Raw genomic sequence first — 49,633 nt, forward strand, 5'->3', positions numbered from 1 at the left:
AGACGACCGGGCCGTTGAGCGACAGCACGATGATGCCGAACACGGCCGCCGCGCCCGCCCCCGCCGAGATGCCGATGATGTCGGGCGAGGCGAGCGGGTTGCGCAGCAGGGTCTGGAAGCTCACGCCTGCGATGCCGAATCCGAAACCGGTGAGGATCGCGAGCACCGCGCGCGGCAGACGCAGGTCGCCGACCGTGAACGAGGCCCCGGGCACGGTCTCGCCGAGGATCACGCGGATGACCTCGTCGGGCGTGTAGAACGTGTTGCCGACCATGAGCGCCACGGCGAACAGCGCGAAGACGAGGATGCCGAGCACGATCGTCGCGCTGGCGTGACGGCGGTGGCGCGCACGGCGCCCGGCGACGATGGCGGCGACGCGGGCGGATGCCGTCTGCTCCGGGCGGTCGAGCGTGTGTTCGGGGGCACCGGCGGGGCCGGTGCTTCCCGACGAGTTCGTGCGGTCGGTCGTGGTCACAGCTCACGCACCTTCTGACGGCGGACGATCCAGATGAAGAACGGGGCGCCGATGATCGCGGTGATGATGCCGACCTGGATCTCTTCGGACGACGGCGAGATCACACGGCCGACGATGTCGCTCGCGGTCAGCAGCGCGGCGCCGGCGACCGCCGAGAACGGCAGCAGCCAGCGGTGGTCGGTGCCGATCAGCATGCGGCAGACGTGGGGGATGACGAGGCCGACGAATCCGATCGGTCCGGCGATGGCCGTCGCGGCACCGGCGAGGATCACGGCGCCCAGGGCCGACAGCATCCGGGTGCGGAAGACATGCTCGCCCAGCCCCTTGGCCATGTCGTCGCCCAGCGCGAGCGAGTTCATGCCGCGCGAGCTGGCGAAGCAGATGAGGGCACCGACGAGGAGCACGGGGGCGGTGAGAGCGATGCGGGGCCACTCGGCGCCGCCGACGCCACCGACCTGCCACGACTGGAACGTCTGCAGCAGATCGACGCGTGGCAGCATGATGGCACTGATGAGCGAGGCGAACGCGGCCGAGGTGGCGGCGCCCGCCAGGGCGAGTTTGAGGGGGGTCGCGCCGCCGCGGCCGAGCGACCCGACGGTGTAGACGAAGGTCGCCGCGGCGGCGGCACCGACGATCGCGAAGGCCATCTGCCCGTAGGGGTTGGCCAGTCCGAAGAAGGCGATGCCGATGACGACGGCGAGCGACGCGCCGTTCGAGACGCCCAGGATGCCGGGGTCGGCGATCGGGTTGCGGGTGACGGCCTGCATCGTGGCACCCGAGAGAGCGAGCGCGGCACCGACGAGCAGAGCGAGCACCGTGCGCGGGATGCGCTTGACGATGGCGGCCTGCTCGATCGTGTCGCTGTGCCCGCTGAACGCCGCGACGATGTCGTCGAACGACACGGCGCGCACGCCGAACGACACCGACAGGATGCTGAGGACCAGCAGGAGTGCGACTCCGGCGAGAAGCCAGAGCGTGCGCACCAGCACCGGGCGCCGCAGGTCTGCGGCGCCCGGCGCGATGGTGGTGGTGGCGGTCACTGAGGTGTCACTCCGCGCGAGCGGACTGATCGATTACTGAGCGAGCGGCGCGGCCAGCAGGGCGAGGTAGTCGCTGAGACCCCACGGGATCGACAGCGGCGACGGGTTGGCGGATGCCGCGATCGGGGTGGCGTCGGGGAGGATCGCGATGCGTCCCTCGGCGATGGCCGGGATCTTCGACAGCAGCGGGTCGGCCTGCAGGGTCGCGATGAGCGACTCGTCGCCGTAGGTGGCGATCACGTCGACGTCGTCGAACTTCGCGGCGTCCTCGGCGCTCACCGACAGGTAGAACTCCTTGCTGTCGGCGGACTCCTCGACGATCGAGGGGAACGGCAGACCGAGGTCGTCGTGCAGGTAGCCGGGGCGCGTGTCGACGGCCGTGTAGTACCCGATCTGGCTCAGGTCGGTGGGGTCGAAGAAGGCGAAGAGCACCTTCTTGTCCTTGAGGACGCTGTTCTCCTCGAGCGCTGCATCGGCGTCGGTGTGGAGGTCGTCGATGAGGGCCTGACCCTCCTCCTGGAGGCCGAGGGCCTTCGAGTTCATCTCGATCATCTCGTCGACCGGGGTGCCCCAGGCGATCTCGGGGTAGGCGACGACCGGAGCGATCTTGGAGAGGGTGTCGTACTCCTCCTGCGTCAGGCCGGAGTACGAGGCGAGGATGACATCGGGGTTCGTGTCGGCGACGGCCTCGTAGTCGATGCCGTCGGCCTCGTCGAAGAGCACCGGCTCTTCGCCGCCGAGCTCGTCGAGCTTCTCCTCGACCCAGGGCAGGATGCCGTTGTCGTCGTCGTCGCCCCAGCTGGCCTTGCTGAAACCGACCGGCACGATGCCGAGCGCCAGCGGCACCTCGTGGTTCGCCCAGGCGACCGTCGCCACGCGCTCGGGCTTGGACTCGATCGTGGTCTCGCCGTAGACGTGCTCGATCGTCACGGGGAAGGCGTCGTCGGAGGCCGGGTTGGCGCCGGCATCCGAACCGCTCTCGGAGGCGGACGTCGCGCAGGCCGTGAGGCTCAGCGCGAGTGCCGCGGCGGCACCGACGGCGAGGAGACGAGAAGTGCGCACAGCAGATCCCTTCGGGTTGAGGAGGGGTGAGGCGCAGAGTCGCGCCGGTTTGGTAAGGCTGACCTAATGTAACCCGAAGTAAGGCGAACCTCAATTCGGGTGGCCGCATCGTTACCCGTATTCCAGTGGTCCCCGAGCCGGTTCCTGAGCGAGCGGAGCTTGATCCGGTTCCTGAGCGAGCGGAGCGAGACGAAGGGCCTCACCCCGGAAACGAAGAAGCCGGCCGGCTCCCGAAGGAGCCGACCGGCCTCATACGATCACGAGGGATCAGAGGGGGCGAATGTTCGCAGCCTGCATGCCCTTGGGGCCGCGCTCAGCGTCGAATTCGACCTTCTGGTTCTCGCGCAGCTCCTTGAAGCCGCTTCCGGTGATCGCCGAGTAGTGGGCGAACAGGTCGTCGGTGCCGTCATCGGGAGCGATGAAGCCGAAGCCCTTTTCCGCGTTGAACCATTTCACAGTGCCAGTGGCCATGTGTTTTCTTCTTTCTTTTTTGATGTGGCCGCTGTTGTACACGGCCGCAGCACCGCACCGGAGCATCCGATGGGTACAGGGTGACGCTCTCCGGCGAGGAGGCGTGAGATGAAGGTTTTTCGGAATCCGTGCCGAACCGATCGGCGCAGAAGTCGGATCCGTGTAGAGGGCCGCACACGTCTCGTGGAGATTCGCGGGCCGGTGATGAACGATCCCCCGGAAGGAGGAGCAAGGTCACCGTATCACGCCCGGTCGGGAGTTCACCTGGGCGGGCGTGCGCGCACCCGCCGCGATGGCCGCCTCGGTACGGGTGCTGACACCGAGCTTGCGCAGCACGGCCGAGACGTGCACGCTCACCGTCTTGACGCTGATGAAGAGCTGCTCGCCGATCTGGCGGTTGCTCAGCCCCTCGGCCAGGAGGTCGAGCACCTGCCGTTCGCGGGCGGTGAGCGCGTCGGGATCGGACGCGGATGCCGTCGCCGCGCTGTCACCGCGCACCGGATCGAGCGAGAGCCCCGCCGCGTGCGCGAACGTCGTGACCGTGGTCATGAGGCGGGCGTGGCCGAGGGCCCGCGCGATCGTCGCGGCTTCGGCCAGCAGCATCCCCGCCGCCGTTCGATCGCCCGTGCGCAGCAGCAGTCGCGCTCGCTCGAGACGGGTGATGACGCGGAACACGACGGGCACGTCGTCTCCCTCGGCCAGGTCGATCGCTCGCTGTAACGCGGGGTCGGACGGCGACAGCAGCGCTTCGACGATCGGCGACCACGAGTCGGCGAGCAGCTGAGCGGGCTGCGCCGCCCAGGCATCCGCCACCCGTTCCGACACCGCAGCGGTGTCGTCGCCCTCGGCGCGCAGATCGGCGATGATCGCCGCCGCCTGCAGCAGCAGTCGCCTCTGGTGCAGCAGTACGGGGCCGTCGTCGTCGAGCATCACGACGATCTCGGCGAGCGCACCGCGCAGGTCGCCCGCGCTCTCGGCCACGGCGACGGTCATCGTGATGAGGTCGTACCAGATCTGCCGCTCGGTCTGCCCGGTCTCGACGAAGGCCGGGCGCCACTCGCGCAGCATGTCGGCGGCCTCGGTCGACCGCCCGCGCCAGGCGAGTGCGCGCACCCGCGTCATGCTCGAGTACATGCGGAAGACCCGCAGCGCTCCCTGCCGGTGATCGCGCGACATCATCTCGTCGACCCGCTCGATCTCGCCGCGTTCGAACAGCGCGACCGACATGTTCTGCATCATGATCGAGCCCGAGCTGCGACCGACACCGAGCGATCGCGCGAGGGCGAGGCCTTCTTCGGCGATGAGCACCGCCTCGCCGTAGCGACCGAGCAGGGTGAGGGCATCGGAGTAGTTGACGCGGTAGCGCAGGTCGGCATTGGAGCTGCGGGCGAGGTCACGCGCGCGGTCGAACTCCAGGATGCCGCCCGTGATGTCGCCGAGGTGTGCGAGTGAGACACCGTGCACGTTCGCCGCGATCGACATCTGATCGCGGTCGCCCGCACGGCTCGCGATCTGCTCGGCCTCGTCGGCGACGCGGAGCGCATCGCGCAGTCGCCCGGCGACCATGTAGCGACTGGCGAGCTGATTGAGAACGGTGGCGTGCAGCGCGTCGTCGCCGACCCGCGCCGCGAGGTCGAGTGCCTGCTCGGTGAGCGGGATCGCGCCGGGACGGCCGAGGTTGGCAAGGTACTGGGCCTTGTCTCGCAGCAGACGGGCATGGAGCCTCGGCGCGACGGTCTCGGGGTCGATCTCGTCGAGTGCGGCGCTGATCACGGCGAGTGCGCGTTCGCCGTCACCGGCATTGCGGAGCACCGATCCGAGCGTCTGCAACAGGTCGACGTGCGAGAGTCCGGCGACGGTCGCGGCGTCGGGCACGCTCGGCCAGATCTCGAGCGCGAGCTCGCCGAAGCGCGCGGCGGCCGCGAACGCGAAGCGTCCCTTCGCGTCGCGCATCGCGTCGATCGAGGCGAGGAGCGCGCGCGGTTCGTCCTGCGCGAGATGCCAGTGATGTGCGAGCGAGGCGGTGTCGACACCGTCGGTTCCGTCGCGCTGCGCCTCGAGCGCCTCGGCGTAGGCGCGGTGCAGCCGAGACCGCTCACCGGGTAGGAGGTCGTCGTGCACGGCCTCGCGCAGCAGCGCATGCCGGAACCGGTAGAGGTCGGAATCGATCACCAGGATGCCGCCGCGCGCCGCCTCACGGATCGCCTCGTCGAGCCGATCCTCGGGCAGCCCCGCCAGCGTCGACAGCAGCGGGTGCGAGAGGGGGCGCTCGGCTCCCGAGGCGACCTGCACCACCCGCTGCGCGTCGTCGCCGAGGCGATCGAAGCGGGTGAGGAGCACGTCGCGCAGGCCGTCGGGCAGCGGACCCGTCGTGCAGTCGGCGATCTCCTCGACGAAGAACGGCACTCCCTCTGCCCGCTCCTGCATGCGGGCGAGAGCGCCGTCGGAGACCGAGCGACCGGTGAGCTGCTCGGCCAGGGCGCGCACGGCGTCGCCGTCGAGCCGGGGCAGAGTCACCCGTTCGATCAGGCGGGACCGCGTCGCCTCGACGATGAACCGGCTCACGGCATCGCCCCGGCGCACGTCGTCGCTGCGGCAGCTGAGCAGCAGGAGCACCCGCCCCCGCGCGAGGGTGCGCAGCAGGAAGGAGAGGAGCGCGAGCGTCGACTCGTCGGCCCAGTGCAGGTCTTCGATCACGAGCACCTGCGGGGCCGCCTCGGCCGCGGTCTCGATGAGCGTGGCGATCGCGTCGCGCAGGCGGTCGGGGCTCGTGCGCGCCCGGTCGGCGGGCTCGTCGACGAGTTCGGGCAGCAGCATGCCGAGCGCCTCGGCACCGACGCCGACGGCCTCGCGCACGCGTTCGGCACCCAGATGCCCCACGATCGAGCGCAGGATCGCCGTGAGGGGCCCGTAGGCGGTGCGGGCCGCGCCGAGATCGAGGCACCAGCCCACGTGCACGTCGGCGCGCGTCGAGACCTCGGTCGCGAACTCGCGCAGCAGCCGCGACTTGCCGATACCGGCTTCGCCGTCGATCAGCACACCGACCGGGACGCCCTCGGCCGCACTCTCGAAGAGCCGGCGCACGAGGCCGATCTCGGCTTCGCGCCCGACCATCGCGGAGCTCGGCGCGAAGGAGGACATGCCTTCATCGTGCCACTCCCCTCCGACATCCGCCGGGCTCGCCCGATCGCCGACGCCGGGCCGGTCTCGGCGCAGTGCGACGGCCGGATTCACCGGGCCGCGACCGGCTCGCGCGGCACACCGGCGGCGCGGCTGCGTGCGGGCGCTGCATCCGTCGTCGAGCCCTGCGGGGCGGGCGCCCGACGCCGGCCTCGCACCACAGGAAGTGCACTCGCCCGACGCCCCAGCATCCGCCCGATCACTCCCACCGGCCGCGGCACGATCTGGTCGGCGTGCTCGCGGATCGACCGGCGCCGTTCGATCCCCCGCTCCCGCTGCTGCTGCTCGAATGCGGTGACCACCTGGTGCGAATAGGTCTGCTCGTACATGACGCCTCCTCGTTGTCGATATCCCTAGACAACGCTCTGAGGCCCCCTCCCGACATCGGGCGGATTCCCTATCTTCGGCCGACCCACCCCCTTACACGCGAGCCACCCCCTCCTGCACGGGGCAGAAGGGGGTGGCTGGACTGCAGAGGGGTGGCTCGGCGATCGAGCCCGCGTACGTCAGGCGTCGACGTCGCCCCGCCATTCGCCGGTCTCGGCGCCGCGCGTCTCGATGAACTCCTTGAAGTTCTCGAGGTCCTTCTTCACGGCGTGCGATCCGGCTCCCACGAGAGAGCCGACCTTCTCGACGAAGCCCTCGGGCTCCCAGTCGATCTGAACGGTGAGCCGTGTCTTGATGTCGGAGAGCTTATGGAAGGTCACGACACCCGCGTGCTCGGTGTCGCCGCCGATGCTGTTCCACGCGACGCGCTCGTCGGGGTGCTGCTCGGTGATCTCGGCGTCGAACTCGCGCTCGACACCGCCGACCTTGACCTTCCAGCGGTTGTGGGTGTCGTCGATCTGGGTGATCGACTCGACCTCCGACAGGAACTGCGGGAAGCTCTCGAACTGGGTCCACTGGTTGTAGGCGGTGGCGACGGGGACGTCCACGTCGATGGTCTCGATGATCTGCGCCATGGTGATTCCTCCTTGTAAGTCGGATTCCTATTCAGCACGGCATCGCCGATCGAGACGACGGGGTTGACAGCACCCGTTCGAAGGCGGATGCTCGGCGCCCGGGTCAGGCGTGCAGCAGGTGCGCGCGCGCCGACGGACGCGGCACGTCGGGCGAGAGGATCGCGAGCACGCGCACGAGGGTCGTCATCCAGAGCAGCCCGAGACCGACCGCCATCGCCTCGAGCGCGGTCATCGTGATGAGACCGAAGACCGCGAACAGCACGAACGCGACCGTGACCAGCGCCCCCACCCCGATCGTGGTGATGCTCAGTGCGCGCGGTGCCCCGGGCACGACGATCGCCGTCACGGTCATCGACGCCGCGAAGAACAGGAGCGTGATGGGCGCCACGATGTTGTGCGCCTCGGGGAAGCGGTGCAGCGGCAGCAGGCCCACCCCGGCGAGCGCGAACCCGGTGACGATCCACAGTCCCGAGGTGACCGCGATGCGTCCGAGCGCCGGGTCTCCGAGGATGCGGTGCAGGTCGCGGCCGATGTACGCGCCGACCGTGCCGACCAGCGCACCGGCGACGACCAGGGTGCCGTTGAACGCCCAGGCGTCGTCGCCCATGCCGAGCTGCGAGAAGTTGATCTCCCACCATCGGGGGTCGGCGGCGGTCACCATCGCGAAGAGGGTGCCGATCACCAAATAGCCGAACAGGATGCTCGACAGGTCGGCCGTGCGCAGCCCGATGCCCGCGGCGAAGGCGAAGCGTCCACCCACGGCCGCGGCGAACCCGGTGACCAGTGCGCCGCCGACGAGCGTCAGCTCGAGGCCCTGCAGCCCGATCGCCAGCACCTGGGTGCCGAGGAGCACGCCCATCCCCGCGACACCGGCGAAGGCGACGGTGAGGGCGATCGCCGAGATATCGGTGATGATGCGCTGCCAGCGCGGCATCGGCGCGGTCTCGTTCCGGCGATGCCGGAGAGTGCTCACGACGAAGGCGCCGCCGGCGATGACACCGGCGGCGGAGGCGGCGGGAAGCGCCAGGGAGCCGGAGCCGATGAGCATCCGAGGCTCGGGGCCCAGCAGCAGGAAGCCGGCGGAGGTGCCGAGCACGAAGCAGACGACCGTGGCCCAGACCGCGACGGTCTCGCCGCGCAGCCGTTGTCCCTGGTCCATGGGTACATCGAACCACTAACTGGTTACGCCGGTATATCAGCAATTGGTCGAAGCATCCACCCGTTCCCGCGCACACCCCGAGATGCGGCGCTCCGGGACTACCGTGGGGACATGCGCATTCCCGCCGCGATCCGCGCCAGCCAGCGATCCCCGCTGCTGCAGGTCGTGAAATCCGCGGCGGCGACCATCGCCGCCTGGCTCATCGCCGGATGGGTCTTCCCCTCGCAGTTGCCCGTGTTCGCCGCGATCGCCGCCCTCCTCGTCGTGCAGCCGAGCGTCAACCAGTCGCTCTCGAAAGCCCTCGAGCGCAGCATCGGGGTGATCGCGGGCGTCGTGATCGCGATGGGCCTGGGGCTGCTCCTCGGGTCGCCGAGCTGGATCGTGCTGCTCGCGATCGTCGTCGCGATGCTCGTGGCCTGGATCTTCCGCGCCTCCCCCGGCACCGGCAACCAGGTCGCGATCTCGGCCATGCTCGTGCTCGCCCTGGGCTCGTCGAGCCCCGAGTACGCGTTCGCCCGCATCATCGAGACGCTCATCGGCGTCGCGATCGGCATCGTCGTGAACGCCCTGATCGTGCCGCCCGTGCTGGTGGCCCCCGCGCGTCACCACCTCGGCCTGCTCGGTGCCGAGCTCGCGGCGAGCCTCGACCGGCTGGCCGACGCGCTCCCGAACCCGCAACCTCCGGCACGGATGCAGGAGCTGATGCTCGAGGCCCGCCTGCTGCGCCCGATGAAGGATGCCGCGGATGCCGCGATCGCCGCGGGCGAGGAATCGCTCACCCTCAATCCCCGACGGTCCACGCACCGTGCGGATCTGCGGGAGATGCGCGTGCTGCTCGAACGGCTGTCGCCGATCGTCACACAGGTGATCGGGATGACCCGCGCCTACGCCGACCACTACGACGACTCGATCGGCGAGGAACCCGCGGTGATCGCCATCGCCGAGCAACTTCGTCGAGCCGGGCACGACGTGCGCCTCGCCGTGCAGATCGCCGATGTCGCCCCCGAACCCGAGACGCTGACCTCCGCCATCCCGGCCCTCACCGCGCCGCTCGTGATCCGGCCGCCGTCGAGCCAGCACTGGATCCTCATCGGATCGCTCATGGAGGATCTCCGCCGTATCCGCGGCGAGCTCGTCGACGACGAGTGATCCGACGGCGGCATCCGGACGTCGGAATGTCCGCCGTGCGGCCTACTCTGGTCCCATGAGCGACGTCACCCTCGACCGGGCGCTCGCCGAACTCGCCGCCCTCGAAGATCCGAAGATGCGCGCGGCCAACGAGAAGCGCGGCGACGACCACGGCATGAACCTGAGCCGCCTGCGCGCGCTGGCGAAGACCATCAAGATCGACCACCCGCTCGCGCAGGAGCTGTGGGCGACGGGCGAGACGCCCGCCCGCCTGCTCGCCCTCCTCGTCTGCCGCCCGAAGGACTTCAGCGCCGATGAACTCGACGCCATGCTGCGCGAGACCGATCCGCCGAAGGTGAACGACTGGTTCGTGAACTACGTCGCCAAGAAGAGCCCGCTCGCCGAGGAGATGCGCCTGCGCTGGTTCGACGACGCCGATCCGACGGTCGCTGCGGCGGCCTGGTCGCTCACCTCGGTGCGGGTCGTCAAGGACCCCGACGGCATCGACCTCGACCGTCTGCTCGATCTGATCGAGGCGCAGATGAAGGATGCCCCGGCACGGCCGCAATGGTCGATGAACGAGACGCTCGCGCAGATCGGCATCCATCATCCGGATCTGCGCGAGCGCGCCCTCGCGATCGGCGACCGCCTGCAGGTGCTCGCCGACTACCCGACGGCACCCGGCTGCACCTCTCCGTTCGCCCCGATCTGGATCGGCGAGATGGTGCGGCGGGCCGGCTGATCCGATGCCGCGCTTCTGCGCCCTCTGATTACGCTGGAGGAATGAGCACCCACATCGCGGCGGAGCCCGGTCAGATCGCCCCCATCGTCCTCTTCCCCGGCGACCCGCTGCGGGCCAAGTGGATCGCCGAGACCTTCCTCGATGACGCCGAGCTCTACTCCGAGACCCGCGGGATGCTCGGTTTCACCGGTACCTGGCAGGGCCACCGCGTCTCGGTGCAGGGTTCGGGCATGGGTCAGCCCTCGATGGCGATCTACGCGAACGAGCTGTTCGACTCCTACGACGTGCAGACGATCGTGCGCGTGGGTTCGTGCGGTGCGCTGACCGAGAAGCTCAAGGTGCGCGACATCATCATCGCGAACGCCGCGAGCACCGACTCGGGCATCAACCGGGTGCGCTTCCACGGGCTCGACTACGCCCCCGTCGCCGACTTCGCCCTGCTGCGCGCGGCGGTCGAGGCGAGCGAGAGCGAAGAACTCGATTCGGCCGTGCACGTGGGCCAGCTGTTCTCGAGCGACCAGTTCTACAGCACGCGTCCCGAACTCACAGAGCCCTTCGTGAAGCACGGCATCCTCGGCGTCGAGATGGAGGCCGCGGGCCTCTACACGCTCGCCGCCTTCCACGGCCGCCGCGCGCTCGCGATCTGCACGGTCTCCGACCACATCGTCACGGGCGAGGAGACCACGGCGCAGGACCGCGAGCAGACCTTCGGCGACATGATCCGCATCGCGCTGCGCGCCGCGACCTCGGTCTGAGACATCGACCGCCCGCGCCGGATGGGATGATCGAAGCACCATGGCATCCCTCCTCGACCCGGCCACCCTTCCCGACGGATCCGATGCGGATGCCGTCTACACGGCGTTCGTCGAATGGGCCGAGTCGACCGGCCTGACCCTCTACCCCGCGCAGGACGAGGCGATCATCGAGATCGTGTCGGGCAACAACCTGATCCTGTCGACCCCGACCGGCACCGGGAAGTCACTCGTCGCGATCGGCGCGCACTTCGCCGCCCTGCTCGACGGACGCCGCAGTTACTACACCGCGCCGATCAAAGCCCTGGTGAGCGAGAAGTTCTTCGCACTGGTCGAGGTGTTCGGCGCCGAGAACGTCGGCATGGTCACGGGTGATTCCTCGGTCAACGCGGATGCTCCGATCATCTGCTGCACCGCCGAGATCCTGGCGAACCTCTCGCTGCGGCAGGGGACGGATGCCGAGGTCGGCCAGGTCGTGATGGACGAGTTCCACTTCTACGGCGACCCCGACCGCGGATGGGCGTGGCAGGTGCCGCTGCTCGAGCTGCCGCAGGCGCAGTTCATCCTGATGTCGGCCACGCTCGGTGACGTGACCGCGCTCGCGTCCGACCTGACCCGCCGCACGGGCCGCGACACGGCGACGGTGACCGGTGTCGAGCGCCCGGTGCCCCTGCACTTCTTCTACGAGCAGACCCCGATCCACGAGACGATCGAGGAACTGCTGAACACCCACCAGGCACCGGTGTACATCGTGCACTTCTCGCAGGCCGCGGCGATGGAGCGGGCACAGGCGCTGTCGAGCACGAAGGTCGCCACCCGCGAGCAGCGCGACGCGATCGCGGATCTGATCGGTGCGTTCCGCTTCACGACGGCGTTCGGCAAGACGCTCTCGCGCTTCCTGCGGGCGGGGATCGGCGTGCACCACGCGGGGATGCTGCCCAAATACCGTCGTCTCGTCGAGCAGCTCGCGCAGCGCGGTCTGCTGCGCGTGATCTGCGGCACCGACACGCTCGGCGTCGGGATCAACGTGCCGATCCGCACCGTGCTGCTCACCGCACTGACCAAGTTCGACGGCACGAGGATGCGGCAGCTCAACGCCCGCGAGTTCCATCAGATCGCCGGCCGTGCGGGTCGTGCGGGCTACGACACCGCCGGAACCGTGGTCGCGCAGGCGCCCGAACACGAGAGCGAGAACCTCGCCGCCATCCGCAAGGCGGGTGACGACCCGAAGAAGAAGCGCAAGATCATCCGCAAGAAGGCGCCCGACGGCTTCGTGTCGTGGGGCGAGCCCTCGTTCCGCAAGCTCATCGATGCGACACCCGAGACGCTCACCTCGCACATGCAGATCACCAGCGCGATGATGCTCAACGTCATCGGCCGCGGGGGCGACGTGTTCGGCAATATGCACGCGCTGGTATACGACAATCACGAGCCGCGCGCACGCCAGCGCGAACTCGCCCTGCGCGCGATCGGCATCTACCGCACCCTGCTCGAATCGGGAGTGGTGGAGCAGACGGATGCCGGGGAGATCCGACTCACGGTCGACCTGCAGCCGAACTTCGCCCTCAACCAGCCGCTGTCTCCGTTCGCCCTCGCGGCGTTCGAGCTCTTGGGCGACGAGTCCCCCAGCTACGCACTCGACATGATCTCGATCGTCGAGGCCACTCTCGACGATCCGCGCGCCGTGCTGAGCCAGCAGGAGTTCCAGGCTCGCGGCGAGGCGGTCGCGGCGATGAAGTCCGAGGGCATCGAGTACGACGAGCGCATGGAGCTGCTCGAGCAGGTCACCTACCCGAAGCCGCTCGACGAGCTGCTGACCGCCGCGTTCGAGACCTTCAGCGCCGCGCAGCCGTGGATCCGCGACTTCGAACTGCACCCCAAGTCGGTCGTGCGCGACATGTACGAGCGCGCCATGTCGTTCGGGGAATATGTCGCCTTCTACAAGATCGCCCGCTCGGAGGGCGTGGTGCTGCGCTACCTGTCGGATGCCTATCGCGCGGCGTCCCAGACCATCCCCGAAGAGCTCAAGACCGAAGACCTCCGCGACCTGATCGAGTGGCTGGGTGAACTCGTGCGCCAGGTCGACTCGAGCCTGCTCGACGAGTGGGAGGAGCTGCGGGCCGGCATCGACAACGGACGCGTCGATTCCCCCGACGAGATCGTCCCGCCCGCGCCGAAGCGCCTGACGAGCAACGTGCGCGCGTTCCGCACCCTCGTGCGCAACGAACTGTTCCGCCGGGTGCAGCTCGCCGCACGCGAAGACGCCGGCGCCCTCGCCGAACTCGATCCCGCCTTCGGAGCGGATGCCTGGAACGACGCCCTCGACGGCTACTTCGCCGAGCACGACCAGATCCTCACCGGGGCGGATGCGCGCAGTTCCGCGCTGCTGATCCTGACCCCCGGCGAGACGACGTGGACGGCGCGCCAGATCTTCGATGATCCCGCCGGCGACCACGACTGGGGCATCTCGGCGACGGTCGACCTCGCGGCATCCGATGACGCCGGGGAAGCGGTCGTGACGGTCACGGCGGTCGACCGGCTCTAGCCGGCCCAGGGCGGGAACGGTCAGCGCGGCACCCGAGCCCCCTTCACGAGCCGCGCCACCAGGTCGGGATACGCCACCCCGGCGGCGGCGAACATGCGCGGCGCCTGCGAGGCGGCGGTGAGCCCGGGCATGGTGTTGACCTCGTTGAGCACCGGCCCGTCGTCGGTGAGGAAGAAGTCCATGCGGGCCAGGCACCCGCATCCGAGCGCGTCGAACATCGCCAGCGCGGCTCGCTTGAGGCCCGCCGACTCGTCGGACGCGAGCTGCGCCGGCACCGTGAAGCGCGCGGTTCCGTCGTACTTCGTCGCCGTGTCGAACAGCCCCTCGGCGTGGATCTCGAGCGGCGGTGCCGCCCAGCGGATGCCGCCCGCCTCGCACAGCACGGCGACGTCGATCTCGCGCCCGCGCACGACCTCCTCCACGAGGATGCGCCGGTCGAGTCGCGCCGCCGCGCGCAGCGCGGGAAGCAGTTCGGCCTCCTCGCGCACGAGCGCGACCCCGTGACTCGATCCGGCCGAGACCGGCTTGACGGCGACGGCACCCTCGAACTCCACGTCGCCGATATCGTCGGCCGGGATCACGCGTCCCCGCGCCGTCCGGATGCCGACGGCATCGGCCACCAGCTTCGTCGCCCACTTGTCCATCCCGAGCGCGCTGGCGCGTACCCCCGAGCCGACCACGCGTACCCCGGCGAGCGCGCAGAGCGCCGCGAGTGCGCCGTCCTCGCCCGGCGCTCCGTGCACCGCAGGGAACACGACGTCGGCCTGCGCGATCAGCGGCATCGCGAGAGCCAGCGACTCCGCCGCCGACGCTCCCGCCCGGATGCCGTCGGCCCGCCAGATCCCCTCCCGGTCGATCGTGACGCCGGTCACCGTGTGGTCCCCCATCCGCAGGGCCGCCGCGACCGCGGCCGCCGAGGCGAGCGACACGTCGTGCTCGACGTTCCGCCCTCCCCCGATCACCAGCACGTGCACGGTCATGCGATGCTCCTCTGCACGCGGGGGCCGATGCCCGTGAGGATGGTGTGCGGGATCGTTCCGGCCCAGCGCGCCCAGTCCTGCAGCGACGGCACCGCACCGCCCTCCGGCCCGAGCAGCACCGCCTCCGCACCGCGCGGAACCGCGGTGTCTCCCGTGTCGACGACGATCTGATCCATCGACACCCGTCCGACGATCGGATGCCGCGCCCCCTCGATCGCGACACCCGCCGCCGGCGACAGCTCGCGGGGCACCCCATCGGCGTATCCGACGCCGATCACGCTCAAGTGCGTCGCGCGCTCCGCGACGTGGTCTCCGCCGTAGCCGACCGCGGTTCCGGCCGGCACGCGCGCGCTGTGCACGACGGATGCCGTCCACCGTGCGGCCCCGGCGAGCGCCGTGGTCTCGGAGGGATCGATCCCCACGAGGCCGGCTCCGATCCGCACGAGGTCGAAATGAGTGGCGGGGTCGGTGAGCGCCCCGGCGGTCGCGGCGAGGTGCACGGTCAGCGGCCCGAAGCCGGCGCGCAGCACGGCATCCCTCCCCTGGCGCAACCGCTGCACCGCCGCCGCGTTCGCGCACGGGTCGCCGGCGTCGGCCCGCGGCAGGTGGCCCATGACACCGGTGACCTCGATCCGTCCGCGCGCCGACCGTGCGACCCGCAGCAGTTCGGCCCAGTCCTCGACCGGGCATCCGCCGCGGGCCATCCCGGTGTCGAGGTGCAGGTGCACGCGCACGGGAGCGGCGGCATCCGCGGCCAGCTGTCGCAGCTCCTCGACCGATCCCACCGCGATGTCGACGCGATGTTCGTGCGCGAGCCGCGCATCGACGCCCGAGGGATTCAGCCACGCGAGGATCGGCTCCGTGAGTCCGGCCTCACGCAGCTCGACGGCGTCGGCGGCATCCGTCACTCCCAGCCAGCTCGCCCCGGCGGCGACCGCGGCGCGCGCGACCGGCACGGCCCCGAGGCCGTAGCCGTCGGCCTTGACGACCGCCATGACGGCGGCGCGCGTCGAGGCGCGCACCCGCGCGACGTTCGCGGCGACGGCCGTCGGCAGGGTGGTGAGCGTCGGTGCGTGCAGCCGCGAGAGCGCGACCCCCTCGATGACGGCGCTCATCGCTGCATCCGCGGGTCTTCGGTCGGGTCGGCGTACATCTCGGGGCAGCCCTGAGTGACGGCATCCGGCCGGAGTTCGTAGTGCCACGACTCGTTCGCGTAGATCTGGCAGAGGCCGTAGCCCGCGCCGTGCTGGGCGAGCCAGTCGAGGGTCGGAAGACCGCCGAGGTCGACAGCCTCGCCCGACACGTGCAGCGAGGTCTCGGGCGTCGCGACCCAGCGCGCCGCCTCCTCGGCCGATCCGTAGCTGATCACGGCCTGGTCGAGCATGTGCTGCTGCAGGGCCGCCGAGCGCCAGCCGCTGTTGACGAGGAAGGGGACGTCGGCGTCGGATGCCGCGCGCTGCAGCGCGTCGAGCAGCGCCGGGTCGAGGTTGCCGACGCCCACGCGATCGGTGTCGAAGACCGTCGGCTGGTCGCCGTCACGGATCACACCGTCGGCGTCGCTCGGGGCGAGTACCGATCCTCCCGGCGGGATCGAGGCGGCACCCGTCGAGGTCTCGGCGGCGCTGTCGTCGGTGGAGGCGTCGGGCCCGGGGCCGGCGGTGAAGCTGTGCGAGAGCACGGCATCCGCTGCGGCGAGCGACTGCTGCACGGCGAAGGCGGCGATGACGGCGACGATCAGTGCGATCGCCGACCAGACGATCCGCCGCGCTCGGCGGGTGGTGGAGGTGGTGCTGTTCATAACCCCCAGTGCAGTCGCCAGGCTGTTGCCGGGGCGTATGCGGTTCTGCATATGCTCCCGATATGCGCGGGTGCGTAGGATCGCAGCCATGCGTGTGCTGATCGTCGAGGACGAGCCCTACCTCGCCGAGGCCGTCCGCGACGGGCTACGGCTCGAGGCGATCGCCGCCGACATCGCGGGCGACGGGCACGTCGCGTTGGAGCTGCTCGACATAAACTCCTACGACATCACGGTGCTCGACCGCGACATCCCCGGCCCGTCGGGCGACGACATCGCCCGCGCGATCGTCGCGTCGGGCAGCGGCATCCCGATCATCATGCTCACCGCCGCCGACCGCCTCGACGACAAGGCCTCGGGGTTCGAGCTCGGCGCCGACGACTACCTCACCAAGCCCTTCGAACTGCGCGAACTCGTGCTGCGCCTGCGTGCGCTGGGGCGGCGCCGCGAGCGCGCCCGGCCGCCGGTGCTCGAGGTCGCGGGGCTGCGGCTCGACCCGTTCCGCCGCGAGGTCTTCCGCGATGAGCGGTACGTCGCCCTCACCCGCAAGCAGTTCGCGGTGCTCGAGGTGCTCGTCGACGCGGCGGGCGGGGTCGTGAGCGCCGAGGAGCTGCTGGAGCGCGCCTGGGACGAGAACGCCGACCCCTTCACCAACGCCGTGCGCATCACCGTGTCATCACTGCGCAAGCGGCTCGGGGAACCCTGGGTGATTGTGACGGTGCCGGGCGTCGGGTATCGGATCGCGACGGATGCCGGGGCGGATGCCGGGGGTGCGGCGGCGGATGCCGGGGGTGCGGCTGCGGATCGCGGGGCGGATGCTGGGGCGGATGCCGATGCTTAGACATCGCGGGATGAGCGCACGTCTGCGACTCGCCATCAGCTACGCCGGGGTCGTCGCGCTGGCGGGTTTCGTGCTGCTGGCGGTCGTGTGGTTGTGGCTGCTGCGGTACGTGCCGGATCAGAACATCGATGCGGGATTCTTCGTACCGAATCGCTCCGACCTCATCCGCGCGTTCACCCCGTTCGCGACCTGGGCGATGATCGGATTGATCGCCGTCGGGCTCGCCGGCGGATGGCTGCTGGCCGGACGGATGCTCGCGCCGCTGTCACGCATCGGCGCCGCCGCTCAGCTCGCCGCCCAGGGGTCGCTGTCGCATCGGGTGCGGTTGGAGGGTCCGGCCGACGAGTTCCGCGACCTGGCCGACGTGTTCGACGCGATGCTCGAACGGATCGAGGCCCATGTCGAGGAGGAGCGCCGATTCGCCGCGAACGCCTCGCACGAACTGCGCACCCCTCTGGCGATCTCGCAGACGCTGCTCGAAGTCGCCCGCACCGATCCCGATCGCGACGTCGACGCCCTGATCTCGCGGCTGGACGAGGTCAACGTCCGGGCGATCGAACTGACCGAGGCGCTGCTGCTGCTGAGCCGTGCCGACCGGCGATCGTTCACGCACGAACCCGTCGACCTGTCGCTCGTGTCGGAAGAGGCGGTCGAGGCCCTGCTGCCGTTGGCCGACCGCCGCGGGGTCACGGTCGAGGTCGGTGGGGTTCCCGCGGTCGTCTCGGGGTCGGCGGCGCTGCTGCAGCAACTGGTGACGAACCTCGTGCACAACGCGATCGTGCACAACCTCGACTTCGACGGACGCGTCGCCGTGCGCACCCATGACCTCCCCGCGGGGCTCGCGGTCGTGGTCGAGAACACCGGGGCGGTCGTCGCCGCCGATCGCGTGGAGGTGCTCGTCGAACCGTTCCAGCGCGGTGCCGAGCGCGCCCGCGGCGACGACCACGTCGGAGTCGGTCTCGGCCTCGCGATCGCCGAGCGGATCGCCCAGGCCCACGACGGGAGTCTCGTGCTCACCCCGCGCCCCGACGGCGGGCTCATCGTGACGGTGTGGCTGCCCCGGCCCGCCGGCCCCTGAGCGAGTCGGACGGTCCTGCCCCGCTCGGTCCCTGAGCGAGCGCAGCGAGACGAAGGGCCCACGCCGCCGGAACTGGGTCCCTGAGCCTGTCGAAGGGTCCCACCCCGTGATACCCAACGGCGGCCTGTGGATAACTCCCGCGGGTGCGCTCAGATTCGGGCTACTTTGTGGCGGTGATGTCGACTCGATACCCCGCTGCCACCCTCGCTCTCGCCGTGGTCGCCGCCGCCCTCAGCGGCTGCGCACCCGCCCCGGAGCCTTCGCCCACCCCGACGCCGGCGTTCGCCAGCGAAGAGGAGGCGTTCGCCGCGGCGGAGGAGGTGTACCGGGAGTACAACGAGGCGGTGACTGCCCGTATAGCTGGAGCCTCGGCCCCGGACCCCCAGGAGTATCTGATCGGCTCAGCCTTGGAGGCGGATATTGACACTCTGAACCTCTTCAGTACACAGAAGATTCACCTCGAAGGAACCTCCGTCGTTGCTTCGTTCTCGGGCGAATCGGCAGATCTGAACACCGCCGCCACTACAGTCGTCGCCGCAGTCTGTCTCGATGCGACGCGCACACGAGTGGTGAGCGACGAAGGCGCAGACGTCACGCCGAAGGATCGCCCGGAGACCACCTTGTTGCGAGTGACTTTCGTTTCTGTAGATGGGAGATATCAGATCTCGAACTCTGAACTTCCCGAGGATCCGACGTGTTGACCTCAAGGCTTGCCATGCTCGTTGCCATTTCAGGACTCGTTACGAGCGTCGCCACGGGCGTCTCGACGCAGAACACGTGCACCGCTGAGGCGACATATGCCGGAGTCTGCGGCTCCACCAACGGCACCTCAGTAACCGTCACCGGTACCCAGCCCGCCGCGCAGTCCCCCGGCTCCCCGTCTTCCTCCTGGTCCCCCTCCAGCTCCGGCACTCCGGGAACCTCGGGCGCCCCGGTCGACACCGGCCCGAGTGAGCTGGAACGCTGCCGTGCCGACGCCGGCCGCGCACGCGTCTGCCTCGAGCCCCGGCGCCGCACCGAACCCTCGGCTCCGGCCCCGGCATCCGCCCCCGCCGCCCCGACGATCTCCATCAGCGACCTCGTCACCCTCACCCCGGCGACCGCGACCCCGACCGCCGACCCCTTCAATGTCGGAATCGCCGGGCTCCCCACGAACTTCGTCACGACCGCATCCGTGCACACCCGCGCAGGCACCCTCTTCGGCGCACCCGTCACCGCGCGATTCACCCCGGTCGGCTACGACTTCATCTACGGCGACGGGACCACCGCCCACACCACCACTCCCGGCGCCACCTGGGACACCCTCGGCCAGCCCCAGTTCACCCCCACCGCCACGAGCCACACCTACACCGACCGCGGCACCTACGACACCACCGTCACCATCCACTACACCGCCGAGATCGACCTCGGCACCGGGTGGATCCCCCTCACCGGCACCCTCACCATCCCCGGACCCGCCCAACAGATCCGCATCTACGAAGCCCACACCGCCCTCGTCGCCCACACCTGCACCGAACAACCCACCGCCCCCGGCTGCTGAACACGCACCTGCAGGTGCGATGCACACGTGCAGGGAGAATCCCCCCGGTCCTCCCTGCACGTGTGCATCCTCCCTGCACGTGCACAACACGGCGGGCCCTTCGACGACCTCAGGGCCCCAGGTACCGAGCCTCCCGCCGTCTCATCTGCACGGATCGATCACACCCGCACGACGAAACCACCGGATGCTCCGTGCAGACGTGACATCTCCGTGCAGACGAGCGCGCGGCCGCCCCGCCCCACCTCAGTTCAGGCGACGTTGCCGCGCAGTGCCGCGATCTCGCGCCCGTAGGTGCGGGCATCCGTCTCGGCGTTCTCCTTGAGTTCGCGCGCGGTGTCGGCGAAAGCGTCGAGCGCGGGATTCACACCGACGAGCGTGAACGGACGCTCCACGACGCGCAGGTCGAGGCCCCACACGTCTTCGAGCACGCGACGCAGCCAGCCGGTCGAGTGGTCCCAGCCCTCCTTGGGGGTGCCGGGCGCGTAGTTGCCGCCGAGCACCGTGACGAGAGTGGCGGGCTTGCCGCGCAGCGCGGTGCCGGTCGGGTCGATGCGCGGGTCGGTGTAGGCCACGTCGAACCAGGTCTTGAAGTGCTGCGAGACGCCGTAGTTGTACAGCGGCACCGCGAAGAGCAACGCGTCGGCGCCGATCAGCTCGTCGGCGAACGAGGTCGCGAGGGCGCGGGCCTCGACCTGGCCGGGGGTGCGCTGCGCCTCGTCGACGAAGCCGCCGGTGACGGCATCCGCCCACGCGGTCGCGGGCACGGGGTCGGCGGCGAGGTCGCGCCGGGTGACGGGGGAATCGGGGTGCGACGCGGTCCACTCGGCTTCGACGAGGTCGGCGAGCGACCGGCTGGCGGACGACGCGGGAAGGATGCTCGCATCGAGGCGGAACAGGGACATGGATGACACCTCTCGTTTTCGTAGTCGCTCGGTTTTTCTTAGCGACATCGGTTAACGTAGCACGCTAGAATGAGGGCATGGCCGAGATCGAGCACGATCTGCACCGGTGCGACGCCGCCGTCACACTCGCCTTCAGCGTGCTCGGAAAGCGCTGGAACGGCATGATCGTGTCGTCGCTCGGCGGCGGCCCCTCCACGTTCGTCGCTCTGCGCCGCGCGGTCGCGGGCATCAGCGACACCGTGCTCTCCGACCGCCTCGCCGAACTCGCCGATGCGGGTCTCGTCGCACGCACGGTCGACGCCGGCCCGCCGGTCACCGTCTCCTACGCACTCACACCCGGCGGTGAGGGACTGCTGCCGATCCTCGACGACCTCGGCACCTGGGCATCCGCCAACCTCGTACGCCGCTGACGACGGCATCCGCCCGTCCAGGGGCATCCGCTGCGCCAGAGTGCCCGCACTGCTCGGCGACGGATCTCCGCAGTCGGCGCGCGACTCAGATGGGTCTCGAGCCGCGACTCACCAGAGCCTGGGCGCGCGACTCACCAGGGGCTGGGCTCGTAGTCCTTCAGGAAGACGCCGTGGATGTCGTCGCCCGCCTCGCCGCGCACGATCGGGTCGTACACGCGGGCGGCGCCGTCGACCAGGTCGAGCGGGGCGTGGAATCCCTCCTCCGCGAGGCGCACCTTCGTGTAGTGCGGGCGCTCGTCGGTGATCCAGCCGGTGTCGACCGCGGTCATCAGGATGCCGTCCTTCTCGAGCATCTCGCCCGCACTGGTGCGCGTGAGCATGTTGAGCGCGGCCTTGGCCATGTTGGTGTGCGGATGCCCCGGACCCTTGTACCGGCGTGAGAACTGCCCCTCCATCGCCGACACGTTCACCACGTACTTGCGGTGCGCCGAGGACGCCGCCATCGACGCGCGCAGGCGGCTGATGAGCAGGAACGGCGCGGTCGTGTTGGCGAGCTGCACCTCGAGCATCTCGAGCGGATCGACCTGGTCGACCGACTGCACCCAACTGTTGACGGTGTTGACGTCGGGCACGAGCCCGCCGGCGTCGATCGCGGTGCCGTCGGCGTGCTTCTCGAGCGACGACGAACCGGGCGCCATCGCGACGCGGGCGAGGTCCTCGGCGGTCAGCGCCTGGCCGCCCTGCTCGGCGACGGTTCCGCCGAGAGCCGCGACCGACAGCAGCGGGTGGGCATCGACGGATGCCTGCAGCGCCTGCGGGTGCGGATCGGCGGTGTGCCCGAAGGTCTCCATCTCGGGGAGCGGGCCGTCGGGAAGCGGGTGGAGTTCGGCATCCGCCAGCAGCGAGTACGAACCCGGCGAGCGGCGCACGGTCTGCGCGGCGTTGTTGATGAGGATGTCGAGGGGCCCCTGCGCGGCGACGGAGTCGGCGAGGCCGATCACCTGGGCGGGGTCGCGCAGGTCGATGCCGACCACGCGCAGGCGGTGCAGCCAGTCGGCAGAGTCGGGCAGCGCGGTGAACCGGCGCACCGCATCGCGCGGGAAGCGCGTGGTGATCGTGGTGTGCGCGCCGTCGCGCAGCAGCCGGAGCGCGATGTGCATGCCGATCTTCGCGCGGCCGCCCGTGAGCAGAGCACGCTTGCCGGTGAGGTCGGTGCGGGCGTTGCGCTTGCCGTGGCTGAAGCGGGCGCAGTCCGGGCACAGCTGGTGATAGAACGCGTCGACCAACGTGTACGGCTGCTTGCAGATGTAGCAGTTGCGGGGCTTGAGCAGCTCGCCGGCGATGGGGGCGTCGACGACGCTCGTGGCGAGGTCGTTGCCGCGCGTCTCGTCGTCGATGCGGTCGGGGGCACCGGTCGCCGTGCGGGCGACGACGGCCTTGTCGGCCTCGGCGATGGCGTCGCGGATCTCCTTGCGGCGCACGCGCTTGACGGCCTTGAACATCGCGGCGGTCGCGTGGCGCACAGCCACGAAGTCGGGGTGCTCGTTGTCGATCTCGTGCAGCTCGCTGAGCACGCGCAGGGTCGTGGCGAGATCGTCGGGATCGATGCCGGGGCCGAGGTCGCCGGAATCGCTGAGGTCGTCGCGGGGCGCATCGGTCATTGTGCCGATTTTACGCGAGAAACCCGGGCGTGCCCTGCGGACGGGAGCAGCCCTCGACCCGAGCCACCCGTCGGGGGCACAATGTCTGCATGCCCACTGATGCGCATGTCCTCGGCCCCGGCCTGCTGCCGACGCCGTTCACGGCCGACGAGATCCGCGAGGCGACCGGCGCCGGGAAGACCATCCGCCTGTTCGTCGAGTCGCCCGACGGATCTCAGCACGAGCGGTTCAACCGATTCGAGCAGACGGATGCCGAGGGCGCCACCCTCCGCGCCTGGTTCGCCGAGAACCCCGCCGACGTCGTGACGAGCCGGGTCACCTGGACCGATCTGCAGCACCACGCGGCGTTCCCCGCCGACCACACCACCGTCACGACCGAGGCGATCGACATCCCCCTCGGCCGCGTCGAGTGCACGCGCTACGACACGTCCGACGGCCCGGATGCGCCGGTGGAGACGTACTGGTTCTCGCCCGCCCACCCCGGCATGCCGGTGCGCTACGAGGTGCCGCTCGACGGCGGGGTACTGCGCACGACGGTGATGAGCATCGAACCGGCGTGACGGGCGCGAGACTCTGCCGCAGTGTCGGAGACCCGGCGTAGGGTCGCTGCATGAGCGCACAGATCGAAAGCCACGGAGTCGTCCCGTCTTATCTGCTCGCCCGGCTGGCTGCATCGGGGCGGTTCCCGCGTGCGGCCGCCGCCGCGCGGCAGACCCTCACCGCGGGCCGGCCGCCGTTCCGCGCCCGCATCGACCTCTCGATCGACGAGAACGGCGACCTGGTCGCGCAGCTGTCGGATGCCCCGAACCGCACGATCAGCGACGCGGCGAACACGCAAGACCTTCCGGGCGCGGTCGTGCGCTCCGAAGACGACCCGCCCGTCGCCGATGCGCCGGTCAACGAGGCCTACGACGGGCTCGGGGCGACGTTCGAACTGCTGCTCTCGGCGTTCGGCCGCAACTCGCTCGACGATGCCGGCGCACCTCTCGACGCGACGGCGCACTACGGCGTCGACTACGACAACGCCTTCTGGGACGGCGAGCGCATGGTGTTCGGCGACGGCGACGGCGAGGTGTTCCGCGGGTTCACCGGATCGCTCACGGTGATCGGCCACGAACTCGCCCACGGAGTCGTGCAGCACACCGCCAACCTCGAGTACCAGGGGCAGCCCGGCGCGCTCAACGAATCGATCGCCGATGTGTTCGGTGCCCTCACCGAGCAGTACGCGCAGGGGCAGAGCGCCGCCGACGCCACCTGGCTCATCGGCGCCGAGATCTTCACCGAGGCGGTGGAAGGCGTGGCGCTGCGGTCGATGATCGCGCCCGGAACGGCCTACGACGACGACGAGCTCGGCAAGGACCCACAGCCCGACCACATGAGCGGCTTCGTGCGCACGACCGAAGACAACGGCGGTGTGCACATCAACTCCGGCATCCCCAACCGCGCCTTCGCCCTCTTCGCCACCGACCTCGGGGGCAACGCGTGGGAGACCGCCGGCACCGTCTGGTACCGCGCGCTCACCGGAGGGCTGTCGAGCACGGCGACGTTCACGGCCTTCGCCGACGCGACGGTCGCCGCGGCATCCGAGGTCGATGAGGCCACCGCGACAGCCGCTCGACGCGCCTGGACGACCGTGGGAGTCTATGAGGATGAGCGAGTCCCCGCAGCCGACTGACGCCGAGCCGTCGGCTGCGCCCGAATCCTCGCGCGACGGCGGGCGGTCACCCGACCCCGGGTTGGTCATCGCCGTGGTGCGCACGGGCGGGATCGCGGGGATCAGCCGACGATGGCGCGTAGAGATCGCGGCATCCGACTCTCCCGACGCCGAACCGTGGATCGCGCTCATCGAACGCTGCCCGTGGAGCGCCGACCCCGAGAGCTCCGCCGGCGCCGACCGCTTCGTCTGGAGCATCCGCGCTCGCACCCCCACCGAGCACCTCGAACGCGAGCTCCCCGATGGCGCCGTCGCCGGGCCCTGGCGCGACCTGGTCGATGCCGTGCGCGCCGCCTCGGCCTGACGCCCGTTCGCGTCGGCCTGAGGCCCGTTCTCGCCGCGAGGGGTCGCCACACGCCGCTCGCGATGCCAGAGACACGGCATGTCCCGACCGCTCGCGACTCGGCCCCGCCCGCGCGCCCCGTGGATCCGGTGTGAATCAGCGCCGCCCGGCCGCGACGGAGAGACAATGGGCGAATGGGACTGTTCCAGCACCGCCCGGAAGAAGAAGAGAACCAGTGGGCCGGGCTTCCGTCCGAGCCGCTCGAACGTGACGGTGTCGACGCGCTCGCCACGACGCCCGCCGTCGATCCGCTGTCGATCGGCCTCGGCACCGAGCTCGGGTCGATCGTGTTCCCCGTCGCACCCCCGGCACCGTCCGCGGTGTCGACCGAGAATCGCGAACCGGACGAGGACTGACATGACCTCCCCCGCATCCGACGGCATCGAGGTCCGCCGTGTGACGGCCGACGAATGGATGCTGTGGCGCGCCGCGCGCCTCGAAGCCCTACGCGAATCACCCGCCGCCTTCGGCTCGCAGCTCACCGACTGGATCGAGGCGCCCGAGTCGCGGTGGCGCGAGCGGCTGTCGGTTCCCGGGGCGCACGACCTGCTCGCGATCGACGGCGAGCACGTCGTCGGGATGATCACCGGCATGCCGGTCACCGACGACCCCTCCCGCACCGAACTGATCTCGATGTGGGTCGCTCCGTCGGCGCGCGGCACGGGACTCGCCGCCGATCTGATCGATCGCATCGTCGATTGGGCGACGGAAGCCGGGGCATCCGTCCTCGATCTCTCGGTCATGCCCGACAACCCGTCGGCGCACCGCGCCTACGAGCGCGCGGGTTTCACACCCCTCGACGAGCCCGGCGACCTGCTCCCCGACGGTCGCCGCGAGATCCGGATGCGCCGCACCCTGCGCTGACGCGCCCTCTTTCCTCGTGAGGGGTCGAGACACGCCGCGCCACCGGCATCCGACAGGGCGTGTTGTGACCCCTCGTGAGACGCGACCCGCCGGGTGACGTCGGCGGCCCGGGCTACGGTGGAGGGATGACGATCACCGCCGCCGCAGACGGCTCCGCCCTGGGCAACCCCGGCCCCAACGGCTGGGCCTGGTACATCGACGACGACAACTGGGCGGCGGGCGGGTCTCCTCACGGCACCAACAACCAGGGCGAGCTGCAGGCGGTGCTCGAACTGCTGCGCGCGACGGCCGGCACCGACGAGAAGCTGCTCATCCGCTGCGACAGCCGGTACGTGATCGACTCGGTGACGAAGTGGATGCCGGGCTGGAAGCGCAAGGGCTGGCGCAAGTCCGACGGCGGCCCCGTGCTCAACCGCGACATCCTCGAGGGCATCGACGAGGCGATCCGCGGGCGCGACGTGGAGTTCTCGTGGGTCAAGGGGCATGCCGGCGACCGGCTGAACGAGGCCGCCGACGAGCGGGCGAATGCCGCGGCGAAGGCCTATCAGGCGAAGCAGGAACCGCGCCGCGGCCCCGGGTTCACGCTCGCGTCCGGCGCTGGCGCCGCCGTCGCGGCCTCCGCCCCGGTCGCGGCATCTGCGCAGCACGCCCCGTCTGCGGCATCCGCTCCGGTCACGACCGCCCCCTCGGATGCCCCGCTCTGGGCCGAGACGTCGTCGCTGTTCGACGACTTCGACACTCCCTCGGCCGACCCGATCGAGCTGCGCCTGAGCCTCACCGGCGATGAGCACGCCCGCCTGCGCGACCGCGCCGAGGCGCAGGGCATCTCGCTCGAAGCGGCCCTGCGCCGTCTGATCTGACGCGCGTACACTCGCCTCATGTCGACAACCGCGCGCACGATCGGCCGCATCTTCCTCGGATCCTCCCTCGTCTTCGCCGGCGTCTCGCACCTGACGTTCGCCCGCCGCGAGTTCCAAGCCCAGGTACCCGAATCGCTGCCGCTCGACCCCGACGTCACCGTGCTCGCCTCGGGCGTCGTCGAGGTCGGTTTCGGCTCGGCGCTGCTGCTCGCCCGCAAGCGACGCCGTCGGGTCGGCACGATCGCCGCGCTGTTCTTCATCGCGGTGTTCCCCGGCAACGTCTCGCAGTGGATGCACCAGCGTGACGGCTTCGGCCTCGACACCGACATGAAGCGCTTCGTGCGACTGTTCTTCCAGCCGGCGCTGGTCGCACTGGCTCTGTGGTCGACCCGCACGCGCCGCTGAGGCGCGTTCCCACGACCCGCGGAGCCGACCAAAAGTAGACTCGGCGGATGAGTGGACGGCGGGTGACGCAGCGGTGAAGACGCGTACCGTCTTCGGCCTGCTCCGACTCGGCGCCGCCGCGCTGTGCCTGGTCGCCCTCATCCACCGTCTCGCGTGGGGGCTCGCCTCGCACACGATCGCCAGCCAGAACTTCTTCGCCTACCTGACCAACCAGTCGAACGTCGCTTTCGTGGTGCTGCTCACGATCGCCGGCATCATCGCGCTCCGCAAGGCCCGCGATCCGCGCTGGCTCACCGTCACCCTCGCCCTCGTGCTCACCTGGACGATCACGGCCGGGATCGTGTTCGCCATCCTCGTCTGGCAGGCGGGGCTGCGCGGCATCCGCATCGACGTGCCCTGGTCCGATCAGGTGCTGCACTTCTACCTGCCGGCCTGCGCCGCACTCGCCTGGGCGCTCGCGCCCGGCCATCGCGCGGTGCCGTGGCGGGTCATCCCGGCGACGCTGATCTACCCGCTCGTGTGGGGCGGGTTCACGATGATCCGCGGCCCGATCATCGGCTGGTATCCGTACTACTTCCTCGACCCGCGGCAGATCAGCGGACCGGCCGAGTTCCTGGTGTCGTCGGGCATCGCCCTCGCGACGTTCGCGACCGTCGCGACCGCGCTCGTGCTCATCAGTCGGATGCCGCTGCCCCGTCGCCTGCGGCAGGATCAGGCCGGGTAGCAACGTGCCACCGCGTGCCGCGGCGTGAGGCGGCGCGGGCTCGCGTCAGGCGGCGTAGGGCCCGAGCGCCTCCAGCGCCAGGGTGACCGCCTCGTCCTTGCCGAGTTCCGAGAATCTCGCCGCGGCGTCGCCGCCGACGATCCCCACCAGCACGTTCTCGCCGGTCGCGGGGAGCAGGTTGATCCAGGTGCGGATGCCGACATCGTCGCCGACCGTGTGCCACACCGCCTCCTCGGCATTCCAGAACGGCTCGTCCCAGCGCAGCCACACGGTCTCGATCGACCCCATCGCGAGCGCCGAGATCGCGCCGCGGTTGGCGAACGGCAGCGGCGGGTCGAACTCGATGCCCTGCTCCTGCAGCACTCCGAGCGGCACCGTCACGACGACGCGGTCGAACGACAGCGCCTCACCGGTGCCCATGCGCACGCTCACGCCGGTGTCGTCGTAGGCGAGGCGGGTGACCGGCTGGTTGAGACCGACCTGCACGCCGTCGAGCGTGTGCTCGATGAACGGCAGCAGGCTGTCGCGGGCGGCGCGGGGCTCGGCCGGAGGGAGCGGTGGGGCGAACCAGCTCGACAGCTTCGCGGCCTCGGCACCCGAGGTGGTAGCGAGAAGCGCCAGCAGGGCGAGGACCGTGGGGTCGGCCGTGTCGACGCCGGCCGCGACGAGAGCATCCGCGACCGAGCTGTCGACGGGGGCGGCCTGAGCGGTGGCGATCGCTGCAGTGAGGGACTCGGTGGCGACGGCATCCGTGTCTCCGTCGGGCGAGCGCCAGAGAGAGCCCGCGAGGTCGACGACGGAGATGTCCTCGGCCTCGAGGGTCTGCACGAGGTCGGCATCCGCCTCGCCGAACAGCCATGCGCCGAGCTGCGGAGGAAGTGGCCAGGCGTCGTCGACCCGTGAGTACACGCGTCCGCCGACGCGGTCGCGCGCTTCGAGAACGGTGACCTCGAAGCCCGCGTCGTTCAGCCGCGCGGCTGCCGTGGCGCCCGCGAGACCCGCGCCGATCACGGCGATGCGCTCGCCGTCGCCCGCGGCATCCCGCAGTTCATCGGCGGCGCGCTCACCCGAGGCGATCGCGCCGCGCATCGTGGCCGGGGCCTCCTCATCGGTGGCCTCGCCGGCGAAGAACAGGCGGTCGTCGACCGGACGCGCGAGGGCACTGCGGGTCTCGGCCCCCACGCCGGCGGGCACGAAGCTGACGGCACCGAACGCGTACTGGTCGCTCGTCCAGGTCGAGCGGATGCTGGCGGCCGGAAGCGGCACGCCGTTCGTGGGCTGCGGCTCGGGCGAACGCGTCGGGGTGCGCGTGGGCGTGGGCTCGGGCTCCGGGGTGCACGAGGCGAGCAGCACCGAAAGGGCTCCGGCCCCGGCGCCCAGAAGCAGAGTGCGGCGCGTGATCCTCATCGTGTCGCCACTTTATCCCGCCCGGGTGGACGGTGGCTGCTCGGGAGGGCGTACCCAACTCAGGAAGAGTGCGGCCGTCGGGCACGGAGACCCCCGGATTCGGGCCCGGATCGTCGATTCTTCCTGAGTTGGTGCCACGGGCGAGTGCCGAACATCACTCCGCAGGCTGACGCGGCGGCGACGGCATTGACCGTAACGTCGAATGCGATGGACAATCCCTTCGGCGAAGTGCCGGTGCTGCCGGTCGTCATTCCCCTCGCGCTCGTGGTCTTCCTGCTCATGCTGTGGCGACTGCAGATCCGCCGTGCGTTCTCGTGGCCCCGCGCCGCGGTGGCCGCGGCCTTCGCCGTGTACGCGGCGGGGATCGTCGGCAACACGATCTTCCCGATCTTCTTGAACAAGCCGAGCAGTAGGGAGCCCTGGTCTCCGGCACTCGCGCTCGTGCCCTTCGCCGACTACGAGATCGCCGACGCTCTCACGAACGTTCTCGTCTTCGTGCCGCTCGGCATCCTCGTCGCGCTCGTGCTCGCACGTCCGACGTGGCCGCGAGTCGTCGCGATCAGCGCCGGGGTGAGCCTCGCGGTCGAGCTCTCGCAGCTCGCGGCGCAGCGGTTCTTCGCGGGTGGTCACGTCGCCGACATCAACGACTTCCTCTCGAACGTCACCGGCGGCGCTCTGGGCTACGGCATCCTGCTCCTCCTCGTGCGGATGCCTCGACTGGGCCGGTTCGTCGACAGGTTCCGCTGGGCACCGGCAACCGTTCACGACTCCGGAGATCAGCGCCCGCAACGCGAAGAAACCGACCGATCCGTGCGGAATCGGCCGGCTTCTCCGGAGTTGTGAACGGTCAGACCGCGAGCAGCTCCCGCTCGAGACGGGCGTACGAGGTCTCCATGCCGTCGGCCATGCCGGTGGCGAGGATCATGTCGCGCGTCTCCTTGTCGGGGTACTCGATGTACAGCGTGATGAGGGTCGCGCCGTCCTCCTCGTAGAGGTTGAGGTCGTTGAGCGTCTCGACCGGCATCCCGATCATCCGCTCGGTCTGCACCGACCGCTTCGGGGCGTCGATCAGCAGCGCCTCGCCCTCGAAGCCGAACGCCTCGCCCTCCGTGTCGCCGGTCGGTGCCCACGAGTTGCGGTACGTCTGCCCGACCTCGGTAGCGACGACGCACTCGGTCATCTCCCACCCGTCGGGTCCGAGCAGCCACTGCTTCATGAGCTCGGGTTCGTTGTGCGCACGCCAGACCAGCTCACGCGGCCCCTCGACGAGGCGCGTGATGCGCACGTGGGTGTCGTCGAGCAATTCGACCCGCGTGCCCTTGCCCTGCGCGTAGTCGCGGAGGTCCTGCAGCACGGCGTCGAGCTGGCTCATCGCGAGCGTCGTCCCCTCGACGGCGCCCATCGCCACGACCTGCTCGAGCGCCTCGGCGGAGGCGAAATAGCTCGTGTTGACCATGCGCGTGCCCTCGGCGGTCGGCCTGAACGTGAACGTCATGCGCATCGACGGCAGGTTGGGGTCGGGGGTACCGCCTTCGTCGGCGAAGGCGTCGATGACCTCGAACCCGTTCGGGCCGTCGATGTTGAGGAACTCCCAGGTGCCGGAGGCCTTCTCGCCGCGCGGTCCGTTCATCGTGTAGTTCGCCGTGCCACCCACGGTGTGGTCCCAGTGGGTGAAGGTGGCGGGCCATCCGGGAGGACCCCAGAAGCGCTCGAGCTGCCGCGGGTCGCTGTAGGCGTCCCACACCCGCTCGACCGGGGCCGCCAGATCGGCGATGACCGTCATGGTGAGGTTCTCGGCATCCGTGATCACATCGGTGACAGGCATTGTCAGTCTCCTTGTTCGTGTTCGGTGTGTTCGGTGTTCTTCGTGGTGTTGTCGGTGGTCGGGGTGGGCGCGGCCAGCAGATCGTCGAGGCGGGCGATGCGCGATCGCCACAGCGCCTCGTAGCGGGCGAGCAGCGCCTTGGCGCGGGCGATCATCTCGGGATTCGCGCGCACGAGGCGCTCGCGTCCTTCGGCGCGCTTGACGATGAGGTTCGCGGCCTCCAGCACGGCGACGTGCTTCTGCACCGCGGCGAACGACATCTCGTACTCGGCGGCGAGGGTCGAGACCGACTGCTCGTTCTCGATCGTCCGGCGCAGGATGTCGCGCCGGGTCGACGTGGCCAGTGCGTGGAAGACACGGTCGACCTCCGCTTCGGTGAGTTCTCTTTGTGCAACCATTTGGTTGTACGTTAGACCCGGGCGGGGGACGTGTCAAGAGGTTTCCTGTCGGAATCGCGTCTTGGTGACACAGGCCACAGGGCGGTGACATACGGGCGACTCGATGACACTAGATGTCGCGACTCGCTGGAGTACAGCGACTGGTTGACCACCCGCTCCGGCAAGCTGAGTAAGGCCAGTTTTATCGTGCTGCCCTCCAATACGACCGGGAAAGCCATGAGTCGGCCTCTGAGCCGGGATCGCTATATGGGCATACCGCTGAGTCGCCGATCTGCTTCGGAGATCACGTTGTAGTAATGCGTCCCTTTACCGTTGACGTACTCGGTCAGAACTTCGGTGATCCGCGCGTCATCCGCGCCGTCGACAAGCTGCGAGAAAGCGTGCATTCGAACCTCCGGTAGCGGACTGCGAAGTAGCTTTTTCAGCGCCGCGTCGGAGAGCCTGCGGTCCCGATGTCGTAGTTCTTCAAGCGCGGCCACCGCAGTTGGCTCGTCCGCCGACGCCGCGAGAGTGCGAAGTCGCTTCAGAGTTGCTGCCCGCATGAGATTCGGTATCAAATCGCTAGCGTTGCGGAGCCACCACGACTCTGCAAGCAGGGGCTCCACATCGCTGTCGCTTGGAATCGAAGCAAGCAGATTCTTCGCGTTCCGTTGAGACAATGACTCATCGTCGTACGCGATGCGTCGAACCCCTCGGGCGAGTACTTCGTCATGCGCCGCATCGTCGAGTCCCAGAAGGTATTCGAGTGCGTGCGTTTCGATGCGCTCCTGTACGAACTTGATGGTGCGCGGCGCCCATCCCGCGCTTCTCAGCCCGTCCAAGTACGCCACGAAGTGCTCGTTATCGCCCCGCACCAGCGAATGCGCGAAAGTGCGATCCGTGGGGTCGCCAGCGTGCAGCACGAACCGCCACCTCACGGCATCTTCATCGAACTGCGGAGCGCGGTCGATGATCGCCTGCACCGCGGACGACACCGAGTCGTTGCTTCCCGCGATCACCGCAAGGAGCTCGCCCGCTCGTCGGCGACCATCAGTATCATCGGAGCCTTCGAGGAGTTCGCCGAGAAGGCCCACGGTGTCCCGAACCAGTTGCGCACCGGTGGCGATCGTTTCGGCCTCGCGGAGTGTCCGTGCCCACGTGGAGTCGTCGCTTGAGACCACGAGCTTGCGAAGCGCCTTGGCGGGGAGCGCATCTCGGGCGAGAATCTCGCGGATCGCCGCAGCACGGATCTCTACCCCGAGATAGCTTTGACTGACGAGGCCGGCGAGAGCCTCATCGGCCAGCGTTGACTCAGGTGGAACGCCGCCGAAGAGTTGTCGGACCAGAGGGTCTACGAGAAGGGTCTTGTCCACCTCAAGCAGCGAGCTCGCGTCGCGGTCAGAGGCGAATAGGCCCGCCAGCGCCCGCCCGACAACTCCGAGGTCGCCGCTCTGCTTCGCCAGGGCCCGGGCCCGACTGAGGTCGCCACGGCGATGAACAGCGAGCCAATAGCGCACCATTTCGGCTTTCGTCGCAGAACCGGCCGCGGCCCTCCACACATCGCCAAGGTGTCCGTCGCGTCCCTTGGTGGCGCGGGGCCAGATATTCTTCGGCCGCAACCTCAAGGCGCTCAGCAGCCGCAATGCTCCAAGGCGGACTCGGCTGTCATCGCTGGCCAGAAAGCTCTCGCTTTCCTCTTCCAAGCGATCTGAGATCCACCCCCTATCGACAAGTGCCGCGAACGGGATGACTCTATCCGCTGGTCCTGTCACTGAACCCTGGTCCTGGACGTAGCGCCGCAACCATGCACGAAGCTCCGCCCCGATGAGACTTAGCTCGTCACGCCGACGGAACAGCCGGTTGGCTAGATGCACCGGCACGTCGTCGTCGTCCCGTGAGATGGACACTGCAAAGATCTCGAGGCGGTCAAAGTCCAGCCTTGCTTCAGTTTCCCGCCCTGCAAGAACATCACCGAACGCTTCGACGACAACTGCAAGCTCCACCGACAGCGGTTCACCCGCGGCTGGCTTTGGCGGCGGAGTAGCGGAATCGAACTCTGCTGTGGCGCCCGCACCGGCCGATGGCTCTGGCGCGCTACTGAGCCGTGCGAGCTCTTCGGCAAGGAGCCTGGTTACAAGCGTTTCCAACTCCGCTGTCGTCGAGAACCGATTGTAAAAGGCTGTGTGCTCCTGCTCGATGAGCTTCTGAAAATCGAGCACCTTGCTCAGCTGCGCCCCAGGATCCTTGATACTATCCGCATCCACCTCTTTGAAGAAAAGCGCGATGCGAGGGCGCCCGGTCTGCTTCCACCGGCCCAGAGCCCTCGAGAACTCTTCAAAGAACCCGGAGTCGTGTCCGTTGCCTGTTGGGCTACCCCATCGACGATGAAGGATGCCGATGAAAATGTCAGCGTCATCAGCGTGGACGTTGATCTGAGACTGCGGATTACCTGCTGCGCCGACCAGCTGCTCGTAGCGCCGCGCGGAGACCATCACTCGATGGATCTCGCCAAGACTTGTGTTGAGATTGCCCGCCGCCGCCTCCACGATGTTTCTTTCGGCGTCGACCCCGCCAGGCGATGCGATGAACAACGTCACGACCTTCATCTCTTGTGGCACTGCAGCTCCGCTCGACCGTCACGATGACCTGCGCATCGACCCCAAGGTGGGGGATTGCGCAACACCTTGCCATTCTTGCGCGGCAAGTGACATTCCATGCGCCTCATCGACCTTCCCAAGGACGAATGTCGCCCCATGAATCAAGGCCCGAGCAATCGATGGATACACCGCCTCGCCCGAAGGTCGAGAGCGACCCTGTGTCGCAATTGCGAGGCGACAACCGCAGAAGAATCGATTGCCGTGCGCGAGACGCTAGCGACCTCCTCACTCAGTCGGTTCTCTGGCGCAACACTTCTCGCATGGGCCACGGGCCGACGCGCCTCGCCTGTCAATCTCTGCGTCGACTGGCGATCCCTAGTCTTCAAGAAAGTAGCTTTCATTCATCTCCGGGTTGGGCGCCAATTTTGTGTATCCGACGCGGGTGATTCCCGTTTCGCCTGGGCCTACCGATCGTTCCCGCGCCTGCTCTATGGCTTCGAACGCGGCGTTGGCGTCGCTGGCCTGCTGAGCGGAGAGATAAAAGGCCAGAGACCGGACATGCTCCGACCGTTTCCAGGCCTGCTCAAAGTCGACGGGATCTTTCGCCGCGGCGAGGAGCGCCCTGACAGCTTTCTCGACCGTGTTTCGACTGACCCGCCTGCGCAAATTGGGAAGGAGGTTGATCATCCCGTCTTCGCTCACGATTACAATCAAGGTCGTCCCAGCTGCGGCCCCTTGGTGATACCGCAGAGCGGAGTTGTAGCGTGCGCCACGCGAGGGGTCTCCTACTCCGGCGGTTGCCTGGCCATCGAGGATGACGCCAACCGCATGACATCGGGCGTCCGGGCCGACGAGGATCGCTCCATCGATGGCGGTAAGACTAGCCAGACTCACGGGGTCTAGATGACGTGGAGTGATGGCAAGCGCCTGGGGTGCCAAACGCTCGGCTTCGAGTTCCGCATCTGTGCGGACCACGAGCATGGTCCCGTGTTGTTGCTCGACCGCAGCCTCCGTCAGCATCCAGAGAGCATCACCATCGCCAGCACCGTTGAATACCCGTTCCACAGTATCGATGAAACTCGCGTGGCTGATTCGATCACGGGGAAGGGTCGCAGTGCCGTTCTCGACCGCGAGCAGCGGCAGACCTGGGGTTCCGAGACCCCATTGTCCCCTCCCTGTCACGGTCACCTCGAAGACGTCCGTCATGGTGCCTGTATCTCGAATGCGCCCGAGTCCCGAAGCAGCGTCCCCATCGGTCAGGAGGGCGAGCTGCGTGTCGGTGAGTTCCAAAGCTTTGCGCAGCGCACGGGTCTTTGAGAGCTTGATCGCGGATCTGAAGTTGATATCGACTTCGAAGTCGGAAGGGTGCCCGGGATCCCGGCCGATCAAGAGTGTTCCGACTCCGGTGCGCCCCTCGTAAGGCTGCGCAGACACCCCATTCATTGCGTTGAAAAGATCACCTCCGTAGATGCTGCCGTAGCAGGCGACGATCCCACGCGCGAAGAAGCTTGCCGCGGTGCGCACAGTTTCCGGGGCGAGCTCATGGGACCAGTTGCGAAGGTCCTGCGGCTCGGCAGACATAGACAGTGCCAAAGCCATCTCGCGCAGTCCTTCGCGCACTACGGCATGCTGCAGGGATCGCGGATAGCCCGTATCTCCAGGTCTGGCGTGCGGCGGTTGCGGATCCGCAGGCAGGGCGGGTGCCGTATCCCAACGCGACCTGAGTACCCCGATTACTGGGTAGACGCGGTAGTCGGCCACTCGGCTTGGAACGCCGACGAAGAAGTAGCGGTCTAGCCCTAGCGTCGCTCCCTCTAGGGCTGAGGCAATCGCGGCTCGCCGCGCCTTCTCCCGGCTGGCAGTAGTGCGACTCTCATGGAGACGGGCGTCCGTGGTGATCGTGTCCTTGTCTGGGCGGACCGCGAAAAGGTCCTCCGCTACCTTCATCACATCGGTGAACAGACCCGACGGATACTTGCCGTTCTCCGGCTCTACACATATCGGGTTCGGACCCTCCCCGGCCTCACGGAATCCAATGAGGATGACCTCTGGCGCGGCTGGTAGCCCGATTCGTTTCAGGGCGTCATTGATGAAGCTCTCTGCACTCGCCCGGAAATGGGGCTGAAAAGCCCACATGAACTCTCTGATACCTCGTGAAGCCATGCCTGCCACCTTCCGCTAGCGATCACGTTGCTCGGGGGACGCCCACGTCTGGCGTTGGAACCGATGCAATGGTTCAACCACGAGCACTTTCGTCGTGGACTTCATCAGTCTGTCATCGAGGCTGGCAACGGTGACAGCCGTATTGCATCGATTTGATCCAGGGTAGATGTCGAGACAGTCAGACAAGCATCAACCGAGCTCAGAAAATCTCCTTGCGGGACTCGCGAGGTCGGAGCGCCACGGCACATCGCATCGAGCGAGCACGGCCGAGTGGCTCCAGCGAGAGCCGTGACGTTCCCCGACGGAGTCGGTGCTAAATGCCGAAATGGCGTTTCTCGAGCCTTGTGTGTTCGGTGACCTGGAGAAGCTTGAAGCACCGACGCGAGGGCGCTACCGCAATCTGCGCTTTCCCTGGGCCGTGATTCGCGCGACACTACACTCATGACGCTGATCAATCCCAGTTCCGAGGAGGCTAATTCCGCCATGGCCGCTGCAGCCAACTCTGAGAAGCTGCGCAGGGAGCTCGAAGCAGTCTTTCGAGCGAACGCTGAGACAGTCGCCGATCTAGACGAAGGGGCGCTGGTGACAGTTGTCTTGGACGCGCTGCGTCACGCACGCTAGCGGCCGCGCGAACCGGCGGTCGACTCCCGACGCGCTGCGATGAGAGCAACGTTGATTGCTTTCGTCGGGCTACCCGGCGCGCACAGCAGAGTCGGCGTTGGCGAAGGCGCCATCGCTGCGAGGAGGACGAGATCGGGCATCAAGCGGTGATGCGCGCCATCGGTGTGCAACGGTTGACGGGCGCGGCCGACCATTGCGCTTAAGGATCGGTCGCGAGCGTCTTCGACATCCACAACGCGCAGAGTGCTCAGCGCCGGCTCCCCTCTCCGAATTGGAACTGGCTTCCATCCGAGCCCACTCGCCTCGAGAAGCAACGCCCGAATGTCTCCACGCATCGTAGCCCAGCCGTTCTGAATAGCCTCGGCCGCGATCTGTTCGAGGGATATCATCGAGCCGAGTGTCCCACATCGCCGTCAGCAAGTGCGGAGAGTCCGCGGCTCGATGCGGCCGCGGCCGCACTGGTCTGCGCTTGTCGGACGAGACGAGACCTCGCACGGCGCAAGGCAGTTGGCATCAGCGCAAGGACATCGGACCAAACGTTTATCGAAGTGACGCCGATCGCATTGAGATCGCTCTAAAAGTCGAGCGCACCGCGGACCGAACTCCTGGACGCACCTGGTCGGCAGTACCATCAAGGATGGTCATCTGTCAGCTCGCCAGCGAATCAGTCGAGTGCCCATTACCTGCTGCTGAGGATCGACTCAGCGAGAGCTTCCACGTTGCCCGCCGATTCGACGCGGAATATCACGAACCCAGGGCCTTTCGATTTAACCTAAACTCTCTTGTAACGGCACTTAGCTCGGTTCGCGAGATTCTGCAGAAGGAGATCGAGAGAACGGGTCGGATTGCAGACTGGAATCGCGTCAGCGGCTCTTTCAAGCAGGGCCGATGGCTCAACGCAATCAAACGAGCACGCAACACGACGTTGCATCAGAGGGCGATCTTCGACGGTAGCCAGGTAGAGATCGGTCTATATCGCGGTCGCCGCCACAAACTTTCAATCGGCGCGAAAGTCCCCGGAGACACTCATAGTCGAGTTCTCTTGGAAAAGTGGGTGAATAGCGACGCTGGGAAGCTTTTCCTAGATCCAGAGCACACGGCCATCGGAGAGCAATACGGCGTCTGGCGGCGCTACCACATCAAGGAGCTAAGCGAGACCGAGGATGTTCTCACCGCCTCGCGACGCGGACTGATTCGAGCCCACGACATGCTCGTGGCCGCGCATCGGCTGTATGAGATCGAGGCCGGTCAGCTTCCAGACGATCTGTTCATCAGCCCGGAGAGGCTCGCCCTCGTAAGTGTTCTTCTTGAGAGTGACGTCGATCCACAGCTGCCAATCAAGTGGAGATGGGTCGAACCCGAATAGCGTCGCCCCGGCGTCCTGTACAGGTACCCCCGTGACTCGGAGGCGCGTGCCTGTGAACGGAGAGGTCGACAATCCGCAACTAATGCATACTTAGGTAACTAATGCATACTTAGGTAACTAATGCATACTTAGGTCATGCCCTGGCCTGATGATCTCGAAAGATGGTTGAATCTGGTCCTCGAGTTCCTTAAAGTGCTCGCTTGGCCAGGTACCGCTCTTATCTTGGCCTGCACTTTCAGACGTCCCATAGTCGAAGCATTGCGTCGACTCCGAAAGTTCAGTGGGATGGGTTTCGATGCCAGGTTCGCAGGCGAGCTCGCGGACGTCGCCATAGATGCTGAAGGGCTACCTGAGCTTCGCGACAGACCCACGGGATCTTCCCCTTCTCGCGAATCACCTTCAACGTCTAATGGCGAGCCAGCCGCGGACCAGCAGCGCGCGCCTGAGGATCCCCAAACCGCAATGCGCGACCCTGAGGTTGCAGCTGTCATCGAGCAGACGTTCCGGACGGCATCGCCGTCCAAGTGGGCCGCTGGCGTCCGCCACGGATACGAGTCGTCGGATCGGGCAGCCTACGGAGAGATGCTGATTGCGTGGCAACGCGTGGAGCGCGTCGCAGCTGTAGTCGGAAATTTGATCGGCATGAGCGACACGGCCGCACGCAACATGGGAACGCTGTCCGGGAGGCTTGTCCCCCACGGTTTCATGAGTGAAGAGACCGCCAGCATTGCGATCCGACTACAGCGCATCAGAAACCAACTGGTACACGATGCCGAACGGGTCGAGTTCACACCAGACCTCCTAACTAACTTCCTGGATGCGGCCAGCAACCTCGAAGACGCGCTCGAGATCATTGTCGCGAAACTGCGCCACCCCAGTCGGAACGGATCGCAAGCATCGTTCGAGGCGAGGCGCGACGGCCAAGAGTAGCTCGCTCGATTCCCGCATCCGCCCTTGCCCGGATGCGCGGGGCAGCCTTGAGATGACACCTGATGTCATCTCACTCTGATTCCGACATTCCTGTCGGATCCGCTCCTTCCGGATCCACCTGCAGGGAGAGAACACATATGCAGGGAGCATCCGCCCGTTTCTCCCTGCACGTGTCAGAACTCCCTGCAGGTGATCGGCAGGCGCGCCCGACCGGCGCCGCCGCCCCCGGAATCCTCGACCTAGGGTCGAGCGCATGGACTACAACTCCCTGTTCCCCCCTGGTCTCCGCGATGTGGACCTCCGTCGCGCTGCTCGCGGGCGGCTACGCCCGCACGCGCAACCGCTCGGCGTGGACGTGGTTCCTGCTCACGCTCTTCTTCGGACCGATCGCGGCATTCCTGCTCGTCGTGTGGGAGCCGGTGCCGCAGAAGCCGTCGGCCCCGACTCCGACCGAGAACTGAGAACTGAGAACGGAGGCGGGGCGGAGCTACCGAACGACCCGCCCCTCTTCCACCCGAACGACCCGATCCGCGGCATCCAGCAATGCCGAATCGTGCGAGACGCAGACCACGGCCACGCCCCGATCGGCCTCCTCGCGCAGCACCGACCGGATGCGCCGGCCGCTCTCGGCATCCAACCCGGTCGTGGGTTCGTCGAGGAGCAGCAGGTCGGCCTGCCGCGCGAGACCCTGAGCGAGCAGGGCGCGCTGCTGCTGCCCGCCCGAGAGTGAGGCGAACGGGCTCGGCGCGAGGCGGGTGATGTCCAGTCGCTCCAGCGACCGAGTCACGACCGTGCGCGCCTCGCCGTCAATCCGTCGCCACGGTCCGAGCCGACCCCAGACGCCGACGGCGACGACGTCGCGCACCGTGACGGGCAACCGGGGCGGGATCGCCGCGCGCTGCGGCACGAAGGCAACGGCGCCGGGCACCGAACGCTGACCGCGCCGCGGCGAGCGCGTGCCGGCGAGCACTTCGAGCAGGGTCGACTTACCGGCACCGTTGGGCCCCGCGATGACCGCGAACTCCCCCGGCACGATGCGCAGATCGACGCCGCACACCACGTCGACGCCGTCGAAGGCGACGTGCACGTCGTCGAGGGCGGCGATCGGATCGGCGAGCACGGGTGGCGAAGTCATGTCTTGATCATATGAGTTTGATAATCATTCTCAAAAAGCCCTAGGCTCGCTCAACGTGACCCTTCCTCTCCTCGCCCCGTTCGCGCTCGAGTTCGTGCAGCGCGGCATGCTCGGCGGCGCACTCGTGGCGATCCTCTGCGGCGTCGTCGGCACGTGGGTCGTGATCCGCGGCATGGCGTTCCTCGGCGAGGCACTGGCCCACGGCATGCTCCCCGGCGTCGCGCTGGCCACGGTACTGGGCCTGCCCGTGCTGGTCGGCGGCGCCCTGAGCGCGGTCGCCATGAGCGTCGGGATCGGTGCGCTCCAGCGCCGGGCGAAGCTCTCCTACGACACGAGCATCGGACTGCTGTTCGTCTCGATGCTGGCCCTCGGGGTCATCATCATCTCCCACTCGGGAAGCTTCGCCACCGACGCGACCGCGATCCTCTTCGGCGACATCCTCGCCATCACCTCGACCGACCTCGTGCTGCTGGCCGCGGCCGCCGCGATCGGTCTCGCCGTGACCTGCGGCTTCCACCGCTCGTTCGTCGCGCTGGCGCTCGACACCCGCATCGCCACTGTGCTCGGCCTCCGCCCGCGGCTCGCACAGGCCGCGCTCGTGGGCCTCGTCACCCTCGCGGTCGTCGCCTCGTACCAGGCCGTCGGTTCGATGCTGGTGGTTGGTCTGCTGCTCGCCCCCGCGGTCGCCGCCGGCCACTGGACCACCCGGATCCCCACACGGATGCTGCTCGCCTGCCTGTTCGGCATCGTCGCCGTGTTCCTCGGCCTCACGACCTCATGGTTCGCGGCGACCGCCGCCGGAGCATCCGTCGCCGCCGCGGCGATCGCCCTCACCTGCCTCTCGTGGGTCGCCCGAGCAGCCGTCACCGGCATTCGCTCGACGACCCACGCCACGACCGCACCGGTGTCGGCATGACCGCCCGAACCGGCCCCACCCGCCCCCGAAAGGACCCCGTGCGTTCCCGCTCGACCTCCCTCGCCCTCCTGGGCGCCCTCACGCTCGGCCTCGCCGCCTGCACCGGAGCCCCCACCGCCGACACGTCCGCCGAGACGGCGACCGACGCCCCCTCCACCGGCGACGGTCACGGCGCGATCGCCGGAGCCGAGGAGGTCGCCGAACCCCCGTTCGGACTCACGGCGATCGACCCCGCCGGCACGGTCACGCACCTCGACCTGCTCGACGAGACCGTGACCGAGATCGGCGCGATCGACGCACCGCGGGCGATGACCACCGACGGCCGCTACCTGTTCGCCGACGTCGGCGACGGCATCGAGATCGTCGACAGCGGCGTGTGGACGTGGGACCACGTCGACCACTTCCACTACTACCGCGCCACCCCGGCCCTGCTCGGAACGATCGACGGCGACGGCTCGGCGACCGTCGCCACGACGAACAGCTCGACCTCCGGCGGCACCGGCATCTCGTTCACCGATTCGGGGGATGCCGTGCTGCTCAGCACCGAGGCTCTCTCGAAGGGCGAGATCCGCGAGCAGTTCCGCCTCGAGCGCGAGCCGCACGCCGGACTCGTGGTCCCCGTCGGGTCGTTCGCGCTCGTCACCGAAGCGGTCGACGGGGTCGGGGCGCGCGTCGCCGGCTACACCGCCGACGGCGAACCGACCGGACTCGACGAGACGTGCGCCGCTCCCTCGGGCACGATCACGACCCGGGTCGGCGCCGTGATCGGATGCGCCGACGGCGCCCTGCTCGCCCACGTCGACGACGGCGAGCTCGTCGTCGAGCGCATCCCGTACCCGGCGGATGCTCCCACCGGCGCGGTCGCCTCCTTCGACAACCGCGAGGGGCGCCCGACCGTCGCGGGTCTCGCGAGCCCGACCGACATCCGCCTGCTCGACACCCGGGCCCGCACCTGGACGCTGCTCACGGCACCGGCTCCGCTCGTGCACGTGACCGCGGTCGACGACGCGGACGGCCACCTTCTCGGGCTGGCCGAGGACGGGCGGATGCTCGTGCTCAACGCCGCCGACGGCTCGCTGCGCGCCGAGACGGCGCCCCTCGTCGCCGCCTCGCTCGCGGCGGGCGCGGCCCCGGTGCTCGTCGCCGACCAGCACCGCGCCTACCTCAGCGCTCCCGTCGAGCGGCAGCTGTACGAGATCGATTACGCCGATGCCGCCCGCATCGCCCGCACCTTCGAGACCGCCACCGAGCCGGCCTTCGTCGCCGAGACAGGACGCTGACATGCGACCGCCCCGCCTCCGCTCCCGCGCCGCGACCGCCCTCGCCGCCGTCGGCCTGCTCGCCGCGACCCTCACGGCGTGCGCGCCGCCCGCGACCGACGCGCGCCCCCTCGTCGTCGTCTCGACGAACATCCTCGGCGACGTCGTCGAGCAGCTCGTCGGTGATCAGGCGCGCGTGGTCACGCTCATGAAGCCGAACGCCGACCCGCACTCCTTCGAGATCTCGGCGCAGGAGGCGGCCACCCTCCGCGAGGCCGACCTGATCGTCTCGAACGGACTCGGACTCGAGGAGGGGCTGCAGCAGCACCTCGACGCGGCATCCGCCTCCGACGCCCGCACCTTCGTCGCCGGGGATGCGATCGAGGTGCTCGACTACAGCGAGGGCGATGCCGCGGGCATGCCGGACTCCCATTTCTGGACCGATCCCGCGCAGATGCTCGCGGTCGTCGACGCGCTCGAACCCGCGCTCGCCGAGATCGAGGGGATCGATCCCGACGCCCTGCAGTCGAGCGTCGCCGACTATCGCACCGAGCTCGACGACCTGGATGCCGAGATGACGGATGCCTTCGCGCGCATCCCCGCCGACCGTCGCGCCCTCGTCACCAACCACCACGTCTTCGGCTACCTGGCGGAGCGCTTCGACTTCGACGTCGTCGGGGCCGTGATCCCCGGGGGCACGACGCTCGCCGCGCCCTCGGCATCCGATCTCGCCGACCTCGTCGACGCGGTCGAGGAGACCGGTGTCCCGGCGATCTTCGCCGAGTCGTCGTCGCCCGATCGTCTTGCACGGGCTCTCGCCGACGAGGCCGACATCGACGTCGAGGTGATCGAGCTCTTCACCGAGTCGCTCACCGACGCCGACGGCGGCGCCCCCGACTACCTGACCATGATGCGCGTCAACACCGAGCGCATCGTTTCCGGTCTCACCCGCTGAGACCACCCCTCACAGAGAAAGAAGCACCTGCATGAAGAAAATCCCCCTGCGCAGAGCGCTGGTCGGTGCCGTCGCCCTCGGCGCGGTCGTGACCCTCGTGTCCTGCTCGACCACCCCCGCGGCGGATGCCCCGGCGAGCGAGAGCTCGACGACGGATGCCGGCGCCCGCGTCGCGATCTCGTACGACGGCGGCATCCTGGTGCTGGACGGCGAGACCCTCGAGACCGTCGCGGACTTCGACTCCGAGGAGTTCACCCGCCTCAATCCGGCCGGTGACGACCGGCATGTCATGGTGACGATGAGCGAGGGCTTCCAGGTGCTCGACACCGGCGCCGGCTCCTCCGACGACGCGGCCCTCACCGACACGGTCTTCGCGGCCGACACCCCCGGTCACGTCGTTCGCCACGGTGGCAAGACGATCCTCTACGCCGACGGCACGAGCGACACGACCATCTTCGACACGGCCGATCTCGCGGCATCCGACGGACTTCCCGAGGTCGAGACCATCGCGGGCGTCGAGGCGCACCACGGCGTCTCGATCGTGCTCGAGGACGGCACGTTCCTCACCACCGTGGGCAACGCCGACGGGCGCAACGGCATCGTCGTGCGCGACGCCGACGGCGCGGAGATCGCCTCGTCGGACCAGTGCCCCGGCGTGCACGGCGAGGGCACGGCCGCGAACGAGGTCGTCGTCTTCGGCTGCGAGGACGGCGCCCTGGTCTACGCCGACGGCGAGATCACGAAGCTCTCCGCTCCCGACCAGCCCTACGGCCGGATGGGCAACGCCTACGTGAGCGAATCCAGCCCGATCATCGTCGGCGACTACAAGAACGACCCCGACGCCGAGGGCTACCTGCTCGGCGCCGTCACCCTCATCGACACCGAGGCGCTGACGTACGAGGTCGTCGACCTGCCCGAGGGCGCGGAGTACACGTTCCGCGACGTCGCCCGCGGCCCGGGTGAACTCGCGTACATCCTCGGCTCCGACGGGTCGATCCACGTGCTCGACCCCGAGTCCGGCGAGATCACCGACACCTACCCCGTGATCGACGCGTGGGAGGGCCCCGCCGAGTGGCAGGACGCCCACCCCGCGATCGTCGTGGCCGGTGACATCGCCTACGTGACCGAGCCCGCCGCGAACAGCGTGCACGCCGTCGACCTCACCACCGGCGAGGTGCTCGCGAGCACCGAGCTCGAGGTCACGCCGAACGAGATCGCGCCGGCCGCCGGCTGATCCCGGGCGCTCTTCCCGCCCTCGGTTCGGGAGGAGAACACCGCGATGGGAGGACGAATTCTCAGAATCCGTCCTCCCATCCGTGTGATCTCCTCCCGAACGGGTGTCGGCCCCGCCTCACAACCGAGGGAGGAGACCCTCCAGGAACTCCGCCGTCGATTCCCAGCCGGTGACCGCATGGCACGCGACTCCCATCGCGAGCACGGGGTAGTCGTTCCCGGCGGGATCGAGCCGGTCGCCGACGAACAGCATGTCGTCGAGGGGGATGCCGGTCTGCTCGACCAGCCGTCGCATGCCGTACGCCTTGTCGATGCCCCGCTCGGTGACGTCGATCGACGTCGACCCTCCCGAGCGCACCTCGAGATCCGGCAATCGAGCGGCGACGGCGGCGCTGAGCGCGTTGCGCTTCTCGCCCGTCGGATCCCAAGCCGCCTTGGCATCGAGCGGAGCCTGCTGCCCCAGCGCCGAGAAGGTGATCTGCGAGCCGCGGTCCTCGATGGCATCGCCCCAGGTCGTCTCCTCCCACAGGCCGAGCCGGCGCGCCTCTTCTTCGAACACGGCCGTCGCTGCGGCGCGACGCCCCGCAGCGAGGTCGAGCGCGTAGACGGTCTCGATCCCGTGCGGACGGATGCGGTAGTACTGGGTGCCGCAGGCCGGGAGCAGGTGGAAGTTCGCCAGCGTCTCCGGGCCGGCGGCGGGCAGCCTGTCGACGACCTGCGCCGTGAACTGCTCGAGGCGCCCGCCGGAGATGATGGCGACGGTCACGCGCTCGGCGAGCGCCACCAGGAGCGCCCCCATCCGGGGGTCGATCGCGCTCTTGGACGGCGCCAGGGTGTCGTCGAGATCGAAGGCCACGAGGCGCGGGGCGGGCGCGGTCATCCCGCCGCCTCGATGATCGCCTCGCCCTGCCCCCGCACGGGTCCCGTGCTGCCCCGCACGATGAACTCCACCGGAGGCAGCTCGATCGCTCCCGGCTCGTTCCCCTCGACGATCGAGACGAGGGCGCGTGCGCAGGCGTTGCCCCACTGGAAGACGTCCTGTCGCACGGTCGTCAGCGGCGGGATGATGTACGGCGCGAGCGGGATGTCGTCGAAGCCGATGATCGAGAGATCGTGGGGCACGCGGACGCCCCGATCGATCGCGGCGGAGATGCCGGCGATCGCCATGATGTCGTTCGCGTAGATGATGGCGGTCGGCGGTTCGGGGTCGTCGAGCAGTTCGTGCGTCGCGCGCGCGCCGGCCGCACCGGTGAAGTCGGCCTCGACGACGGTGCCGGGGCGCAGCCCCAGCTGGGCGAGCTCGGAGGCCCAGGCCTCGCGACGCACGCGCGAGTGCACGTAGCGATCGGAACCCGAGACGTGCGCGATGCGCTCATGACCCAGGGCGTGCAGATGGCGGACGGCACGACGGATGCCGGCGGCGTCATCGAGCCCGATGGGCGCCGTGCCCTCGCCGGTTCCCCAACCGAGCAGCACGCAGGGCATCCCGAGTCCGGCGAGCTCGGCCGGACGCTCGTCCTCGACGCGGAGGTCGGTGAGGAAGACGCCGTCGACCCGGGCTTCGTGGGCGAAGCGCGAGTAGGCCTCGCGTTCGGCCTCCTCGCCGTCGACGACCTGCAGCACGAGGGCGTAGCCGACGGTCGAGAGGAAGCTCTCGACCCCCGCGACGAACTGCGGGAAGAACGGGTCGGTGCTCAGCAGCTCGGGGGCGCGACGGATCACGAGGCCCAGCGCCTGGGCCCGGCTGCGCGAGAGAGCGCGCGCCCGGGCATCCGGACGCCATTCGAGAGCGCGAGCGGCTTCGAGGATGCGCTCGCGCGCCTCTTCACCCACGCCGGAGCGGCCGTTGAAGACGAAGGACACGGCGCTCTTCGAGACGCCGGCCCTGGCCGCGACGTCGCCGATGGTGATCTTGCGCTGCAGCACGGGCGAGGCGGGCCGATCGGCGCCGACGCCGTCGGGGGGAGTCGCGTTCATGGTTGTAGTGTAACCGACCGTTTAGCGGGATTTAGCGCCGTCTTCCACCGGAAGTCCGGCAGGTTGACCTCGCACAGCAAAACCGGTTTACTAAAGGAGTTGTCACCGTCGCGCACCACCGGACCACGGCCGGATGCGACGACGGAACGGTCGTATCAGTGAGGAACAATCGCCATGGGCAGTGCCGCACCAGCGCAGAGATCGAAGGCCGACCCGCCGCGTCGTCGCGGCGGCGCGCTGCACCGATGGCTCGGCGACAATCCCCTCGGACTCCTGCTGAGCTCTCCGTACATCCTCTTCGTCATCGTCGTCTTCCTCATCCCGTTCGGATTCGGGATCTGGATGTCGGTGCACGACTTCTACTTCACCGCCCCGGGCGTCGCGGTCGAGCATCCGTTCGTCGGCTTCGAGAACTTCGCGACCGTGCTGGCCGACCCGATCGTGCGGCAGGCGTTCGGCAACCTGCTGATCTTCCTCGTCATCAACGTGCCCCTCACCGTCGTGCTCGGTCTGCTGCTCTCCTCCGGGCTCGACGCCGTCGTGCACTGGAAGGGCTTCTTCCGCATCTCGTACTACGTGCCCTACGTGACGGCATCCGTCGCGACGCTGGCCGTCTGGATCTTCCTGTTCAACGGCAACGGCGTCGTGAACTCCCTGCTCGGCTCGCTCGCCCCCGACCCGTCGTGGCTCGCCAACCCGGCGTTGATCATGCCGCTCATCGCCGTGTACGTCACCTGGAAGAACCTCGGGTTCTACATCCTGCTGTACCTCGCCGCGCTCCAGAACGTGCCCAAGGAACTGCACGAGGCGGCCCAGCTCGACGGCGCCGGACGCTGGCAACGGTTCCGCTCGGTGACGCTTCCCGCCGTGCGCCCGGTCACCTCGCTCGTCGTGCTGCTGTCGATCATCACCACCGGGCAGATCTTCACCGAGCCGTACCTGCTCACCGGCGGAGGGCCCAACAACGCCTCGATGACCCCCGCGCTGCTCATGTACCAGCAGGGCATCCAACAGGGGAAGCCCGACATCGCCGCCGCGATCGGCATGATCCTCGTCATCGCCGTGATGATCGTCTCGCTCGTCTCGCGCCGCATCACGGAAGGCAAGAACCGATGACCACGTCGACGACCCGCACCGCTTCCGACAAGGCCGCCCGCTCCGCGCGCAGCGGACGGGTGCTCGGTGTGCTGCGCTTCGTGCTGCTGCTCATCGGGGCGCTCGCGGCGCTCGTGCCGTTCTACTACATGATCATCGGCGCCCTCCAGCGCACGCGCGACACCAGTCTGTTCGGTCTGCTGCCGCTTCCGCAGAACCTCACCTTCGACAACTTCGTCGCGATCAACCAGTCGGTGAACCTGCTCGGCTCACTGCTGAACTCCCTGATCTTCACCGCCGGCGTGGTCGGCTGCACCCTCGTGTTCGGTCTGCTCGTCGGCTATGCGCTCGCGGTTCTCTCGTTCCGCGGTCGAGGGATGGTCTTCGCGCTCGTGCTGCTCGTGCAGGCGATCCCGTTCCAGCTGCTCATGATCCCGCTGTACGTGATGGTCGTGCGCTACTTCGGTCTCGCCGACAACTTCATCGGCATGATCCTGCCCTTCGCGATCAACTCGGTCGCCGTGCTCATCTTCCGCCAGTACTTCCTGCAGATCCCCCGCGACGTGTTCGACGCCGCGCGCATCGACGGCGCGAGCGAGGTGCGCATCCTGCTCTTCATCGCCGTCCCGCTCGTGCGCCCCGCCGTGCTCACCGCGATGCTCGTGACCTTCATCGGGCCCTGGAACGAGTTCCTGTGGCCGTTCCTCGTCACGAAGGACGCGACGAAGCAGACCCTGGCCGTGAGCCTGGCGAACTTCTCGCAGACGAACGGCTCGTTCCTCGAGAACCCGATGGGCGCCGTGCTCGCCGGCGCCTGCGTGCTCGCCGTGCCGGTGGTCGCGCTCTTCCTCCTGTTCCAGCGGCACTTCACGTCCGCGAACCTCGGCTCGGCCATCAAGGGCTGAGCACTCGACACCGAAAGACCCCGAAGGCATCGCCATGACTCCATCCTCCCCACCCGCCGCCGACCTCACGACGCGGATCCCCTACGCACTGACCCGTCTCGGCACGATCATGACGGCGAGCGACGACGACCCGCTCGAGGCCGAGGGGGTGCTCAACCCCGGCACGGCCTGGGGCCCCGACGGCGAGCTCTACCTCTTCCCGCGCGTCGTGGCCGCGGGCAACGTCTCGCGCATCGCGCGCGCGCGGGTGATCGTCGAGAACGGCGTGCCGGTCGGTGTCGAGCGCCTCGGCGTCGTGCTCGCCCCCGATGAGCAGTGGGAGCACGGCCGCCAGAACGGCGGGGTCGAGGACCCCCGCATCACCTTCCTCGAGCCCCTCGGCCTGCACGTGATGACCTACATCGCCTACGGCCCGCTCGGCCCGCGACCCGCTCTCGCGGTCTCACGCGACACCATCTCGTGGGAACGGCTCGGACCGATCCAGTTCGCGTACCAGCCCGAGCTCGCGAGCGATCTCAACCTGTTCGCCAACAAGGACATCGTGTTCTTCCCCGAGCTCGTCCCCGGCCCGGACGGCCGCCCGAGCATCGCCCTGCTGCATCGCCCGATGTGGGACCTCGACTGGCTGCGCCCCGGTGAGGGTGCGTGCCCGCCGGCCGGGATCGACGACGATCGTCCGTCGATCTGGATCGGTTACGTCGACGTCGAAGCGGCACGAGCGGATGCCTCCACCCTCACCCGCGTGCACGGCTCGGCCATGATCGCCGCGCCCGAGATGGCGTACGAGAGTGCGAAGATCGGCGCCGGCCCCTCGCCGCTGCGCGTGCCGGAGGGGTGGCTGCTGCTGCACCACGGCGTCTCCGGCGCGACCCCGAAGGGCTTCGAGCTGGCGCACGGGTCGGTGTACTCCGCCGGTGCGATCCTGCTCGACGCCGATGATCCGCGGCGCATCCTCGCGCGCTCGCCCGAGCCGCTGCTCGCTCCCGAGACCGCCGAGGAGACGCAGGGCACGCTCGCGAACGTCGTCTTCCCGACCGCGGTCGAGAAGATCGGCGAGCGCACGTTCGTGTTCTACGGCATGGCCGACTCGTCGATCGGCGTGGCCGAGCTCACGCACCTCTGAGCCCCGGACCTCGAAGGGCGCCCCCCCCGGGGGGGGGGCGGGGGGGTGGGGCCCGGGGGGGGGCGGGGTGGTGTGGCCCGGGTGGAGGGGGGGGGGCGGGGCGCCGCGAGCAAGGG

50 protein-coding genes (1 of these 50 running past the window's edge) are annotated in these 49,633 nt (G+C 68.8%); 29 read left to right on the top strand and 21 right to left on the bottom strand.

All coding sequences use genetic code 11. The features are described from left to right. The 8 genes from ACI2JZ_RS13605 to ACI2JZ_RS13640 form a co-directional block, all read right to left on the bottom strand. Positions 1–475 carry the start of an iron chelate uptake ABC transporter family permease subunit gene (locus ACI2JZ_RS13605; RefSeq protein ID WP_247623729.1) on the bottom strand. 644 nt of this gene lie to the left of the window's left edge, so 475 of the gene's 1,119 nt are visible here — the first part of the coding sequence; it begins with the start codon at positions 473–475; the stop codon falls past the left edge of the window. Beyond that, positions 472–1,515 (bottom strand): iron ABC transporter permease, encoded by a 1,044-nt coding sequence (locus tag ACI2JZ_RS13610; RefSeq protein WP_247623730.1) that lies wholly within the window; start codon positions 1,513–1,515, stop codon positions 472–474. Before ACI2JZ_RS13610 ends, ACI2JZ_RS13605 begins: the two co-directional genes overlap by 4 nt. 33 nt (positions 1,516–1,548) lie before the next feature. After that, positions 1,549–2,577 (bottom strand): iron-siderophore ABC transporter substrate-binding protein, encoded by a 1,029-nt coding sequence (locus tag ACI2JZ_RS13615; protein ID WP_404598046.1) that lies wholly within the window; start codon positions 2,575–2,577, stop codon positions 1,549–1,551. A gap of 267 nt (positions 2,578–2,844) precedes the next feature. Further along, the gene (locus ACI2JZ_RS13620; RefSeq protein WP_247623732.1) at positions 2,845–3,048 is read right to left on the bottom strand and encodes a cold-shock protein; all 204 of its coding nucleotides are present in this window, start codon (positions 3,046–3,048) and stop codon (positions 2,845–2,847) included. 234 nt (positions 3,049–3,282) lie between these two features. Continuing rightward, the gene (locus ACI2JZ_RS13625; protein ID WP_404598047.1) at positions 3,283–6,189 is read right to left on the bottom strand and encodes an AAA family ATPase; all 2,907 of its coding nucleotides are present in this window, start codon (positions 6,187–6,189) and stop codon (positions 3,283–3,285) included. A gap of 89 nt (positions 6,190–6,278) precedes the next feature. Then, positions 6,279–6,557 (bottom strand): hypothetical protein, encoded by a 279-nt coding sequence (locus ACI2JZ_RS13630; protein WP_404598048.1) that lies wholly within the window; start codon positions 6,555–6,557, stop codon positions 6,279–6,281. A 177-nt stretch (positions 6,558–6,734) separates the two neighbouring features. Further along, positions 6,735–7,190 carry an SRPBCC family protein gene (locus tag ACI2JZ_RS13635; protein ID WP_404598050.1) on the bottom strand — a complete coding sequence of 152 codons (456 nt, stop codon included), beginning with the start codon at positions 7,188–7,190 and terminating at the stop codon, positions 6,735–6,737. 103 nt (positions 7,191–7,293) lie between these two features. Further along, the gene (locus tag ACI2JZ_RS13640; protein WP_247957476.1) at positions 7,294–8,349 is read right to left on the bottom strand and encodes a DUF998 domain-containing protein; all 1,056 of its coding nucleotides are present in this window, start codon (positions 8,347–8,349) and stop codon (positions 7,294–7,296) included. Positions 8,350–8,460: 111 nt separating this feature from the next. Between ACI2JZ_RS13640 and ACI2JZ_RS13645 the strand changes: the two genes are divergently transcribed. From ACI2JZ_RS13645 to ACI2JZ_RS13660, 4 genes are read left to right on the top strand one after another with little or no spacing between them, the layout of a single operon-like run. Then, entirely contained in the window at positions 8,461–9,498 is a 1,038-nt protein-coding gene (locus ACI2JZ_RS13645; protein ID WP_404598052.1) for an aromatic acid exporter family protein, read from the top strand. A 55-nt stretch (positions 9,499–9,553) separates the two neighbouring features. Then, positions 9,554–10,219 carry a DNA alkylation repair protein gene (locus ACI2JZ_RS13650; RefSeq protein ID WP_404598054.1) on the top strand — a complete coding sequence of 222 codons (666 nt, stop codon included), beginning with the start codon at positions 9,554–9,556 and terminating at the stop codon, positions 10,217–10,219. Positions 10,220–10,260: 41 nt separating this feature from the next. Beyond that, positions 10,261–10,974: a purine-nucleoside phosphorylase gene (deoD, locus tag ACI2JZ_RS13655; RefSeq protein ID WP_404598055.1), complete on the top strand. Its 714-nt coding sequence runs from the start codon at positions 10,261–10,263 to the stop codon at positions 10,972–10,974. 40 nt (positions 10,975–11,014) lie between these two features. After that, positions 11,015–13,516 (top strand): DEAD/DEAH box helicase, encoded by a 2,502-nt coding sequence (locus tag ACI2JZ_RS13660; protein WP_404598056.1) that lies wholly within the window; start codon positions 11,015–11,017, stop codon positions 13,514–13,516. Positions 13,517–13,536: 20 nt separating this feature from the next. Here ACI2JZ_RS13660 and ACI2JZ_RS13665 read toward each other — a convergent pair whose 3' ends face one another. Genes ACI2JZ_RS13665 through ACI2JZ_RS13675 form a run of 3 tightly spaced genes read right to left on the bottom strand, consistent with a single transcriptional unit; the run spans position 13,537 to position 16,294 of the window. Next, positions 13,537–14,496 carry a D-alanine--D-alanine ligase gene (locus ACI2JZ_RS13665; RefSeq protein WP_404598058.1) on the bottom strand — a complete coding sequence of 320 codons (960 nt, stop codon included), beginning with the start codon at positions 14,494–14,496 and terminating at the stop codon, positions 13,537–13,539. Next, positions 14,493–15,611: an alanine racemase gene (gene alr, locus ACI2JZ_RS13670; protein ID WP_404598060.1), complete on the bottom strand. Its 1,119-nt coding sequence runs from the start codon at positions 15,609–15,611 to the stop codon at positions 14,493–14,495. Before alr ends, ACI2JZ_RS13665 begins: the two co-directional genes overlap by 4 nt. Beyond that, positions 15,608–16,294 (bottom strand): M15 family metallopeptidase, encoded by a 687-nt coding sequence (locus tag ACI2JZ_RS13675; RefSeq protein ID WP_404598061.1) that lies wholly within the window; start codon positions 16,292–16,294, stop codon positions 15,608–15,610. The genes alr and ACI2JZ_RS13675 overlap by 4 nt, the downstream gene beginning before the upstream one ends. Positions 16,295–16,382: 88 nt before the next feature. Here ACI2JZ_RS13675 and ACI2JZ_RS13680 point away from each other — a divergent pair, with 88 nt between their 5' ends. The 4 genes from ACI2JZ_RS13680 to ACI2JZ_RS13695 all read left to right on the top strand — a co-directional run bounded on the left by ACI2JZ_RS13680 (position 16,383) and on the right by ACI2JZ_RS13695 (position 19,750). Continuing rightward, a complete protein-coding gene (locus tag ACI2JZ_RS13680; protein WP_404598062.1) occupies positions 16,383–17,132 on the top strand; it encodes a response regulator transcription factor in 750 nt (249 codons plus the stop codon). Positions 17,133–17,142: 10 nt separating this feature from the next. Continuing rightward, positions 17,143–18,210 (top strand): sensor histidine kinase, encoded by a 1,068-nt coding sequence (locus ACI2JZ_RS13685; RefSeq protein ID WP_404598063.1) that lies wholly within the window; start codon positions 17,143–17,145, stop codon positions 18,208–18,210. A gap of 215 nt (positions 18,211–18,425) precedes the next feature. Beyond that, positions 18,426–18,911: a hypothetical protein gene (locus tag ACI2JZ_RS13690; RefSeq protein WP_404598064.1), complete on the top strand. Its 486-nt coding sequence runs from the start codon at positions 18,426–18,428 to the stop codon at positions 18,909–18,911. A 14-nt stretch (positions 18,912–18,925) separates the two neighbouring features. Continuing rightward, positions 18,926–19,750 carry a hypothetical protein gene (locus ACI2JZ_RS13695; RefSeq protein ID WP_404598066.1) on the top strand — a complete coding sequence of 275 codons (825 nt, stop codon included), beginning with the start codon at positions 18,926–18,928 and terminating at the stop codon, positions 19,748–19,750. Positions 19,751–19,998: 248 nt separating this feature from the next. Here the strand turns inward: ACI2JZ_RS13695 and ACI2JZ_RS13700 are convergent, their stop codons facing one another. Continuing rightward, positions 19,999–20,652 carry an FMN-dependent NADH-azoreductase gene (locus ACI2JZ_RS13700; RefSeq protein ID WP_247957463.1) on the bottom strand — a complete coding sequence of 218 codons (654 nt, stop codon included), beginning with the start codon at positions 20,650–20,652 and terminating at the stop codon, positions 19,999–20,001. Positions 20,653–20,729: 77 nt separating this feature from the next. On the opposite strand from ACI2JZ_RS13700, the gene ACI2JZ_RS13705 reads away from it, so the two are divergent. After that, on the top strand, positions 20,730–21,062 hold the full coding sequence (locus tag ACI2JZ_RS13705; RefSeq protein ID WP_247623749.1) for a helix-turn-helix domain-containing protein: 333 nt from the start codon (positions 20,730–20,732) through the stop codon (positions 21,060–21,062). Positions 21,063–21,193: 131 nt separating this feature from the next. Here the strand turns inward: ACI2JZ_RS13705 and ACI2JZ_RS13710 are convergent, their stop codons facing one another. Then, positions 21,194–22,723 carry an SDR family NAD(P)-dependent oxidoreductase gene (locus ACI2JZ_RS13710; protein WP_247623750.1) on the bottom strand — a complete coding sequence of 510 codons (1,530 nt, stop codon included), beginning with the start codon at positions 22,721–22,723 and terminating at the stop codon, positions 21,194–21,196. An 89-nt stretch (positions 22,724–22,812) separates the two neighbouring features. Here ACI2JZ_RS13710 and ACI2JZ_RS13715 point away from each other — a divergent pair, with 89 nt between their 5' ends. From ACI2JZ_RS13715 to ACI2JZ_RS13750, 8 genes are all read left to right on the top strand, one after another. Then, a complete protein-coding gene (locus ACI2JZ_RS13715; RefSeq protein ID WP_247623751.1) occupies positions 22,813–23,283 on the top strand; it encodes a hypothetical protein in 471 nt (156 codons plus the stop codon). Positions 23,284–23,333: 50 nt separating this feature from the next. Next, positions 23,334–24,398 carry a M4 family metallopeptidase gene (locus ACI2JZ_RS13720; RefSeq protein ID WP_404598068.1) on the top strand — a complete coding sequence of 355 codons (1,065 nt, stop codon included), beginning with the start codon at positions 23,334–23,336 and terminating at the stop codon, positions 24,396–24,398. Continuing rightward, positions 24,373–24,741, top strand: coding sequence for a protealysin inhibitor emfourin (locus tag ACI2JZ_RS13725; protein WP_404598070.1), 369 nt, complete (start codon positions 24,373–24,375; stop codon positions 24,739–24,741). The genes ACI2JZ_RS13720 and ACI2JZ_RS13725 overlap by 26 nt, the downstream gene beginning before the upstream one ends. Before the next feature lie 173 nt (positions 24,742–24,914). Next, entirely contained in the window at positions 24,915–25,136 is a 222-nt protein-coding gene (locus ACI2JZ_RS13730) for a hypothetical protein (RefSeq protein ID WP_404598072.1), read from the top strand. A gap of 1 nt (position 25,137) precedes the next feature. Beyond that, complete coding sequence (locus tag ACI2JZ_RS13735) at positions 25,138–25,644, top strand: GNAT family N-acetyltransferase (RefSeq protein ID WP_404598073.1); 507 nt, start codon at positions 25,138–25,140, stop codon at positions 25,642–25,644. 125 nt (positions 25,645–25,769) lie between these two features. Next, complete coding sequence (locus tag ACI2JZ_RS13740) at positions 25,770–26,504, top strand: ribonuclease H (RefSeq protein ID WP_247623756.1); 735 nt, start codon at positions 25,770–25,772, stop codon at positions 26,502–26,504. A gap of 18 nt (positions 26,505–26,522) precedes the next feature. After that, a complete protein-coding gene (locus ACI2JZ_RS13745) occupies positions 26,523–26,909 on the top strand; it encodes a DoxX family membrane protein (RefSeq protein ID WP_404598076.1) in 387 nt (128 codons plus the stop codon). Positions 26,910–26,982: 73 nt separating this feature from the next. Then, positions 26,983–27,633, top strand: a complete 651-nt coding sequence (locus ACI2JZ_RS13750) for a Pr6Pr family membrane protein (RefSeq protein ID WP_404598078.1) — start codon at positions 26,983–26,985, stop codon at positions 27,631–27,633. A 45-nt stretch (positions 27,634–27,678) separates the two neighbouring features. Here ACI2JZ_RS13750 and ACI2JZ_RS13755 read toward each other — a convergent pair whose 3' ends face one another. Further along, positions 27,679–29,040: an FAD-dependent oxidoreductase gene (locus tag ACI2JZ_RS13755; RefSeq protein WP_404598079.1), complete on the bottom strand. Its 1,362-nt coding sequence runs from the start codon at positions 29,038–29,040 to the stop codon at positions 27,679–27,681. Positions 29,041–29,247: 207 nt separating this feature from the next. Between ACI2JZ_RS13755 and ACI2JZ_RS13760 the strand changes: the two genes are divergently transcribed. Then, positions 29,248–29,883: a VanZ family protein gene (locus ACI2JZ_RS13760; RefSeq protein ID WP_404598080.1), complete on the top strand. Its 636-nt coding sequence runs from the start codon at positions 29,248–29,250 to the stop codon at positions 29,881–29,883. A gap of 4 nt (positions 29,884–29,887) precedes the next feature. Here ACI2JZ_RS13760 and ACI2JZ_RS13765 read toward each other — a convergent pair whose 3' ends face one another. From ACI2JZ_RS13765 to ACI2JZ_RS13780, 4 genes are all read right to left on the bottom strand, one after another. Continuing rightward, positions 29,888–30,865: an SRPBCC domain-containing protein gene (locus ACI2JZ_RS13765; RefSeq protein ID WP_404598081.1), complete on the bottom strand. Its 978-nt coding sequence runs from the start codon at positions 30,863–30,865 to the stop codon at positions 29,888–29,890. A 2-nt stretch (positions 30,866–30,867) separates the two neighbouring features. Then, positions 30,868–31,263, bottom strand: coding sequence for an ArsR/SmtB family transcription factor (locus ACI2JZ_RS13770; RefSeq protein ID WP_404598083.1), 396 nt, complete (start codon positions 31,261–31,263; stop codon positions 30,868–30,870). Between the two features lie 242 nt (positions 31,264–31,505). Next, positions 31,506–33,839, bottom strand: a complete 2,334-nt coding sequence (locus tag ACI2JZ_RS13775; RefSeq protein ID WP_404598085.1) for a hypothetical protein — start codon at positions 33,837–33,839, stop codon at positions 31,506–31,508. Between the two features lie 375 nt (positions 33,840–34,214). After that, on the bottom strand, positions 34,215–36,002 hold the full coding sequence (locus tag ACI2JZ_RS13780) for a hypothetical protein (protein WP_404598087.1): 1,788 nt from the start codon (positions 36,000–36,002) through the stop codon (positions 34,215–34,217). A 441-nt stretch (positions 36,003–36,443) separates the two neighbouring features. On the opposite strand from ACI2JZ_RS13780, the gene ACI2JZ_RS13785 reads away from it, so the two are divergent. From ACI2JZ_RS13785 to ACI2JZ_RS13800, 4 genes are all read left to right on the top strand, one after another. Beyond that, positions 36,444–36,623: a hypothetical protein gene (locus ACI2JZ_RS13785; protein ID WP_404598089.1), complete on the top strand. Its 180-nt coding sequence runs from the start codon at positions 36,444–36,446 to the stop codon at positions 36,621–36,623. Positions 36,624–37,020: 397 nt separating this feature from the next. Continuing rightward, on the top strand, positions 37,021–37,989 hold the full coding sequence (locus ACI2JZ_RS13790; RefSeq protein ID WP_404598091.1) for a hypothetical protein: 969 nt from the start codon (positions 37,021–37,023) through the stop codon (positions 37,987–37,989). Positions 37,990–38,124: 135 nt separating this feature from the next. Next, complete coding sequence (locus tag ACI2JZ_RS13795) at positions 38,125–38,919, top strand: hypothetical protein (RefSeq protein WP_404598093.1); 795 nt, start codon at positions 38,125–38,127, stop codon at positions 38,917–38,919. 290 nt (positions 38,920–39,209) lie between these two features. Then, positions 39,210–39,380: a hypothetical protein gene (locus ACI2JZ_RS13800; RefSeq protein ID WP_404598095.1), complete on the top strand. Its 171-nt coding sequence runs from the start codon at positions 39,210–39,212 to the stop codon at positions 39,378–39,380. Positions 39,381–39,406: 26 nt separating this feature from the next. Here ACI2JZ_RS13800 and aztA read toward each other — a convergent pair whose 3' ends face one another. Then, positions 39,407–40,054 (bottom strand): zinc ABC transporter ATP-binding protein AztA, encoded by a 648-nt coding sequence (aztA, locus tag ACI2JZ_RS13805; protein ID WP_404598096.1) that lies wholly within the window; start codon positions 40,052–40,054, stop codon positions 39,407–39,409. Positions 40,055–40,109: 55 nt separating this feature from the next. On the opposite strand from aztA, the gene aztB reads away from it, so the two are divergent. The 4 genes from aztB to aztD are packed head-to-tail and all read left to right on the top strand — an operon-like array spanning position 40,110 to position 44,418. Then, on the top strand, positions 40,110–40,970 hold the full coding sequence (gene aztB, locus ACI2JZ_RS13810; protein WP_404598098.1) for a zinc ABC transporter permease AztB: 861 nt from the start codon (positions 40,110–40,112) through the stop codon (positions 40,968–40,970). Further along, the gene (locus ACI2JZ_RS13815) at positions 40,967–42,250 is read left to right on the top strand and encodes an ABC transporter (protein WP_404598100.1); all 1,284 of its coding nucleotides are present in this window, start codon (positions 40,967–40,969) and stop codon (positions 42,248–42,250) included. Before aztB ends, ACI2JZ_RS13815 begins: the two co-directional genes overlap by 4 nt. A gap of 1 nt (position 42,251) precedes the next feature. After that, a complete protein-coding gene (gene aztC / locus ACI2JZ_RS13820) occupies positions 42,252–43,184 on the top strand; it encodes a zinc ABC transporter substrate-binding protein AztC (protein WP_404598101.1) in 933 nt (310 codons plus the stop codon). Positions 43,185–43,215: 31 nt separating this feature from the next. Then, positions 43,216–44,418, top strand: a complete 1,203-nt coding sequence (gene aztD / locus ACI2JZ_RS13825; protein ID WP_404598103.1) for a zinc metallochaperone AztD — start codon at positions 43,216–43,218, stop codon at positions 44,416–44,418. 117 nt (positions 44,419–44,535) lie between these two features. Here the strand turns inward: aztD and ACI2JZ_RS13830 are convergent, their stop codons facing one another. Further along, positions 44,536–45,297: an HAD-IIB family hydrolase gene (locus ACI2JZ_RS13830; RefSeq protein WP_404598104.1), complete on the bottom strand. Its 762-nt coding sequence runs from the start codon at positions 45,295–45,297 to the stop codon at positions 44,536–44,538. Further along, complete coding sequence (locus ACI2JZ_RS13835) at positions 45,294–46,394, bottom strand: LacI family DNA-binding transcriptional regulator (protein WP_404598105.1); 1,101 nt, start codon at positions 46,392–46,394, stop codon at positions 45,294–45,296. The genes ACI2JZ_RS13830 and ACI2JZ_RS13835 overlap by 4 nt, the downstream gene beginning before the upstream one ends. A 174-nt stretch (positions 46,395–46,568) precedes the next feature. Here ACI2JZ_RS13835 and ACI2JZ_RS13840 point away from each other — a divergent pair, with 174 nt between their 5' ends. From ACI2JZ_RS13840 to ACI2JZ_RS13850, 3 genes are read left to right on the top strand one after another with little or no spacing between them, the layout of a single operon-like run. Beyond that, positions 46,569–47,510, top strand: a complete 942-nt coding sequence (locus ACI2JZ_RS13840; RefSeq protein ID WP_247623778.1) for a carbohydrate ABC transporter permease — start codon at positions 46,569–46,571, stop codon at positions 47,508–47,510. After that, the gene (locus tag ACI2JZ_RS13845) at positions 47,507–48,394 is read left to right on the top strand and encodes a carbohydrate ABC transporter permease (RefSeq protein ID WP_404598106.1); all 888 of its coding nucleotides are present in this window, start codon (positions 47,507–47,509) and stop codon (positions 48,392–48,394) included. Before ACI2JZ_RS13840 ends, ACI2JZ_RS13845 begins: the two co-directional genes overlap by 4 nt. A 34-nt stretch (positions 48,395–48,428) precedes the next feature. Further along, on the top strand, positions 48,429–49,517 hold the full coding sequence (locus ACI2JZ_RS13850) for a glycosidase (protein ID WP_404598108.1): 1,089 nt from the start codon (positions 48,429–48,431) through the stop codon (positions 49,515–49,517). Positions 49,518–49,633 lie beyond the last annotated feature (116 nt).

It is taken from the genome of Microbacterium sp. NPDC087868 (assembly GCF_044900755.1).
Classification (GTDB): Bacteria; Actinomycetota; Actinomycetes; order Actinomycetales; family Microbacteriaceae; genus Microbacterium; species Microbacterium galbinum.

Coding starts and splice junctions, on each gene's coding strand:
- ACI2JZ_RS13850 (WP_404598108.1), top strand. CDS start 48,429: ATGACTCCATCCTCCCCACCCGCCGCCGACCTCACGACGCGGATCCCC.
- alr (WP_404598060.1), bottom strand. CDS start 15,611: ATGAGCGCCGTCATCGAGGGGGTCGCGCTCTCGCGGCTGCACGCACCG.
- ACI2JZ_RS13720 (WP_404598068.1), top strand. CDS start 23,334: ATGAGCGCACAGATCGAAAGCCACGGAGTCGTCCCGTCTTATCTGCTC.
- ACI2JZ_RS13680 (WP_404598062.1), top strand. CDS start 16,383: ATGCGTGTGCTGATCGTCGAGGACGAGCCCTACCTCGCCGAGGCCGTC.
- ACI2JZ_RS13645 (WP_404598052.1), top strand. CDS start 8,461: ATGCGCATTCCCGCCGCGATCCGCGCCAGCCAGCGATCCCCGCTGCTG.
- deoD (WP_404598055.1), top strand. CDS start 10,261: ATGAGCACCCACATCGCGGCGGAGCCCGGTCAGATCGCCCCCATCGTC.
- ACI2JZ_RS13755 (WP_404598079.1), bottom strand. CDS start 29,040: ATGAGGATCACGCGCCGCACTCTGCTTCTGGGCGCCGGGGCCGGAGCC.
- ACI2JZ_RS13840 (WP_247623778.1), top strand. CDS start 46,569: ATGGGCAGTGCCGCACCAGCGCAGAGATCGAAGGCCGACCCGCCGCGT.
- ACI2JZ_RS13795 (WP_404598093.1), top strand. CDS start 38,125: ATGCCCTGGCCTGATGATCTCGAAAGATGGTTGAATCTGGTCCTCGAG.
- ACI2JZ_RS13715 (WP_247623751.1), top strand. CDS start 22,813: ATGCCCACTGATGCGCATGTCCTCGGCCCCGGCCTGCTGCCGACGCCG.
- ACI2JZ_RS13695 (WP_404598066.1), top strand. CDS start 18,926: ATGCTCGTTGCCATTTCAGGACTCGTTACGAGCGTCGCCACGGGCGTC.
- ACI2JZ_RS13835 (WP_404598105.1), bottom strand. CDS start 46,394: ATGAACGCGACTCCCCCCGACGGCGTCGGCGCCGATCGGCCCGCCTCG.
- aztA (WP_404598096.1), bottom strand. CDS start 40,054: ATGACTTCGCCACCCGTGCTCGCCGATCCGATCGCCGCCCTCGACGAC.
- ACI2JZ_RS13740 (WP_247623756.1), top strand. CDS start 25,770: ATGACGATCACCGCCGCCGCAGACGGCTCCGCCCTGGGCAACCCCGGC.
- ACI2JZ_RS13640 (WP_247957476.1), bottom strand. CDS start 8,349: ATGGACCAGGGACAACGGCTGCGCGGCGAGACCGTCGCGGTCTGGGCC.
- ACI2JZ_RS13710 (WP_247623750.1), bottom strand. CDS start 22,723: ATGACCGATGCGCCCCGCGACGACCTCAGCGATTCCGGCGACCTCGGC.
- ACI2JZ_RS13785 (WP_404598089.1), top strand. CDS start 36,444: ATGACGCTGATCAATCCCAGTTCCGAGGAGGCTAATTCCGCCATGGCC.
- ACI2JZ_RS13660 (WP_404598056.1), top strand. CDS start 11,015: ATGGCATCCCTCCTCGACCCGGCCACCCTTCCCGACGGATCCGATGCG.
- ACI2JZ_RS13665 (WP_404598058.1), bottom strand. CDS start 14,496: ATGACCGTGCACGTGCTGGTGATCGGGGGAGGGCGGAACGTCGAGCAC.
- ACI2JZ_RS13735 (WP_404598073.1), top strand. CDS start 25,138: ATGACCTCCCCCGCATCCGACGGCATCGAGGTCCGCCGTGTGACGGCC.
- ACI2JZ_RS13620 (WP_247623732.1), bottom strand. CDS start 3,048: ATGGCCACTGGCACTGTGAAATGGTTCAACGCGGAAAAGGGCTTCGGC.
- ACI2JZ_RS13675 (WP_404598061.1), bottom strand. CDS start 16,294: ATGAACAGCACCACCTCCACCACCCGCCGAGCGCGGCGGATCGTCTGG.
- ACI2JZ_RS13780 (WP_404598087.1), bottom strand. CDS start 36,002: ATGGCTTCACGAGGTATCAGAGAGTTCATGTGGGCTTTTCAGCCCCAT.
- ACI2JZ_RS13685 (WP_404598063.1), top strand. CDS start 17,143: ATGAGCGCACGTCTGCGACTCGCCATCAGCTACGCCGGGGTCGTCGCG.
- aztC (WP_404598101.1), top strand. CDS start 42,252: ATGCGACCGCCCCGCCTCCGCTCCCGCGCCGCGACCGCCCTCGCCGCC.
- ACI2JZ_RS13760 (WP_404598080.1), top strand. CDS start 29,248: ATGGACAATCCCTTCGGCGAAGTGCCGGTGCTGCCGGTCGTCATTCCC.
- ACI2JZ_RS13635 (WP_404598050.1), bottom strand. CDS start 7,190: ATGGCGCAGATCATCGAGACCATCGACGTGGACGTCCCCGTCGCCACC.
- ACI2JZ_RS13625 (WP_404598047.1), bottom strand. CDS start 6,189: ATGTCCTCCTTCGCGCCGAGCTCCGCGATGGTCGGGCGCGAAGCCGAG.
- ACI2JZ_RS13700 (WP_247957463.1), bottom strand. CDS start 20,652: ATGTCCCTGTTCCGCCTCGATGCGAGCATCCTTCCCGCGTCGTCCGCC.
- ACI2JZ_RS13830 (WP_404598104.1), bottom strand. CDS start 45,297: ATGACCGCGCCCGCCCCGCGCCTCGTGGCCTTCGATCTCGACGACACC.
- ACI2JZ_RS13800 (WP_404598095.1), top strand. CDS start 39,210: ATGTGGACCTCCGTCGCGCTGCTCGCGGGCGGCTACGCCCGCACGCGC.
- ACI2JZ_RS13725 (WP_404598070.1), top strand. CDS start 24,373: ATGAGCGAGTCCCCGCAGCCGACTGACGCCGAGCCGTCGGCTGCGCCC.
- ACI2JZ_RS13770 (WP_404598083.1), bottom strand. CDS start 31,263: ATGGTTGCACAAAGAGAACTCACCGAAGCGGAGGTCGACCGTGTCTTC.
- ACI2JZ_RS13815 (WP_404598100.1), top strand. CDS start 40,967: ATGACCGCCCGAACCGGCCCCACCCGCCCCCGAAAGGACCCCGTGCGT.
- ACI2JZ_RS13845 (WP_404598106.1), top strand. CDS start 47,507: ATGACCACGTCGACGACCCGCACCGCTTCCGACAAGGCCGCCCGCTCC.
- ACI2JZ_RS13705 (WP_247623749.1), top strand. CDS start 20,730: ATGGCCGAGATCGAGCACGATCTGCACCGGTGCGACGCCGCCGTCACA.
- aztD (WP_404598103.1), top strand. CDS start 43,216: ATGAAGAAAATCCCCCTGCGCAGAGCGCTGGTCGGTGCCGTCGCCCTC.
- ACI2JZ_RS13630 (WP_404598048.1), bottom strand. CDS start 6,557: ATGTACGAGCAGACCTATTCGCACCAGGTGGTCACCGCATTCGAGCAG.
- ACI2JZ_RS13730 (WP_404598072.1), top strand. CDS start 24,915: ATGGGACTGTTCCAGCACCGCCCGGAAGAAGAAGAGAACCAGTGGGCC.
- ACI2JZ_RS13765 (WP_404598081.1), bottom strand. CDS start 30,865: ATGCCTGTCACCGATGTGATCACGGATGCCGAGAACCTCACCATGACG.
- ACI2JZ_RS13745 (WP_404598076.1), top strand. CDS start 26,523: ATGTCGACAACCGCGCGCACGATCGGCCGCATCTTCCTCGGATCCTCC.
- ACI2JZ_RS13650 (WP_404598054.1), top strand. CDS start 9,554: ATGAGCGACGTCACCCTCGACCGGGCGCTCGCCGAACTCGCCGCCCTC.